Below are 56,462 nucleotides of genomic sequence, written 5' to 3'. Positions count from 1 at the left end.
GCCCAGCGAGGGGGCCATGGGGAGCACGCGCTGGTGGGCGACCGTCTGGGCCTCGGTGTACTTGAGGATGCCCTCGGAGCCGTGGCGGCGGCCGAGGCCCGAGTCCTTCATGCCGCCCATGGGCGACTGGACGCTGCCGTAGGCGGGGGCGTAACCCTCGTTGATGTTGACCGTGCCGGTGCGCAGCCGGGCGGCGACCTCCTGGCCGCGGCGGCCGTTCTTCGTCCAGACCGAGGAGTTGAGGCCGTACGCCGTGGCGTTGGCGCGCTCGATGACCTCGTCCTCGTCGGTGAAGCGGTAGACCGACACGACCGGCCCGAAGGTCTCCTCCCCGCAGACGGACATGTCCGTGGCGACTCCGTCGAGGATCGTGGGCTCGAAGAAGTACGGGCCGATGTCCGGGCGCGCCACACCGCCCGCGACGACCTTCGCGCCCTTGGCGACGGCCTCCTCGACGTGCCGCGTGACCGTTTCGAGCTGGCGTTCCCCGACCAGGGAGCCCATGTCGGCGCCGTACGCCAGGGACGTGCCGAGGCGCATGGTCTTCGTCCGGGCGGCGAAGCGCTCCAGGAAGGCGTCCGCGATCGACTCGTGGACGAAGAGCCGCTCGATGGAGATGCAGAGCTGGCCCGCGGAGGAGAAGCAGGCGCGGACCGCTCCGGCCGCGGCCTTCTCTATGTCGGCGTCCTCCAGCACCAGCATGGCGTTCTTGCCGCCGAGTTCGAGGGAGACGCCGACCAGCCGCGCGGCGGCGCCCTGGGCGACCTCGCGGCCGGTGCGGGTGGAGCCGGTGAACGAGACGTAGTCGGCGTGCCGGACGACCTCCGGGCCGACGACCGGGCCGTCGCCGAGCACGACCTGGAAGACGTCGGCGGGCAGCCCGGACTCGATGAGCAGGTCACGGGCCCACAGGGCGGTCAGGCAGGTCTCGGTGTCCGGCTTCATGACGACCGCGTTGCCCGCGACGAAGGCCGGGAGCGCGTCGCCGACCGACAGCTCCAGGGGGTAGTTCCAGGGGGCGATCTGGCCCACGACACCGCGCGGGTGGCGCAGTTCGGTGACCTTGGTGAGGGTCGGCATGGCTCCGGCGTGCCGCTTGGGCCGCAGGTAGGAGGGGGCCTTGCGGCCGTAGTGCCGGGCGGCGACCGCGACGGCCTGGACCTCCTCGTGGGCGTGCAGCCGGGCCTTGCCGGTCTCCAGCTGGATGAGGTCGAGCACCTCGGCCTGGCGCTCCAGCACCAGGTCGTGGAAGCGCAGCAGGACGGCGGCCCGCTGTCGTACGGGGGTCTGCGCCCACACGGCCTGGGCGGCGCGGGCCAGTTCGAAGGCCCTCGCCACGTCCTCGGGCGTCGACTCGGGGAGGTCCGCCAGCTTCTCGCCGGTGAACGGCGTGTGGTTGGCGGTCCGGCCGGAACCGGCCACACCCTTGGTGAGCTGGGCGACCAGCTCCGGCGTCACCACGTCCGCGGCGGTGCGGGCGCCCTCCGGGGCGGGGGCAAGGGGGTTCGTGCCGGTCTGTGCCGTCTTCTCTGCGGCCTGCGCGTCCGTCATGAGGCGCAGGGTATGCCGGGACGGAGGCTTTGGGTACCCGTCGGTAATACGGCTTCACCGAGTGCACACACGACGCCAGTGACTGCTGGCAACAAACGCGCTGATCAGGACGTTGTGGGTGACCGGCGGGTGTGATTCAGCCTTTTACGATCCCGAGACGGTCCCGGGCCCCCTCGAACACCGAGGTGCCCTCTTCCTCCTCCGGCGTGCCCCTGGGCATGTCGACGCGCAGTTCGTACATGCGGTCGTCATCGGTGCGGATGACCAGCCTCATGAGCCGCCGGGGGGTCTCGCCCCGGCGGTACGCGGTGTCGACGAGGGCGGCTTCATGGCCCTGGACGCTGGTGCGGGTGTACCGGGTCTCTCCCCTGGTCTCCCGCGTCTTGACGGCCTGTTCCGCCGGGGAGGCAGGGGCCCTGTCCCAGAAGAGGAGACGGACCTCGATCGTGCCGGTCCGCCCGTCGCCGTAGAGCACCGTGCGGGGCTGGTCGGCCGCGCTGCCGGTGCGGTCGAGCGGGCGGTAGTGGCGTGGCAGGTGCAGAACGGCCGCCATGTCCGGCTCGGGGTGCGGACTCCAGACGTCGGTCGCGTCGGCGGCCTGCCCGGCGCTCTCCGCGCTGCTGGTCTCGGCGAGTTGCGTGACGGCCCCTATGCCGCCGGCGAGCAACGCGGAGAGGAGGGCGAGGGGGCCGGGGCGGAGGAGGCTCTGGCGTTTGGGGGGTAGGGGGTCGTGCTGTGTGTCACGGGCGGGTGGGGCGGCGGAGGCGGAGGCGGGTGCGGACTGAACGGCGGGCGCGGCGGGCGCGGTTGAGGACACGGCGGCGGGCACCGGGTCGGGCCGGGGTGCGGTCCGATCGTCCGGCTTCCGTATGTGCTCGGCCGTCCGCGCTGCCGCCTCGAACGGTGCGGGCCCCGCCACCGCCTCCAGTTCCTTCGCGACCTCCTCGGCATCCGGCCGCTGATCGGGGTCCGGCACCAGCAGCCGTGCGATCAGCGGTCCGAGGGGTCCGGCCCGCGTCGGTTCGGGCGGCTCGGCGGCGCGGATCGCGGCGAGGGTGGCCTCCGGCGTGGCCCGCAGGAACGGGGACGCGCCCTCGACGGCCGCGTACAGCAGGGCGCCCAGGGACCACAGGTCGGAGGCGGGCCCGGCGATGCGGCCGGACATCCGCTCGGGCGCGACGAACTCCGGCGAACCCGCGGCGGTCTCCCCGCTCGCGGTGAGCAGGTCCTCGCCCTGTACATGGGCGATGCCGAAGTCGGTGACGACGACGCGCCGGTGCGGGCCGAGCAGCACATGGGCGGGCTTCACGTCCCGGTGCACGATGCCGACCGCGTGCGCGGCACGCAGGGCACCGAGGACGGCGAGCCCGATCCGGGCGGCTTCGGGCACGTCGACCGGTCCGCGCCGCAGTCTGTCGTGGAGGGACTCGCCGGGCACCAGCTCCATGACGATCCACGGCAGTCCGTCGAGCGCCTCGGCCGCGTCGAGTTCGTCGGGGCCCACGGGTCCCAGCTGTTCGTCGTGCTGCTCCGCCTCGACGACCACGTCGTGGATGGTGACGGCGGCGGGATGGTCGACGCGGGCGGCGGCCCGGGCCTCGCGGTGGAGCCGGTGGGCCGCCCGCCGGTGGCTCCCGTCCTCCGGGCCGCCCGGCAACCGCGGCTGCCTGACGGCGACTTCACGCTGTTCGACTTCGTCGAGGGCCCGCCAGACGGTGCCCGTGCCGCCGGAGCCGATGCGCTCGACCAGCCGGTAGCGCCCGCCGACCAGCCGGCCCTGGGCGTCGTCCGTCCCGCCCCCGTCGTTGCTCATGCCCCATCAGTACCCCGCGGGGCGCGTCCTTGTCGACGCGGGTCGTTTGCGACCGAGTTGAAGGGGCGGAATCAGGTCTTGTCGATGTCCAGATTCGCGATCGCCGTGCTCGCCACCTCGCGTCCGCGGGCGGTGAAATCGCTCTTGTCCGGGTAGCTGACGGTGAGTTTGTACATGTCGCCGCCGGGGGTCCGGTAGTAGAAGATCTGGCACTCCCGGGGGCGTGGGTTCTCGCTGTCGTCGGTCGTGAAGGGGACGGTGTTCCGGGCGGCCTTCTCGTCCCGGTACGTGGTCGTCCCGGGGTCCGTCTTCTTCGGCCCCTCGTCCATGTCCAGCTCGTAGCTGCCGCTCTCCTTGAACCGGGTGTCGTCGTCGTACATTTCGGCGGCCGCGGAGTTCGCGATGTTGCCGCCGGTGTCCTCGGCCTTCTTCTCCAGGCTCAGGTTGATCCAGACGCTGCCGCTCCAGTCGCTGTACGTGACCCAGTGGCCCTGGTCGGACTTCCGGTCGGGCACGGTCCGCTGGTACCCGGCGGGGACGGCGAGCGACGCGGCGAGGTCCTTCTCCTGCCTGATCTCCCAGCCGTCGGGCAGCGGCCCGGCGAACGGGTCCGCGATCACCAGGTACGCCGTCACCGCCGCCGCGACGGCCGCGGCGCCCAGTCCGAACCAGGCCTTGCGGCCGAGCCGTACGCGCGGGCCGCCATCGCCCAGGCCTGTGACGCGCACCGCCTGTGTGAGCTGGGCGGCGGGCGGGTTCGCGGCCGCCTCCAGCAGCGCCCGCACCTGCGCGGCGTTGGGGCGGCGGGCCGGGTCCTTGTCCAGCAGGCCGTTGATGGCCTCGGCGAGCGGGCCCGGGGCGGAGGCCGGGGGTGCGGGCGTGGCGTTGAGGACGGACTGGAGCGTGGCCGGAGTGTTGCTGCGGCGGAACGGCGAGACGCCCTCCGTCGCCGCGTACAGCACCACGCCGAGGGCCCACAGGTCGCTGGCCGGGCCCGGGCGCTGCCCCAGTACGCGCTCGGGCGCGATGTACTCGGGCGAGCCGACGAACCCGCCCGTGTCGGTCAGACTGGTCTCGCCCTCGATCTGGGCGATCCCGAAGTCCGTGAGGACGACCCGGTCGTACTGGCCGAGCAGCACGTTGTCCGGTTTCACATCACGGTGCAGGATCCCCGCCTCGTGTGCGGCCTCCAGCGCGCCGAGCACCTCCAGGCCGATCCGGGCGGCCTCGCGCGCGGACAGGGTGCCCTCCTGGAGCGCGTCGCCCAGCGAGCGGCCCCGCACCAGCTCCATCACGATCCAGGGCTGGTCCTCCACGACCGCGACGTCGTGCACGTCGACCACGGCCGGGTGGTCGAGCCGGGCCGCCGCACGGGCCTCGCGGCGCATTCGCTCGAAGGCGTTGGCACGTTCACGTTCGGGAAGATGCTCCGGGACACGGGGTTCCTTGACGGCGACCTCCCGGTCCACCGTCTCGTCCTTGGCCCGCCACACCGTGCCCATGCCGCCGTGCCCGAGCTTGGCCAGCAGCCGGTAGCGCCCGGCGATGAGGCGCCCCGCACCGGGGTCTTCGGTCGCCTGGGCCGACTGGGGCGGCACGACCTGGGTGGGTGACGCGGTCGGCGTGGCATAGGGATTGCCCGGTACCGGCGCCTGCTGGTTCGGCGGTTGCAGAACAAAACTCGTCGGCTCGTCGGCCCCGGATCGGGCTCCCCCGTTGCTGCTCATGGGTTCATCCATATCGCGCCAACCGCCCGCGGATCCACAAAGGACGCGAGCCGGTCACAGACCCGTGACTTCACAAGGGGCCGTTCTCCCCTTTTATGGCGATTCAGGTGATCGGGCGATGGTCAAGGGGTGGGCGCGGGCGTGCTCGGGGAGGCCGGCCGTGGTGGCGGCGCCTTCGGCTTCGTCGTCCCAGGCTTCGCCGTCTTCGGCTTCGTCGTCGCGGAACTCGTCGGCATGGGGCCGCCGTCCCCCGTGCCCTCCTCCCTCAGCAGCGCCGCCGCGGACACCCCCGCCCCCGCCACCGCGGCGACCAGCAGCGCCGCGATGAGCACGCGCCGCGTGGGCTGGCGCAGGAAGGGCTCCTCCGGCCGACCCGGACCGGGCAGGACCGCGGACGGCCCGGGCGACTGTCCTCCGGCGGAATCCTGCGGCGTTCGGCGCGGTACGTCCCCCACCGCCGCCGCGTACCCGGGCGACGAACCGAACCCCGCCGGCGGCACCGGCGGCGTACGGCCCGTGTCGCGGAAGGCCTGGAGCATCCGCTCGGCCCGGTCCGCGTCCAGCCGCCGGTCCGGATCGCGTTCCAGCAGGCCGCGTACGACGGGCAGGAGCGGCCCGGCCTGCGCGGGCGGCTGGATGTCGCCCACGACGACGGCGTGCAGGATGCCGCCCAGTGAGTCGCGGTGGAACGGCGACTCCCCGCTGAGGGCAGCGCACAGCAGCGCGCCCAGCGACCACAGGTCGGACTCGGGCCCGGTCCGCACGCCGGACATCCGCTCGGGCGCGGTGTACTCGGGCGAGCCGACGAAGGCCCCGTTCTCGGTGAGCGTGGGGGCGCCCGCGACCTGGGCGATGCCGAAGTCGGTGAGGACGACCCGGTCGGTTCCGGTTTCCAGCAGCACGTTGTCCGGCTTGAGGTCACGGTGCAGCACCCCGGCCGCGTGCGCGGCGCCCAGCGCGCCGAGCAGGGCGATGCCGATGCGGGCCGCTTCGGCGGCGTCGACCGGGCCCCGCTGGGCGAGCCGGTCGGCGAGCGAACCGCCCTCGATCAACTCCATGACGATGTAGGGGCGTTCGTCATGCTCGACGACGTCGTGGACGACGATGATGTGCGGGTGGCTCAGCTGGGCGACGGCCCGGGCCTCACGCAGCGTGCGGTCCCGCTGCCGGCGGGCCTGCGCCGCGGAGAGCGTCTCGTCGTAGGGGAGCTCCTTGACGGCCACGCTCCGGCCGAGCAGTTGGTCGGTCGCCCGCCAGACCACGCCCATGCCGCCGCGACCGAGTTTCTCCTGGAGCCGGTAACGGCCCGCGATGACACGCCTGCTGCGCCCCTCGGTCCCCATGCGGCCATCATGCCCCAACGGACGGAACCCCTCCGGGGCGGCGAGGCGCGGGTGGCCGAAACAGACATCCCGCTGTCAGGAGTGCCCCTGCTTCAGGAGGTCTTCTCCTGCCAGCCCTGGAGCAGCGAGGTGAACCGCTTGCGCGCCGTCGCCCAGTCCGCGGCCGGGGCCGACATGTAGAGCGCGTACTCGGTGCCGTCGCGGGCGACGTACGTCTCCTCGACGGCCCGGCGCGGGCCCGGGAACTTGATGTCCTTGGGCTGGGCGGTCCAGGTGTACTCCCACCGGGCGGCCCGCCGGTCACGGTAGACGTTGCGTTCCAGTGTGACCCGCTTGTAGTCGACCAGTCGCTGAAGCTGCTGCTCCAGGTCGAGCTGGTGCGCGTAGGGGTCGGCGAAGTCCGGTGACGTGTCGATGGCGATGCGGACGAAGTGCCTGCCGCCGTCCGGCGAGTAGTCGATCTGCTTGAGCTCGCCCTGCGGGCCGAAGGGCTTGCGCTTCCAGCCCTTGGGCAGGTAGAGGCTGAACCCCACGGGGTCGTCGTAGCGGATCCAGCTGGCCGGAACCGAACCGCCGGGCCGTTCCGTGGGAGTCGACTCATCGGGGCCGGCGCTCTGTGACGGCCGGCTCCCGTCCCACTGCTGGAGCACCACGGCCGTACCTCCGCCGATGATGGCCGCGAGCGCGACGACCAGGGCGAGGGTGCGCAGCCGGCGGCGCCTGCCCGAACGGGCCGGCTGCGGGCTGATCGCCGTCGGGCCGCCGACGGCCGGGCCGGCGGGGCCCACGGAACCGGTCGGGCCGGTCGGGCCGTAGGGCGCGGTACCGGCCGTGGACGTCCCGGTGGCCGGGTTGCCTGCCAGGGGCGGGAGCGGTGTCCCGGTGTGCGACCCCGAACCGGTGCTGAAGCCGGTGCCCCCGGTGCCCATGTGCCCGGTGCCGGCCTGCCCGGTACCCATGTGCCCGGTGCCGGCCCGGCCGGTGTCCACGTGTCCGGTGCCGGCCTGCCCGGTGCCGGAGGTACCCGTGGTGGCCGTCCCCGCGCCCGTGCCGCTGTGGGCGTCCCGGTACGGCGTCGTCCCTCCGTACGGCGACGGCCCCCCGTACTGCGTCGGCACATACGCCTGTGCCCCGTTCGGCCGCCGCCCCTCCGCCGCCTCGGCGAGCAGATGCTCGGCCTCGGACGCGTCGGGTCGGGTGCCCGGGTCCTTGCGCAGCAGGGCGGTGATGACCGGCGCGAGCGGGCCCGCGTGCCGGAACTCGGCGGCCTCCTCCTCGACCACGGCCTGCATGGTGGTCAGGGGTGTGGTGCGGCGGAACGGCGACCGGCCCTCCACCGCGGTGTAGAGCGTCGCGCCGAGCGCCCACAGGTCGGAGGACGGGCCCGGGTCGTGGCCGCGCACCCGCTCGGGCGCCAGGTAGTCGACCGAGCCGACGACCTCTCCGGTGCGCGTGATGGTCGTGTCGCCCTCGATCTGCGCGATGCCGAAGTCCGTGAGCAGCACGCGTCCGTCGCGGGCGAGGAGGACGTTGCCCGGCTTGATGTCGCGGTGCAGCACCCCGGCGGTGTGCGCGGCGCGCAGGGCCCGCAGCACCCAGAGGCCGATGCGGGCGGCCTCGCGCGGCTCGACGCGCCCCTCCTCCTTGACCGCGTCGGCCAGGGAGCGGCCCTCGACCAGCTCCATCACGATCCACGGGCGGCCGTCGTGCTCCAGTACGTCGTGCACGGTGACGACCGCGGAGTGGTTGATACGCGCTGCCGCCCTGGCCTCCGCCCGGGTGCGTGCCAGCAGGATCGCCTGCTCGCTCTCGGACACGTAGAGGGCGGCCGTCAGCTCCTTGATGGCGACCGACCGGTGCAGCACCTCGTCATGTGCGCGCCAGACCCGGCCCATGCCGCCACTGCCGATGGATTCGGCCAGCCGGTAGCGGCCCGCGACGAGCAGGCCCTGCATCTGATTCACGTTGCCCCGCAATGGTCTTGACAGGGTCAGCGTAAGGACCCGCCCTCACCCTGGGAACAAGCGGGGTACCACGGTGACCGCACTGTGACGGTTGTCGACTGCCGGGACGGGAGGCAACCAGAGGGTGAACCGCGGCGTACAGGCGGCGCGCCGGTCGCTCAGCCCGTCACCTTGTACGTGGCAGCCGCCTGCTCGTACAGCCGCGTCACCTCGTCCCGTTCGGACTCCGGGCCGCGCACCTGGACCACGTGGTAGCGCCCGTCGACCAGCATCGCGAGGTTGCGGACGTACAGTTCGCCCCCGTCGCCGCCGGTCCAGGTGAACTGGCCCTCGGCCATGGTCCGTCCGCCCACCTCGATCGTCTTCAGCCCGGTGGAGGTGGCCCAGCTGGAGTCGCGGTACGGCTGCAGCTCGCGCTCCCTCTCCCGCTGGTAGGCCATCGGGTCGTCGCCGTACTCCGACGCGCTGTCCCGTCCCGCGACGACGATGAGCTCGAAGTCGCCCTTGGAGTAGACGACCTGTCCGCTGCCGCTCCGCGGGGTGCGGTCCCAGCCCTGGGCGACGGCGACCTGGAAGCCCGCCGAGTCCTTGCGCAGGGCGAAGCCGTCGGCGACGTCCGGGCCGGTGGTCTGCGTCTCGGTGGTGTCGGCCGACGACTTGGGGCTCTTCTCCGGCTCGGGGGACGTCTGGTCGGGCCGGGGCTCGCTGCTGGCGTCCGGCTCGGGCGCCTGGCTGACCTCACCGGCGGCACCGGTACGGTCGGCGCCGTCCCCGCCGTCGGTCCCCGACTTGGGCATGAAGAGCATGGCGTAGGCGATCGCCGCGGCCATCGCGAGCAGGACCAGCACGAGCAGGGTGCGGCCGAGGCGATGCGGCGAACCGGATTCCTTACGGGCCCGTTTGTGCCGCCCGTGATGTGCGGGCAGCCCGGCCTTCCGCCTGCGCACGAGCTCGCCCCGGCGCCGTACGACGGGCAGCCGGCGGGCGTCCACGGGCGGCGCGGGGACGACGTGCACCCCGGCCTCCGGCTCGGGCGCCGAGCGCACCAGCGAGCGCAGCCAGCCGCGTACTTCCTCGAAGTCGAGGCGCTCGGTGGGGTCCTGCCGCAGCAGCGACTCCACGACCGGCCGCAGCGGCCCGCACTCCTCGGCGTACGCGGGCGGTTCCGCGCACACCATCTGCACCAGCTCGGCCGTCGACTCCTCCGGGTAGGGCGCGTGCCCCTGCACGGCCCTGAAGAGCAGCGCGCCGAGCGCCCACAGGTCGGTCGCGGGACCGATCGGCGCTGCCAACTGCCAGTTCTCGTGCACGGGGCCGGCCTGTTCCGGTGCCCAGCGTTCCGTGACGGGCCCGACCACGGCCATCCGCGCCTGCCGCGCCCGCTCGGCGGCCAGCGCCGTGGCCGGGCCGCGCCGGGGGGCGGGGGTGTCGGCGGCCAGGTCGTCCCAGCGGGTGGGCTCGCCGTGGGCGGCGGTGTCCGGAGCCGGAGGGAGCGCCGCCTGCTCCCGGCTCTGCGGCACCGGCGCTCCGCCGGTGGTGCCGCGGGGCGTGGCGCCGTGCCATGCCGTGGTCCGTGGATTTCCGCCCACGCCGTAAGGGTCCGCGATCCGTCCGGGCGGTACGGCCCCGGGGGCGCTGCCCTGCCCGGGGATGTACGGGGACTGCGCCGGCCCGTTGCCGTAGGGCGCCGTCCCGCCGTCCGGTGCGGGGCGGGCTCCGGGCAGGGCCGCACGCCCGCCCTGCTGCGCCTCCTGCACCCGTGCGGCAGCCCGGGCACCGGCCCGGTAGGCCGCGATCGCCCCGGCACGCGCCGCCCGGGGGTCTCCGCTCTCCTCCACCGGTCCGCGCGCCGGTACGACCGGGCCGCCACCCGTGGTCTCGCCCTCTGCCGAGGGCAGTCCCCTGGCCTCCCGGGCCTCTATGGCGGCGCGCCGCGCGGCCTCGGGATCACCCGCGCCACCGATGCCACCTGCAGGCCCCGGACCCCCCGGACCGCCCGCGCCGTTGACCGGCCCCGCGCCACCCTCGTGTCCCGGCCGCTGCCCTGACTCCTCGAAGGGCGGTTCCGGAACCGGGTCGTACCCGCACAGGGCCTCTTCCGCCGCGCCCACCGCCAGCCCGGTCAGCATCACCCGGCCGTCGTCGCAGACGAGCACCGTCCGCGCGGTGATGTTCCGGTGCACCCAGCCGTGCGCGTGCAGCACCCGAAGGGCCATCAGGACGTCGGAGGCCACCTCGGCCGCCCGGTAGGGCGTCAGCGGCTTCTCGGCGAGCAGCGCCGCCAGCGGGCGCGCGGCCACCAGCTCGCTGACGATCCACAGCGAACCGCCCTCGGCGAACACGTCGAAGACCTGGTCGAGCCGGGGGTGGTCGGGAATGGCCGCCGCGGCCTGCGCCGCCTCGACCGCGCGCCGCACCACCGGGTCCGTGGGCCGCCGGGTGCCCGCGCGGGCGCCGGAACGCCGCGCACCACCGTCACGCGCCGTGAAACCGTCGGGCAGCCCCTCCGCGTCGAGGACCTCGGCCTCGACCACCTCGGGCAACGGCACCTGACGGACCAGGACTTCCTGCCCGCTGTAGGTGTCGAAGGCCCGGGTCTCGGTGAGTTCGTACTCGTCGGACGGCGGCAGCGGCAGGCGGTAGCGGTCGGCGAGCACCCGGCCCGCGTAGTCGTCCACGTTGCCTCCCCCGGCAGCCCGTTCGGTCACATCCGTTCGCCCCGCGGTCCGTTTCGGCTGCGCACGGTCCGCAAACATTTACGATACGTGCCGCAGGCAACCCGCAATGCGGGGATGCCAGATCTCACTCCCCAAACCCGGGGCGCCTCATGCTCAGGACTTGGGTTCGAAGGTCTTCGTCAGCGTCCGCCAGGTCTCCTTGCGCGACGCGTCGTCCCAGCCGGCCGCCTTCGCCGTGTACATCAGCGCGTACCCCTGCCGGTCGTCGACCACGAAACCCCGGTCGATCGTCCGGTACTTGGTGCCGCCGTCCGTGTAGGTGAACTCCCAGTCGGCCGTGTTCCAGTCGCGGTAGTCCACCTTCTCTATGCGGATCTTCTTGTACTGCGCGCGCACCATGAAGCGTTCCTGGTTCTTCCAGTCCGCCACCGGGTCGCCCTTGGGCGTGGACGTCCAGGCGATGAGCAGCTTCTGCCCGTCGGGCCCGGTGAAGCGGTCGCCCGCCGCACCCGTGGACCGGTACTTCCACCCCTTCGGCAGACCGATCGAGTACCCCTGGTCGCCCTGGTGAGTCGACTCCGCTGCGGTGCCCTTCCCGCCGCCGGTGCCGCCCTCGCCCGAGGAACCGTTCGCCCCGCCGCTCGGCGTGCTGTTCGAGGCGGGCCCGGACGGGGTGGGCTGGGTCTCCCCGCCGTCCGTGCGCGTGCCGTCGGCGTCGTCGCCCTTGGTGTCACCGCTGCTCGACGCCGTCGCGACGGTCTTCCCGCCGCCCTCACCGGAGGCACCCTTCGCGTCCTTGCCGTCACCGCTGAACGCGATCGCGAGCACGGTGCCGATCACGGCGAGCACCACGACCAGCGCGATGATCATCAGGGTCCGCCGCGGCACCACGTCGGTGAGCGGCGCCCGGGGCACCGGCCGCGGCGGCAGGTCCGGCGGCGGCATGACGGGCCATCCCGAGCTCCGCCCCCCGGACGCCGTCTTCGTCTCCGGCCCACTCCGCTCACCGGCACCCACACCGGCACCGGCGGCCGCCGAGCCCGACTGCGCCCCGGACCCACCCGCGGCCCCGCCCCGGCCCGCACCGCCGTCCGGCTCCGCGGAGGCCGTGCCCGCCGCCGGGGAAGAACCCTTGGCGGCCCCGGACTTATCCCCTGACGTGGCACTGGCGGCCGATCCCGCGGCAGCCGTCCCCACGGCGGCCTTGCGCACGGAGCGCAGCGCCCCGCGCAACCGCTCCCCGGCCTCCTCGCCCCGCTTGCTCCCGGAGCCGGTCGAACCGCCCTTGCCCGAGGACCTGTCCGGCTGCGCCGGCAGCGGCACGACCTTCGTCGCGTCCAGCGGCTCCGGCTCGGCCGTCTCGGGCGCGCGCAGGACCGAGTTCAGCATCGCCCGGGCGCCCGCGTCGTCCAGCCGCTGCGCGGGGTCCTTCGTGAGCAGCCCGTGGATGACGTCCTTCAGCGGCCCCGCGTTCTTCGGCTCCTCCAGCGGCTCGGTCATCACGGCCGTGAGGGTCGCTATGGCCGACCCCTTGTCGTACGGCGGAGCGCCCTCCACCGCCGCGTACAGCAGCCCGCCGAGGGACCACAGGTCGGCCGCCGGGCCCGGCTTGTGCCCGCGCGCCCGCTCCGGGGAGATGTAGGAGGGCGCGCCGACGAGCATGCCGGTCGAGGTGATGGACGGGTCGCCCTCGACCTGGGCGATGCCGAAGTCGGTGAGCACGACCCGGCCGTCCTCGGCGATCAGCACGTTCGACGGCTTCACGTCACGGTGCAGGATGCCCTCGCGGTGGGCGGACCGCAGCACGTCGAGGACGGCGAGCCCGACCTCGGCGGCGCGCTTCGGTTCGAGGAGACCGTCCTCCCGGATGACCTCGGCGAGCGACTTGCCCTCGACGAGCTCCATCACGATCCAGGGCCGGTCGTCCTCCTGGACGACGTCGAAGACCGTCACGGCGCTGTTGTTGCGGATCCGCGCGATCGCCTTGGCCTCGCGCAGCGTCCGCGTGATCAGCCGCCGCTTCTCCTCCTCGTCGATGTTCGACGGGAACCGCAGCTCCTTGACGGCGACCGTCCGCCCGAGGGTCTCGTCCTGGGCCCGCCACACCGTGCCCATGCCTCCCCGACCGAGCACCTTGCCCAGCCGGTAACGCCCCGCGAGGAGACGCTCCCTGTTGTCCTGACGAGTGTCCTGACGAGATGTGCCCGCCCGCTCCGCCTCCGACATGCGTCCCCTCATACAACCCGCCCTGACAGAGCCTCCATTGTCTCTCACCCGACAAGTGCCCGGCGCCCAGGGGCCCCCTGGCGAGCACCCGCGGGCCCGCCCCCCGGCAACCCGGGTGCGGCCTGCCCCGCGCGGCCTTGCATGATGGGCCCTGATCAGGGAGGAGACCGTATGCCGCCGTTTAGGACATTGCTGGCACTGCCGGTGGCCGCCGCCCTGTTCGGTCTGATGCCGGCGGACTCCTCCGCCCTCTCGATGCCGCCCACCGACGCGGTGCTGCCACTGCTGGTGACCCAGGGCAGGGCCCCGGCCGCGGCCCTGCTGGCCCGGGAGGGCGCCACGACCCGCTATGCCGGCACCGGACCGGGCATCTCCCGGCAGGACCATTTCCGCGCCGGAAGCATCACGAAGACGTTCATCGCGACGGTCGTGCTGCAACTGGCCGCCGAGCATCGGCTGTCGCTGTCCGACACGGTGGAGCAGCACCTGCCGGGTCTGGTGCGAGGAGCAGGCAACGACGGCCGCGCGCTGACCCTGCGCTCCCTGCTCACCCACACCAGCGGACTGCACGACTTCACCACGGACACCGACGGAACCGCGCCCGTCACCCCCCGTCAGTCCCTGGACATCGCTCTCACCCACCCCCCGGGCGAACACGGCCGGTTCGCCTACTCGAACACCAACTACGTCCTGCTGGGTTTGGTCATCCAGCAGACCACCGGCCACTCGTACGCCACCGAAGCCGAGCGCCGCATCATCACCCCCCTGCGCCTGACGGGCACCTCCTTCCCCGGATCCCGCACCTCGCTGCCCACTCCGCACGGCCGTGCCTACGCCGCCGACGGAACCGACGTCACCGAACTCGACCCGCGGGTGGCCGGAGCCGCGGGCGAGTTGGTGTCCACACTGGCCGATCTGGACCGCTTCTACGGGGCCCTGCTCGGCGGCCGGCTGCTGCCCCCGCACTGGCTGCGCGAGATGCTCGACACCCGTGCCGCACACGGCGCGTACGGCATGGGGCTGTTTCCCGAGAAACTTCCGTGCGGCACGACGGTGTGGGGGCACAACGGGCACATATCCGGCAGCTACGTGCGCACCGCAGCCACCGTCGACGGCCGGCGTGTCCTCACCTTCCGCGTGAACACGGACGCGATCGCAGATCCCGGTCTCGAACCCGCCTTACTCACTGCCGAGTTCTGCCCCCGCACCTCGTAGAACGACCCGATTCCGAACGGAGATCCCATTTCCCGACACTCGTTCGGGTGATACGAGGGGCGCCGCCCCGTCCGGAGACGTGCGGTGTCTACAACGGCACGATGTCCGGCGCCCCCAGCCGCGCCGCGTCCGCCGTCAGGTCGTCGGGCTGCCGCTGCGACTCCCGCTCGGCCTCCACCCGCTTCTGGTAGTGCTCGACCTCGCGCTCGATCTGGTCCTTGTCCCAGCCCAGCACGGGCGCCATCAGCTCGGCGGCGTCGCGTGCGCTGCGGGCGCCCCGGTCGAAGGTCTCGATCGAGATGCGCGTCCGCCGCGTCAGCACGTCGTCCAGGTGCCGCGCCCCCTCGTGGGATGCCGCGTACACGATCTCGGCGCGCAGGTAGTCGTCGGCCGCCGCCAGGGGCTCGCCCAGCGACGAGTCCTCCGCGATGAGCGCGAGCAGCTCCTCGGTCATCGTCCCGTAGCGGTTCAGCAGGTGCTCGACCCGCACCACGTGGAGTCCGGTCCGGGCGGCGATCCGCGCCCGCGCGTTCCACAGCGCCCGGTAGCCCTCGGCGCCCAGCAGCGGCACGTCCTCGGTGACGCACTCGGCGACGCGCATGTCGAGCCCGTGCACCGCCGCGTCCACCGCGTCCTTGGCCATGACCCGGTACGTCGTGTACTTGCCGCCCGCCACGACGACCAGCCCGGGCACCGGATGCGCCACGGTGTGCTCGCGCGAGAGCTTGCTGGTGGCGTCCGACTCGCCGGCGAGCAGCGGCCGCAGGCCCGCGTACACGCCTTGGACGTCGTCCCTCGTGAGCGGCACCGAGAGCACCGAGTTCACGTGTTCCAGCAGGTAGTCGATGTCCGCGCTGGAGGCGGCGGGGTGGGCCTTGTCGAGGTCCCAGTCGGTGTCCGTGGTGCCGACGATCCAGTGCCGGCCCCAGGGGATGACGAACAGCACGGACTTCTCCGTGCGCAGGATCAGCCCGGTCGTGGAATGGATCCGGTCGCGCGGGACGACCAGGTGGATGCCCTTGGACGCCCGGACGTGGAACTGGCCGCGCTCCCCGACCATCGCCTGGGTGTCGTCCGTCCACACGCCGGTGGCGTTGACGACCTGCTTGGCGCGGATCTCGTACTCACCGCCCCCCTCGACGTCCTGCACCCGCGCGCCGACGACCCGCTCACCCTCGCGCAGGAACCCCGTCACACGGGCGCGGTTGGCCGCCTTCGCGCCGTACGCCACCGCCGTGCGCACCAGGTTCGTCACATACCGGGCGTCGTCCATCTGGGCGTCGTAGTACTGCAACGCCCCGACCAGGGCGTCCTTCTTCAAGCAGGGGGCCACGCGCAGGGCGTGAGAGCGCGTCAGGTGACGGTGCATCGGCAGGCCCCGGCCGTGCCCGCGCGCCATGGACATGGCGTCGTACATGGCGACGCCCGACCCGGCGTACAGCCGCTCCCACCCTTTGTGCTGCAACGGATAGAGGAACGGCACGGGCTTCACCAGGTGCGGGGCGAGCCGCTCCAGCAGCAGGCCGCGTTCCTTGAGGGCCTCGCGGACGAGGGCGAAGTCGAGCATCTCCAGATAGCGCAGGCCGCCGTGGATGAGCTTGCTGGACCGGCTCGAGGTGCCGGACGCCCAGTCACGGGCTTCGACCAGACCGGTGGACAAGCCCCGCGTCACGGCGTCGAGCGCGGTGCCCGCACCGACCACGCCTGCACCCACCACCAGCACGTCCAGCTCGCGCTCGGCCATAGATGCGAGTGACTCGGCGCGCTGCGCCGGTCCGAGTGTCGCTGTCCTCACCGCTGCCTCCCGCTCATCGGTCGCGCGGGCCGCACCCGTCGGGTGAGACCCCGTCCGTATCCCCTGCCCAGATTCTGACCGGGTTGCCCGACTTCAGCCACCACGGACCCTCAGCCTGTGGACAACGCTCACGGAACACTCACCGAAACTCGGCCGGGCAATCCCGCATATCGGTCATATTTACTCCTAGTCTGACATTGCGCTCGCCCGTTCTGTCCACAGGGCTTGCGCACCTGTCCCACTTCGGCTATCGGGAAGGACGGCCGCCATGCCCGCAGATCTCGCCGTCATCGGACTCGGCACGTACGGCCTGCCCCTGGCCCAGGCCGCCGTCGCCGCCGGCATCCCCACCATCGGCTACCGGACCGGACCCGAGGCGGGCTCGCTCAGCCCCGCCGAACTGCGCCGGATGCTCGCGGGGGGCTTCCGGCCGACCACCGACCCGGCCGAGCTCGGCCGGGTACGCACCGCGGTCATCTGCGCGCCGACCCCGCGGGGCGCGGACGGCGGGCTCGACCTGAGCCAGCTGGAGACGGCCGCCCGCACCCTGGCCGCCCATCTGCGCCCGCACACCACAGTGATCCTGGAGTCACCCGTGTACCCGGGGACGACTGAGGGATTCCTGCGTCCGCTCCTGGAGGAGGGCTCCGGTCTGCGCGCCGGGCGCGACTTCCACCTCGCGTACTCCCCCAGCCGCGTCGACCCGGGCAACCGCGACGTCACGCCCGCCACCACCCCCAAGGTCATCGGCGGCCTCACCCCGGCCTGCACCGAGTCGGCCGCCGCGTTCCACGCACGGCTGACCGACAAGGTGGTACGTGCGCGTGGACCCCGCGAAGCGGAGACCGTGCAGTTGCTGGAGACCAACTACCGGCACGTGAACATCGCCCTCGTCAACGAGATGGCCGTCCTCTGCAACGACCTGGGCGTCGACCTGTGGGACGTCATCCGCTGCGCGGAGACCAAGCCGTTCGGCTTCCAGGCCTTCCGCCCGGGCCCCGGCGTCGGCGGCCACTCCGTCCCCCAGGACATGACCGCCGGCGGCGGCCGCGGGCTGCGCATGGTGGAACTGGCCCAGGAGGTCAACAACCGCATGCCGGGCTACGTCGTCCAGCGCGCCGCCGCCCTCCTCAACGAACACGGCAAGTCGGCCCGGGGCGCCCGCGTGCTCCTCCTCGGCGTCACCTACAAGCCCGACCTCGCCGACCTCCAGGGCACTCCGGCCCGGGAGATCGCCCTGCGTCTGAGGGAACTGGGCGCGACGGTCAGCTACCACGACCCGTACGTCCCGTCCTGGAGCGTCTACGACCACCCGATCCCCCGCGCTGACTCCCTCTACGAGGCAGCAGCCGACGCGGACCTGACCATCCTCCTCCAGCAGCACCGCACGTATGACCTCCAGGGCCTGTCGGTGAAGGCCCAGCTGCTGCTGGACACGCGAGGGGCGGCGCCTACGGGGGCGGCGCATCGGTTGTGAAGGGGGGCGCGCGGGGTGCGTGAGCCCAGGCGACTGGTGGCATGAGGCACGCGGCGCGGGTACCTTACGGACACAGGTGGAGCCCACCGCAGTGGCCACTGCGGCAGGCTCCTGGATGGATCACGGAGTGTCCGCCCCTAGTTCTCGTGGGGGCGGCCGCTCACCATCCGAAAATCCGCAAGATCCACCTCCTCCGGCACTGCACCATCCGAAGACGGAGTCGGTCCCAGCGGGTGGGCTTGCGGTGACGTCCCATGGGCGCCCCCTTCCACCACGCCGCCCAGCGACCCGGTAGGCGGCACGTCGGAATTCGGGCCGGGCCCCGAGGGCGGGGTCCGGACCATGTCCTTGGAAGGGGGCACCCAGAAGAACCGGGGCGCCGATCAAGGACACTAGCGCCTCGAAACCGCCTTCCACGGGGCCGAAGGGCCCGAAGGCACCCGTGCGCCCCCCAACGGCAACACGCGCCCCGCCAGAGCCACTTGGGCACGCAAAAGGGCCCGGTCACTCCCCCGAGTGACCAGGCCCTTCTCCGTCGGAACGGACTACCGCGAGTGCTGTGAGTCCGCCACCGTCACCTCGACGCGCTGGAACTCCTTGAGCTCGCTGTAGCCCGTCATGGACATGGCGCGGCGCAGGGCGCCGAAGAGGTTCATCGAGCCGTCGGGGGTGTGGGACGGGCCCGTGAGGATCTCCTCCAGGGTGCCGACCGTACCGAGGGCGACCTTCTTGCCGCGCGGCAGCTCCTCGTTCACGGCCTCCATGCCCCAGTGGTGGCCACGGCCCGGCCCGTCCGTGGCACGGGCCAGCGGGGAGCCCATCATCACCGAGTCCGCGCCGCAGGCGATCGCCTTGGGCAGGTCGCCGGACCAGCCGACACCGCCGTCCGCGATCACGTGCACGTACCGGCCGCCCGACTCGTCCATGTAGTCGCGGCGCGCGGCGGCCACGTCGGCGACCGCCGTCGCCATGGGCACCTGGATACCGAGCACGTTGCGCGTGGTGTGCGCGGCGCCGCCGCCGAAGCCGACCAGCACACCCGCCGCGCCGGTGCGCATCAGGTGCAGGGCCGCCGTGTACGTGGCGCAGCCGCCGACGATCACCGGGACGTCCAGCTCGTAGATGAACTGCTTGAGGTTGAGCGGCTCGTGCGCGCCGGAGACGTGCTCGGCGGAGACCGTCGTACCGCGGATGACGAAGATGTCCACGCCCGCGTCCACGACGGCCTTGGAGAACTGGGCGGTGCGCTGCGGGGAGAGCGCGGCGGCGGTGACGACGCCGGAGTCGCGCACCTCCTTGAGGCGCTGCCCGATCAGCTCCTCCTTGATGGGAGCCGCATAGATCTCCTGCAGACGGCGGGTCGCGGTCTCCGCGTCCAGCCCGGTGATCTCGTCGAGCAACGGCTGCGGGTCCTCGTAGCGCGTCCACAGGCCTTCGAGGTTCAGCACGCCGAGGCCGCCGAGCTCGCCGATACGGATGGCGGTGGCCGGGGAGACGACCGAGTCCATGGGGGCGGCCAGGAAGGGCAGCTCGAAGCGGTAGGCGTCGATCTGCCAGGCGATCGAGACCTCCTTCGGGTCCCGCGTACGGCGGCTGGGGACGACGGCGATGTCGTCGAAGGCGTACGCCCGGCGGCCGCGCTTGCCGCGCCCGATCTCGATCTCAGTCACGTCTGTGGCCTTTCCCTGATGCGTTGCAGCGTCTTCCAGTATCGCCGACGGGCACGGCGAGGGCGGCCCCGGATGCTCCGGAGCCGCCCTGGGAGGCCGGCCGCTACTTGCTGCGGCTGTAGTTCGGTGCCTCGACCGTCATCTGGATGTCGTGCGGGTGGCTCTCCTTGAGGCCCGCGGAGGTGATCCGGACGAAGCGGCCCTTGGTCTCCATCTCGTCGATGGATGCGGCGCCCACGTAGCCCATGGTCTGGCGCAGACCGCCGACGAGCTGGTGCAGGACGTTGGCCAGCGGGCCGCGGTAGGGCACCTGGCCCTCGATGCCCTCGGGCACGAGCTTGTCGTCGGAGCCGACCTCGGCCTGGAAGTAACGGTCCTTGGAGTACGACTTGGCCTGGCCGCGGGACTGCATCGCGCCGAGCGAGCCCATGCCGCGGTACGACTTGAACTGCTTGCCGTTGATGAACTGCAGCTCGCCCGGGGACTCCTCACAGCCGGCGAGGAGACTGCCCAGCATCACGGTGTCGGCACCGGCGGCCAGGGCCTTGCCGATGTCGCCGGAGTACTGCAGGCCGCCGTCGCCGATCAGCGGGATACCGGCCGGGCGGGCCGCGAGGGACGCCTCGTAGATGGCCGTGACCTGCGGGACGCCGATACCGGCGACCACGCGGGTGGTGCAGATCGAGCCGGGGCCCACGCCCACCTTGATGCCGTCGACGCCGGCGTCGATCAGCGCCTGGGCGCCGTCACGCGTGGCGACGTTGCCGCCGATCACGTCGACGCCGACGCTCGACTTGATCTTCGCCATCCAGCTGAGGGCGTTGCTGTTGTGGCCGTGCGAGGTGTCGACGACCAGGAAGTCCACACCGGCACCGGCGAGCGCCTGGGCACGCTCCAGGGCCTCGGGGCTGGCTCCCACGGCCGCACCGACGAGCAGCCGGCCCTCGGAGTCCTTGGCCGCGTTGGGGTACTGCTCGGCCTTGACGAAGTCCTTGACCGTGATGAGGCCCTTGAGGACACCCGCGTCGTCGACCAGGGGAAGCTTCTCGATCTTGTGGCGGCGCAACAGCTCCATGGCGTCGGCGCCGGAGATGCCGACCTTGCCGGTGACCAGCGGCATCGGCGTCATGACCTCGCGCACCTGACGCGTGCGGTCGGTCTCGAAGGCCATGTCGCGGTTGGTGACGATGCCGAGCAGCTTCTTGTTGCCGTCGGTGACCGGGACGCCGCTGATGCGGAACTTGGCGCACAGGGCGTCGGCCTCGCCCAGCGTGGCGTCGGGGTGCACCGTGATCGGGTCGGTGACCATGCCGGACTCGGAGCGCTTCACCAGGTCGACCTGGTTGACCTGGTCCTCGATGGAGAGGTTGCGGTGCAGCACGCCGACGCCGCCCTGGCGGGCCATCGCGATCGCCATGCGGGACTCGGTCACCTTGTCCATCGCCGCGGAGAGCAGCGGGATGTTGACCCGGACGTTGCGGGAGATGCGGGACGAGGTGTCGACCGCGTTGGGGAGCACTTCGGATGCACCCGGCAGCAGCAGCACGTCGTCGTAGGTCAGCCCGAGTGTCGCGAATTTACCGGGCACTCCGTCGACGTTGGCAGTCATGACACCTTCCCCAAATGGCCTTGATCGGTGCGGATGTCCATGCTAACGGGAAGCGAGGCTGTCTCATTCCACGGTTCCGCCTGGCTCCGGGCTTCGTATGTTCGTACGGAAGCGGCGCACCGCCTGTTCAACTCAGGGGTTCTTCAAGCAGGGCTACTGCTCGGCCAGCGCCCGCAGCCGGCTCAGCGCCCTGTGCTGAGCCACCCGGACCGCCCCGGGTGACATTCCCAACATCTGGCCGGTCTCCTCGGCCGTCAGCCCCACCGCGATCCGCAGCAGGAGCAGCTCCCGCTGGTTCTCGGGGAGGTTGGCCAGGAGTTTCTTGGCCCATTCCGCGTCGCTGCTGAGCAGGGCGCGCTCCTCCGGGCCGAGGGAGTCGTCCGGGCGCTCGGGCATCTCGTCGGAGGGGACGGCCGTCGAGCCGGGGTGACGCATCGCCGCGCGCTGGAGGTCGGCGACCTTGTGCGCGGCGATGGCGAAGACGAACGCCTCGAACGGGCGGCCGGTGTCCCGGTAGCGGGGCAGTGCGAGGAGCACCGCCACGCAGACCTCCTGCGCGAGGTCCTCCACGAAGTGCCGCGCGTCGCCCGGGAGACGGGACAGACGGGTGCGGCAGTAGCGCAGGGCCAAGGGGTGGACATGGGCGAGCAGGTCGTGCGTCGCCTGCTCGTCCCCGTCGACGGCGCGGTGGACGAGCGCACCGATCGCGCCCTGGGCATGGGCCGCCTCGTCGTCGCGCATCGGTCCATGGTGCCTTGCGGCCGCCGGCTCCGCGGCACCGCTCCCGTTGTTGTGCACCGAAGCGTTATGAGCAGGTGCGCCGGCACTCATCCCCTGCGCCCTCCCCTTCCGCTCGACCGACTCGTCCCCGAGGAACTCCACACCCTCAAGGATGCGGCATCCGCGGCGAAACGAGCAGCGGGCCCTGGGCGGACCCCCGGTCCACCCACGCCCACCTGGCGTTCCGTGCCCTCACCACGACCTCTGGGACCTGCCGTTCGGATCATCCCGGGGACCTCGGCCCCAGCCCGCGCCCTCCCGGGCTGTCGGCCTCGCCGGGGCGGGAGCGGCCCCCTGCCGGCGTCGCCGTCGGCCGCCGGCTCCGGTCCGCGCGGGTACGGCTCACGCGGGGGCATCCGCGTGCCCCCGCTCTCCGGCTCTCGCCGGAGGCCGCGCGTCGAAGCCGACCCGATCCGAAGGACAGGCCCTAGCGCACCAGTCCCCACCGGAAGCCGAGCGCCACGGCGTGGGCCCGGTCCGAGGCGCCCAGCTTCTTGAACAGCCGCCGGGCGTGCGTCTTGACGGTGTCCTCGGAGAGGAACAGCTCGCGGCCGATCTCCGCGTTCGAGCGGCCGTGGCTCATACCTTCGAGGACCTGGATCTCACGCGCCGTGAGCGTGGGCGCCGCGCCCATCTCGGCCGAGCGCAGCCGGCGCGGGGCGAGCCGCCAGGTCGGGTCGGCCAGGGCCTGGGTCACCGTCGCGCGCAGTTCCGCGCGGGAGGCGTCCTTGTGCAGATAGCCGCGGGCACCGGCGGCGACCGCGAGGGCCACGCCGTCCAGGTCCTCGGCGACGGTGAGCATGATGATGCGCGCACCGGGGTCGGCGGACAGCAGCCGCCGGACCGTCTCGACGCCGCCCAGTCCGGGCATGCGTACGTCCATCAGAATCAGGTCCGAGCGGTCGGCCCCCCAGCGGCGGAGGACTTCCTCGCCGTTGGCCGCCGTCGTCACGCGCTCTACGCCGGGCACGGTCGCGACCGCACGACGGAGCGCCTCTCGGGCAAGCGGGGAGTCGTCGCAGACGAGGACGGATGTCATGACCGCCCTCCGCAGCTGATGCGCGTCACCTTGAGCCTCCAGGCTGGTACGAAATCGTCACCTGTGCGGTCGACCGCCTCGGACACCCGTCCGAGCGCTTGTTCCTTCAACCGCCTCGCACTCTCAACGACGGTCACTCGAAAGAGTTACGGGGGCGGCTGCCATCTTCGGCACTCTACGTGAGGGGGCGGACACGGTGCAGATATGCGCAGCAGACCCTCGAACTTTCATCACAACCTATGCCCCATTCAGACCCATTTCTTCCGCTTTGCCAGTGTCTGGAGCTAGATTCGCAATGAGTCATATTTTCATCTCCTTAGATCGTAGTTGTACGGTCGTAGACACCGGATCCGCCCAGAACGGCAACAAGGGGTCACGTAATGGCAGATTTCTCCCGCCTTCCCGGACCGAACGCGGACCTGTGGGACTGGCAGCTGCTGGCTGCCTGTCGCGGCGTGGACAGCTCGCTCTTCTTCCATCCGGAGGGTGAGCGCGGTGCGGCGAGGAGCGCTCGTGAGAACTCGGCCAAAGAGGTCTGCATGAGGTGCCCGGTACGCGCCGAGTGCGCCGCCCACGCCCTGGCGGTGCGTGAGCCGTACGGCGTGTGGGGCGGGCTGACCGAGGACGAGCGCGAAGAGCTGATGGGGCGGGCGCGCAACCGGCTGGTGTCGGCGTCGGCATCGGGCGGGCACACCGTCTCGAACAACTGAAGGAACGTTTCTGCAAACGGGCACGCGCACGCGTGCCGTTGGTTTTTGGGACGCGTGGGCCGCGCTAGCGGCGAGCGGCCCGGGCCAGTTGGTCGAGCGTCGCCGCCACGGCCGGGACCTGTGCGAGGTCGGGCAGGGTGAGCGCGACGATCTCCCGGCGCACCGCCGGTTCGAGGCGAACGGTGCGCACCCCCCGGGGCCGTACCGACTCGACGGCCAGCTGGGGCAGCACGGCCACGCCCAGACCGGCGCCGACGAGGCCGACGACGGCCGGGTAGTCATCGGTCGCGAAGTCGATGCGCGGGGTGAAGCCGGCCGCCGCGCACACCTCGACCAGCTGTCCGCGACAGCGCGGGCAGCCCGCGATCCACGGCTCCTCGGTGAGCTCGCCGATGGCGACGGACTCCGCGCCCGCGAGCCTGTGCCGCTCCGGCACGAGTGCGACGAGCCGGTCCGACAGCAGCGGCCGTACGACGAGGTCGTCCCACTCCTCCGCGCCCGCCGCCCCCTCGTAGCGGAAGGCGAGCGCCACGTCGCAGTCGCCCTCGCGCAGCAGGCCCACGGAGGCGGGCGGCTCGGCCTCCTCCAGGGAGACGCGGGTGCCCGGGTGCGCCGCGCGCAGCGCCGCGAGGGCCGTGGGGACGAGGGTGGAGCTGCCGCTGGGGAAGGAGACGAGCCGGACCCGGCCCGCGCGCAGCCCGGCGATGGCGGCGACCTCCTCCTCGGCGGCCGTGAGCCCGGCGAGGATGCCGGTGGCGTGCCGCACCAGGGCCTCGCCGGCCTGGGTCAGACGCATCTCCCGTCCGGTGCGGATCAGCAGCGGCGTGCCGACGGAGGTCTCCAGGGCCTTCATCTGCTGGCTCACGGCGGGCTGGGTGCAGCCCAGCTCGCGGCCCGCGGCGGAGAAGGAGCCGGTGGTCGCGACGGCGCGCAGGACGCGGAGATGACGAGCTTCGATCACCCTTCGAGGATAAGCGACCCTTTGATGGTGATGCGAATAATGCGTCGACGCTTTGGGGTGTGGTCGCTTACCGTGCGGAGCATGAAGCTTCTGTCTGTGAATCTGGGGCGCGCCGAGGCCGCGCCGTACGCGGACGGCCCCGGGGGCGTGACCGGGATCGACAAGCGGCCGGTCGACGGGCCGGTGCGGGTGTCGGCGCCCGGGCCCAAGGGCGTCGGCGGGAGCGGGCTGGCCGGTGACGCGGTGTGCAAGCTGGAGCACCACGGCGGCGACGACCAGGCGGTGTACGCCATGGCCCGCGAGGACCTGGACGAGTGGGAGCGCGAGCTGGGCCGGACGCTGGCCGACGGCGCGTTCGGCGAGAACCTCACGACCAGCGGACTGGACGTGTCCGGTGCGCTGATCGGCGAGCGCTGGCGGGTGGGGCCCGAGGTGGTGCTGGAGGTCACCTCCGGCCGGATCCCGTGCCGGACGTTCCAGGGCCACCTGGGCGAGAAGGGCTGGGTCAAGCGGTTCACGCAGCGGGGTGCGCCGGGGGCGTATCTGCGGGTGATCGTGCCCGGGGAGATCCGCGCGGGCGATGCCGTCGAGATCGTGCACCGGCCCCGCCACGACGTGACGGTGGCCCTGCAGTTCCGGGCGGTGACGACCGAGCGGACGCTGCTGCCGCGCCTGCTGGCCGCCGGCGAGGCCCTGCACCCTGAGCTGCTGCGGACGGCTCGGGAGTACGAGGAGAAGTACGGGGCCTGATCGCCGCTCACCACGCCTGTCTCCACGGACCCTTCACCACGGACGGCCCCACGGGGAAGCGGACGCACTCAGTCCAGGTCACTAACCTTCTGCCATGACAACGGCTCTGATTACGGGATCGACGGCAGGCATCGGGGCCGCGTTCGCGCGGCGACTGGCGGCGGACGGGCACAACCTGGTGCTGGTGGCCCGCGACACCAAGCGGCTTCGCGAGCAGGCGACCGAGCTGCACGACCGGCACGGCATCGAGGCGGAGGTGCTGACGGCCGACCTGGCCGAGGACAAGGGGATCGAGGCGGTGGCCGGGCGCCTCGGCGACCGCAAGAACCCCGTCGACCTGCTGATCAACAACGCCGGGTTCGGCAACAAGGGCCGCTACCTCGACGTCTCCATGGCCGACGAGCTGCGGATGCTCAAGGTGCACTGCGAGGCGGTGCTGCGGCTGACGTCGGCGGCGACCGAGGCCATGCGCGAGCGCGGCCGGGGCGGCGTGGTCAACGTCGCGTCGGTGGCCGCCTTCGTGCCCCGCGGTACCTACGGCGCCTCCAAGGCCTGGGTCGTGCAGTTCACGCAGGGTGCGGCACGCGACCTGGCCGGCAGCGGCGTACGGCTGATGGCGCTCTGCCCGGGTTTCGTGCGCACCGAGTTCCACGACCGGGCGGGGATGGGCACCGACAACATCCCGGGCTGGATGTGGCTGGACGCGGACAAGCTGGTGGCGGCGGCGCTGCACGATCTGGCGCGTGGCAGGACGCTGTCCATCCCGGACCCGCGCTACAAGGCGCTGATGGGGGCGGCGAAGCTGGTGCCGCGGGGGATGCTGGGGGCGGTGTCCTCCAGGACGGGCCGGAAGTACGGGCCGCAGTAGGCGCGCGTCGGCCGGCTCCTCTTCCTCCGCCGGCAGCCGGGAGGCACCCGGGCACTCCCCTTGGGACAATGAAGCTGTTCAGCCGGACCCAGGGGGGCCGGAGGCGAGGCCATGACCTTCGTACAGCTCATCGAATGCAGGACCAGCCGGCTCGACGAGATGAACCGGCTGATGGACCGGTGGGTCGAGCAGACCAAGGGGAAGCGGACCGCGTCGCACAGTGTGGTGGCGAAGGACCGGGCCGACTCCTCGCACATCGTGGAGATCGTGGAGTTCCCCTCGTACGAGGAGGCGATGCGCAACTCCGGGCTGCCGGAGACCGACCGGATCTTCCAGGACATGGTGGCGCTCTGCGAGGAGACGCCGACCTTCACGGACCTGGACGTGGTGCGGGACGAGCAGCTGTACGCGGCCACCGCGCGCAGGTTCTTCGAGCTCGCACCGGGCCAGGGGGACGCGCCGCCGTTCAACGACGTGTTCATCGAGGACTACCACGACCACGATCCCGCCAATGTGCAGGACGTCATCGGGCTCGACGCGCTCCGGCGCGAGGTGGAGGTGTGGCGGGGCGGGTTCGACTTCTCGTTCACCATCGAGGACCAGATGGCGCAGGGCGACCGGGTCTGCACCCGGTGGACCTTCCACGGGCGTCACACCGGCGACTTCCTCGGGATCGCGCCGACCGGCCAGGAGGTCACCATGACCGGGACGACCGTCCACCGCTGCACGCCGGACGGGAAGATCGCCGAGGGCTGGTGGCAGTACGACCGGCTGGGGCTGATGCAGCAGCTCGGAGTGCTCGACCCGCTGGAGCTGTGACCGGCAGGACCTACGGGAGAAGCCCCCGTCCCGCCTGGGCGGAACGGGGGCTTCTGCTACCAGGCCGGTGCCTCAGTGGGCGTGGCCGTGGCCGTGGCCCGCGGCGGCCGGCTCCTCCTCTTCCTTCTTCTCGACGACCAGGGTCTCGGTCGTGAGGAGGAGGGAGGCGATGGAGGCGGCGTTCTCCAGGGCGGAGCGGGTGACCTTGACCGGGTCGATGACGCCGGCCTTGACCAGGTCGCCGTACTCGCCGGTGGCGGCGTTGAAGCCCTGGCCCTTGTCGAGCTCGGCGACCTTGGAGGTGATGACGTAGCCCTCCAGGCCGGCGTTCTCGGCGATCCAGCGCAGCGGCTCGACGGCGGCCTTGCGGACGACCGCGACACCGGTGGCCTCGTCGCCGGTCTTGCCGAGGTTGCCCTCGAGGACCTTGACGGCGTGGACCAGCGCGGAGCCACCACCGGAGACGATGCCCTCCTCGACCGCGGCGCGGGTCGCGGAGATGGCATCCTCCAGACGGTGCTTGCGCTCCTTGAGCTCGACCTCGGTGGCGGCACCCACGCGGATGACGCACACGCCGCCGGCCAGCTTCGCGAGGCGCTCCTGGAGCTTCTCGCGGTCCCAGTCGGAGTCGGTGGACTCGATCTCGGCCTTGATCTGGGCGACGCGGCCCTGCACGTCGTCCTTGTTGCCGGCGCCGTCGACGACCGTGGTGTCGTCCTTCGTGACGGTGACGCGGCGGGCGGAGCCGAGCACGTCCAGGCCGACCTGGTCGAGCTTGAGGCCGACCTCCTCGGAGACGACCGTGGCGCCGGTGAGGACGGCCAGGTCCTGCAGCATCGCCTTGCGGCGGTCGCCGAAGCCGGGGGCCTTCACGGCGACGGCGTTGAACGTGCCGCGGATCTTGTTCACGACGAGGGTGGAGAGGGCCTCGCCCTCGACGTCCTCGGCGATGATCAGCAGCGGCTTGGAGGCGTTGGACTGGATGACCTTCTCCAGCAGCGGCAGGAGGTCCGCGATGGCGGAGATCTTGCCCTGCGTGATGAGGATGTACGGGTCGTCCAGGACGGCTTCCATGCGCTCCTGGTCCGTCACGAAGTACGGCGACAGGTAGCCCTTGTCGAAGGCCATGCCCTCGGTGAAGTCCAGCTCCAGACCGAAGGTGTTGGACTCCTCGACGGTGATGACACCGTCCTTGCCGACCTTGTCCATGGCCTCGGCGATGAGCTCGCCGACCTGGGTGTCCTGGGCGGACAGACCGGCGACGGCGGCGATGTCGGACTTCTCGTCGATCGGACGGGCGGTCGCGAGGAGCTCCTCGGAGACCGCGGCGACGGCGGCGTCGATGCCCTTCTTCAGGGCGGCCGGGGAGGCGCCGGCGGCGACGTTCTTGAGGCCCTCGCGCACGAGCGCCTGGGCGAGCACGGTCGCGGTGGTCGTACCGTCACCCGCGATGTCGTTGGTCTTGGTCGCCACCTCCTTGACCAGCTGGGCACCGAGGTTCTCGTACGGGTCCTCGACCTCGACCTCGCGGGCGATGGTCACACCGTCGTTGGTGATGGTGGGAGCGCCGAACTTCTTGTCGATGACGACGTTGCGGCCCTTGGGGCCGATCGTCACCTTGACCGTGTCGGCAAGCTTGTTGACGCCGCGCTCGAGGGCGCGACGGGCGTCCTCGTCGAACTTCAGAATCTTCGCCATGGGAGCGGTTCAGCCCTCTCGGAAAACGTGGGTGAAACGAACCGCGCCCCCGACGCCCGGCTTCATAAGGTCGCGGGGGCCAGGGGCGCAGTCCACTGCAATGCTGGTAATGCCGGGTGAATTACTTCTCGACGATCGCGAGCACGTCGCGGGCCGAGAGGACGAGGTACTCCTCGCCGTTGTACTTCACCTCGGTGCCGCCGTACTTGCTGTAGAGCACGACGTCGCCGACGGAGACGTCGAGCGGAAGACGGTTGCCGTCCTCGAAGCGGCCCGGGCCCACGGCCAGGACGACGCCCTCCTGGGGCTTCTCCTTGGCGGTGTCCGGGATGACCAGGCCAGAGGCGGTGGTCTGCTCGGCGTCGAGCGGCTGGACCACAATGCGGTCCTCGAGCGGCTTGATGGCAACCTTGGAGCTGGTGGTCGTCACGATCCGACCTCCCCCTTCGGAGATCTCACGGGGTTAACTGTCTGAGGTGGCGACCAGGTGGATCCGTCGTCGCGGGTGCCGGACCTGCCCGTCGCTGTGTTGGCACTCTCCTAGGGGGAGTGCCAGAGCCGAGACTATGACTGCGATTAGCACTCGGTCAAGCGGACTGCTAATTGCGGACGGCGCGTCGGCCGGGCACTCTCTCCGGCCGACCCGGCGGGCGGTCCTACAGGTGGTCCTCCAGGCGCCCCACCCGAAGCCCCTTCCGCTCGATCTCGCGCAGCAGCCGCACGGTCCGTTCCGTCAGGCTCGGAGACATCGTCTCGCCCGCCGGAACCGAGACGATGTCGCCCGGCCGCAGGCCCGGCTCACCCCGGGTGTACGTCAGTCCGCCCTCGGCGTTCAGGGACGCGCGCCACAGTACGACCGCCGTGATGCCGCAGTCGGCCGCCGCGCGCAGGGTCGTCCGGTCGTAGGTGCCGTAGGGCGGGCGGAAGAGGCGGGGGCTGATGCCGAAGCGGGAGCGGAGTTTGTGCTGCTGGCCGCAGATCTCGGCGCGCTGGCCGGCGTAGGGCAGGCCGCGCAGGGCGGGGTGGTCGAGGGTGTGGTTCTGGATGGACGCGCCGACCGCGCGCAGCCGGGCGAAGTGGCCGTAGCCGGGTCCCACGACGCTGTCCGTGAGGAACATGCTGACGGGGAGGCGCCGTTCACGGACGAGGCCGACGAAGCGGGGGTCGCGCTCGGCGCCGTCGTCGTAGGTGAGGAAGACGACGGGTTCGCGGGTGGGGACGTGGTCCACGACGGGCGGCAGCGGGTGGGTGGCGCCCTCCGCGCGTGCCGGGTCCTGCGCCCGGCCGTCGGCGGCGCCCGGCCGCTCCGCCGGGCCCCCGGCGCAGCCGGCCACGAGGACCGCGCACAGCACGGCGGCGGCCGGCCGCCTCACAGGTAGTCCTCCAGCCGCCCGACCGCGTACCCCTGGGCCGTCACCTTGTTCAGGAAGCGGCGGATCATGTCGGCCATCGTGCCCTTCCACTGTTCGGGGCCCCGGAAGTGCGTGAGGACGATGTCCCCCGGGCGCAGCTTGCGGTCCCCTTCGCGGTACTCCCAGTGGTCGGCGAAGACCTCCTGGTTCCACAGGGGCGCGTACGCGATGCCGCAGGTCTTGGCGGCGCGCAGGGTCGCCCGGTCGTAGCTGCCGTAGGGCGGGCGGAAGAGGGTGGGGCGCTTGCCGAACCGCCGCTCCAGGTAGCTCTGCATGCCGCAGATCTCGCGCTTCTGCGCCCGGTAGGACATGCCCCGCAGATTGGGGTGGTGGAGGGTGTGGTTGTTCAGGACCACGCCCTTGGACTGCATCTTCCGGAAGTAGCGGGTGTCGTCCTTGACCAGGTAGCCGCTGAGGAAGGCGGTGTACGGGACGTCCAGGTCGCTCATCATCCGCAGGAACGCCGGGTCCTTCTCGGCACCGTCGTCGATGGTGAGGAAGACGACCTTGTCCCGGGTGGGGACCCTGGTGAAGACGGGCGGCAGGTCCAGCTCCCGGTGGCCGTCCACCTCGAAGCCCTTGCGGGTCCTGATCCTCGGCTTCTGCGCGGGGGCGGGCGGGGCGGCGCGCGGGACCTTGCGCAGGCCCCAGCGGTGCGCGGCGGCGACCCGGGCGGCGTGCGCGGCGCGCAGCTTGGTGGCGTAGGAGTCGAGCGCGCGGGCCGGGGGCGCGTCGAGGGGCTGCTGGCCACCCGCCGGGGTGACCTGGTCGCTGCCGCCGTCCTGCGCGCAGCCGGAGGCGATGGCGGCGAGCACGAGCACGGCGAGGCCGGTCCGCACGCGTGCGGACCTCCGCCTTGATACCCCCCATGCCCGGCTTTTGTCATTTTGTACGACTGCTCGCATGACGCCGGATCCTCGCAGCGCCTCCCGTCGATCCCGGCCCGACACCGCGGCCGGCGCCCCCGCCATCCACCGACTGGCCCACACGCCACCCGCCCGCCGCCGTGGCCGACAATGATCCGGTGAACGACCTCGCTCCCCTCCTCACCCCCGAAGGCCGCGCCCTCCTCGACGAGGTGCGGGACACCGACCCGGCGCAGGAGCTGGCCGTCGCGACCCGGCTGCGTCGCGAGCACCCCGCCGAGCTGGTGTCGGCGGCGCTCGGGCAGGCGCGGCTGCGGCAGCGCGCGGTGGCGAAGTTCGGGGCCGAGGACGCGGGCCGGATGTTCTTCACGCCGAACGGGGTCGAGCAGTCGACCCGGGCGAGCGTGGCGGCCTACCGGGCCCGGCGGATGGCCGAGGCGGGCATCACCTCGGTCGCCGACCTGTGCTGCGGCATCGGGGGTGATGCGATCGCGCTGGCCCGCGCCGGGATCCGGGTGCTGGCCGTGGACCGGGACCCGCAGACGGCCGCGGCGGCCCGGGCGAACGCCGACGCGCTGGGCCTGTCCGGTCTCATCGAGGTGCGCGAGGCGGATGTCACGGACGTGGACACGGCCGGTTTCGACGCCGTGTTCGTCGACCCCGCCCGGCGCGGCGGCCGCGGCCGGATCTTCGACCCCGAGGCCTACTCGCCGCCCCTGTCCTGGGCCGTGTCCGCCGCCCGCCGGGCCCCGCGCGGCGCCGCGCTGAAGGTCGCCCCCGGCATCCCGCACGAGGCGGTCCCCGAGGACGCCGAGGCCGAGTGGATCTCCGACGGCGGGGACGTCAAGGAGGCGGTGCTGTGGTTCGGCACCGAGCCGGGGGCGGTCCGGGCGACCCTCCTGCCGGGCCCCCGCACCCTGCTCTCCCGCGGCCTGCCCGACCCGGACGTCCGCCCGCCCGGCCGCTACCTCTACGAGCCCGACGGCGCCGTCATCCGCGCCCACCTGGTCGCCGAGGTCGCCGACCAGGTCGACGGCGGGCTGCTCGACGCGACCATCGCGTACGTCACGGCGGACGCCCTGCACCCGACCCCGTACGCCACCGCCTACGAGATCACCGACCACCTGCCCTTCAACGTCAAGAAGCTGAAGGCGCTGCTGAGGGAGCGCCAGGTCGGCATTCTCACGGTCAAGAAGCGGGGCTCGGCGGTCGAGCCGGAGGAGCTCCGCAAGAAGGTCAAGCCGCAGGGGCCGCACGCGGCCACGGTGTTCCTGACCCGGGTCGCGGGGGCACCGGCGATGCTCATCGGGCACCCCGCCTGACCGTCACGGCTGTTCCGCGGCCCGGCGCAGCAGCAGCTCCCGCTCCCGTTCGTTGCGGGTCAGGGAGGCCGCCCGTTCGAACTCGGCCCGGGCCTCCGGCGTACGGCCGAGGCGGGCGAGGAGGTCGCCGCGGACGCTGGGCAGCAGGTGGTAGTCCCGCAGGGTGGGGTCGCCGGCCAGGGCGTCGACGAGGACGAGGGCCGCGGCCGGGCCCTCGGACATCGAGACGGCCACCGCGCGGTTCAGCTCCACCACCGGGGACGGGGAGCGGGCCGCCAGCAGACCGTAGAGGGTGGCGATGCGGGACCAGTCGGTCTCCTCGTAGGTGTACGCGTGCGCGTGGCAGGCGGCGATGGCCGCCTGGAGGAGGTACGGGCCCGGGGCACCGCCGGAGGTGGCCTCGGCCCGGCCCAGTGCGGTGAAGCCGCGGGCGATGAGCATGCGGTTCCAGCGGGAGCGGTTCTGGTCCTTCAGCAGGACCGGCTCGCCGGAGGGGCCGGTGCGGGCCGCCGTACGGGACGCCTGCAGCTCCAGGAGCGCGGTGAGGCCGTGCACTTCGGGTTCCTTCGGCATGAGGCCCGAGAGCACCCGGGCCAGGCGGAGGGCGTCCTCGCACAGGGACGGCCGGAGCCAGTCGTCGCCGGCCGTGGCGGCGTACCCCTCGTTGAAGATCAGGTAGATGACGTCGAGGACCGAGCCGAGGCGGGCCTCGCGGTCGGGCCCGTGCGGCACCTCGAAGGCGACGTTCTTCGTCGCCAGGGTGCGCTTGGCGCGGACGATGCGCTGCGCGACCGTCGGCTCCGGGACGAGGAAGGCGCGGGCGATCTCGGTCGTGGTGAGGCCGCCGAGCAGGCGCAGGGTCAGGGCGGTGCGGGCCTCGGTGGAGAGCACCGGGTGGCAGGCGGTGAAGACCAGGCGGAGCAGGTCGTCGTCGATGTCGTCGAGGTCGGCGGGCTCCTGAGGGGGAGCCGTCTCCGACAGGTCCCGGCCGATCTCCGCGAGCTTGCGGGCGTAGTTCTCCCGGCGCCGGACCAGGTCGACGGCACGGTGGCGGGCGGTGCTCATGAGCCACGCGCCCGGGTTGTCGGGCACCCCGTCCCGCGGCCACTGCTCCAGTGCCGCGACCAGCGCGTCCTGCGCGAGTTCCTCGGCGATCCCGACGTCCCGGACGACCCGGGCGACACCGGCGATGATCCGGGGCGACTCCATCCGGAAGACGGTCTCGATGACCTCGGCGGTACGGTCGGGTCGGGGTGGTGGGGGTGAGGCGGGCTGCGGGGCCTCGGCCGGCTGCGGATCCGAAGGCGACTGCGAGGCCGGGGTGGGCTGCGGGGTCACAGCCCACCATCAGACACCCGTGGTGCCGCCCGGCCAAACAGAACCGGCGCGCGGACCGGTCAGTCCTCGGCGATCTGCCGGACCTCGGCGGTGATCGTCCAGTAGTCCTCGTGCAGCGACAGGAACCGCTTGGTCCACTCGATCGCCTCGGCCTTGTCCTTGCACTGGCTGATCGAGTAGCCGCCGATGACCTCCTTGGACTCGGTGAACGGCCCGTCGGTGACGGAGAGCTGTCCGCCCTCCCACGTCACCCGGCTGCCGTCGGAGGTCGGAGTGAGCCCGGCCGTGTCGAGCATGACCCCCGCCTTGGTGATCTCCTCCAGGAGCCTGCCCATCCGGTCCATCAGCTCGGGGCTCGGGCCCTCGGCGGGGGCGTTCTTCTCGTCGATGCGGATCAGCGTGAGAAAGCGCGGCATGGTGACTCCTCGGGGTCCTCGGGAGCGGGGCTCTTCCCCGCTCTCACCCCTGCGTCGATCGGGAGAACGACGGATCGACATGCTCGCCGGAATTTCTCGAAGATTTTTCCGTGACACGTTCGCGCAGGTCAGCGCAGCGACTCCCACAGCCTCCCCGCCTCCGGCTCCTCCGCCACCACCCGGTTGGGGTCCGACGGCGCCCGCACCACGGGCATCATCACCGTCCGCACCCCGCTCGCCGAGAGGCCCTGCAGGCTCTGTCCGAGCCGGGTCAGTTCGGCGAGGGAGTCCAGGCCGGTGTCCGTGGTGAGGCCCGTCGTCACCGCGTCCGCGACGCGGTACAGCCTGGCCGGGTCGGTGAGCAGGTCCTGGGAGGCGATCTGCTCCAGCAGGGCCTTCACCAGCTTCTGCTGGAGGCCTATGCGGCCCAGGTCGCTGCCGTCGCCGATGCCGTGCCGGGTGCGGGCGAGACCGAGGGCCTGGGTGCCGTCCAGGTGGTGGGTGCCCGCCTCCAGCCGCAGATGGCTGTCCTCGTCGGCGATGTCCTCGTCCGTGGTGACGGTGACCCCGCCCAGCGCGTCGACCAGCTTGGCGAAGCCGGAGAAGTCGATTTCGAGGTAGTGGTCCATGCGGACGTTCGTCATCTCCTCGACCGTCTTGACCGCGCAGACCGGACCGCCCACCTCGTACGCGCTGTTGAACATGGAGTGGCGGGCGACCGCCGTCGACCCGCCGGACGTGCGCGGGCAGGACGGGCGGGTGACCAGGGTGTCGCGCGGGATGCTCACCACCGTCGCGCTGGTCCGCCCGGCGTCGAGATGGACGACCATCGCCGTGTCCGAGCGGGCACCGGAGCTGTCGCCGCCGCCGAGCCGGCGGTTCTCCTCGCCGCTGCGCGAGTCCGAGCCGAGGACCAGGATGTTGAGGGCCTCGCTCGGCAGGGCCGGAGCCGAGGGCGCCGGGGTGGTCACCGGCTTCGGCGGCCGGTCGTCGCCCAGCGCGTTGTCGATGTCGACGCCGGTGATGTTGTCGTTGAGATGCCAGTAGGCCCAGCCCGCCGCTCCGGCGCCCAGCACCAGCGTCCCCGCCAGGACGAGGCCGGCGATCTTCAGCGCTCTCGACCGTCGGCCTGCTTCCTTGCCCTCGTCCCCGTGGTGTCCCGTCACGGGCAGGAACATAAGTCCGAATTATTACAGGCAGGGAGTTCAGGGCGCCTTTTCTTCGGAAATTCTCAGATTTCCGGACCCGGGCTCATCCCAGTGTCACGACCGGCACCGGATTGCTCCCGCTCCACGAACCGTTGAACCCGAAGGTCACCGAACCGCCGTCCGGTACGGAGCCGTTGTACGGGGCGTTGGCGCAACTGACCGCCGTGCCCGACTGCGTGCAGTTCGCGTTCCAGGCCTGGGTGATCCGCTGCCCGGCGCCGAACGTCCAGGTCGCCTGCCACGACGACAGCGAGGCGCCCGAGCAGGCGATCCGCACCTGGCCCGTGTAGCCCGTGCTCCACTGGCTGGTGACGCTGTAGACGGCCGTGCAGGCGCCCGTCGGCGGCGGGGTCGTCGTCCCGCCGAGGGCCTCCGCGATGGCGTGGTACGCCGGTTTCGGCCGGTAGTTCTCGTCGTACGGCGTCGCCGCTCCCTGGCCGGGGAAGGTGTCCGGGATCCAGGAGTCGGAGTCGGTGAAGCCCCAGACCGTGACGCCGGTGCAGCGAGCGACCGCGACACACGCGTTCGTGACGGCCTTGTAGTCGGCGGCCTGCTGGGTCAGCTTCGCCTGCGTCGCCGGGAGCTGCATCCGGATGTCCAGCTCCGTGATGGCCACGTCGACGCCCAGGTCGGCGAAGCGCTGGATGTTCTGCTGGAGCGTCGAGGGCACCTGGCCGACGATGAGATGGGCCTGCAGCCCGACCCCGTCGATCGGAACCCCGCGCTCCTTCAGGGACTTGACCAGGTTGTACAGGGCGGTGCTCTTCGCGTTGACGCCCTCCACGTTGTAGTCGTTGATGTACAGCTTCGCGCCCGGGTCGGCGGCCCGGGCCCAGGTGAGGGCCTGCGCGATGTAGTCCTGGCCGAGGGTGGTGTGGAAGAGGGTCGGGCGGTAGGTGCCGTCCTCGTTGAAGGGCTCGTTGACGACGTCCCAGGCGGCCACGCGGCCCTTGTAGCGGCCGACCTCGGTGGCGATGTGGTCCTGGACGATCGCGCCGAGCTGGTCCCGGGTCCAGCTGCCGCTCGTCAGCCAGCCCGGGTTCTGCTGGTGCCAGAGCAGGGTGTGCCCGCGCACCTGCTGGCCATGCGTCTCCGCGAAGTCGACGATCCCGTCGGCCTCGGCCCAGTTGTAGGTGCCGCGGCTCGGCTCGACCGAGCCCCACTTCATGGCGTTGCCCGGGGTGAGCCAGTTGAACTCGCGCCCGGCGGTCTCGCCGTAGGTGCCGGTGAGCTTGGAGCCGGTGACCGCCGTGCCCATGACCTTGCCCTTGGCAGCGGCGAGGTCGCGCAGGGGTGTGTCGGCGGCGTGCGCCGCGGGGGCCGGGAGCAGCAGGGAGCCGGCCAGGACGACTCCGGCCGACAGGGATGTCCGTAAGCCCGATCTCAGGGATCTCATGGCGGGTGCCTCCGAAAGTTTCGGTGGTGCAACCGATTGGCTTCGGGGCAGTGTGGAGGCGTCCGGAACACCCGTCAATACAGCACCTGCTATTCCGCGGGCCCCGCCGTGCTGCTGCGCACCACCAGACTCGTCGCCAGCTCCACCCTCGTCGCCGCCTCGGTCCCCTCGTCCCGCCCGAGGTCGAGGACCAGCTTGGCCGCGGCCTCGGCCATCTCGGTCAGCGGCTGCCGTACGGTCGTCAGCGGCGGTCCGACCCAGGGCGCCACCGGCAGGTCGTCGAAGCCGACCACGCTCAGGTCCTCGGGAATGCGCAGCCCCAGCTCGCGCGCGGCCTCGTACAGCCCGAGCGCCTGGAGGTCGTTCCCGGCGAAGACGGCGGTCGGCCGGTCCGGGCGGCGCAGCAGTTCCAGGCCCCGCCGGTAGCCGGCCTCGTGGTGGAAGTCGCCGGTGGCGATCAGGGCGGGGTCCACCGGCAGCCCGGCCGTCTCCAGCGCGGCCCGGTAGCCGTCGATCCGGGCCCGGCTGCACATCATCTGCGAGGGCCCGCTGATCGCACCGATCCTGCGGTGGCCCAGCTCGACCAGATGCCGGGTGGCGGCCAGACCGCCCTGCCAGTTGGTCGCGCCGATCGACGGCACGTCGGCGCCGGGGTCACCGGCCGGGTCCATCACCACGAACGGGATGGAGCGGCTGGTGAGCAGCGCCCGCTGCGACTCGTCGAGCCCGGACAGGACCAGGATCACGCCGTGCGGCCGGCGCGCGGCGACCTGGTCGGCCCAGGTCCGCCCGGGGGTGAGCCGCCCCGCGCTCTCGGACAGCACGACGCTGAGCCCGGCGTCCCGGGCCACGTTCTCCACGCCCCGGATGACCTCCATCGCCCAGGCGCTCTCCAGCTCGTGGAAGACCAGGTCGATCAGGGGTGAGCGGGTCGCCTCGGCACGGCGGCGCCGGTAGCCGTGGGCGCGCAGCAGGTCCTCGACGCGGGACCGGGTGGCCGGGGCGACGTCGGCCCGGCCGTTGAGGACCTTCGAAACAGTCGGGGCCGAGACGCCCGCCTCACGGGCGATCTCGGCGAGCGTCGCCGTCTGCGCGCTGCGCCCCTGCGTCCGGCTCTGCGTCCGGCTTTCAACCGGCTCCGGGGATGTCATGGCGGCGATCGTAACCCCGTCGGCCCCCTTGACGAAGTCCTCGCACCGCCATAGGTTCCCGGAACATTCGAAGTTCATAACGAAACATTCGTAGGAACGTTCGTGAGAGGGCCGTCCGTCCACCCGACAGGAGCTTCATGACCACCGCGCCCTGGCGTGATCCCGCGCTGCCCGCCGCCGCCCGCGTCGACGACCTGCTCTCCCGGATGACCCCGGAGGAGAAGACCGCCCAGTTGTACGGCGTGTGGGTGGGCGCCGCGACGGACGGCGACGGCGTCGCTCCGCACCAGCACGACATGGCCGTCGAGTACGACTGGGATGAGCTGATCACCCACGGCCTGGGCCAGCTCACCCGCTCCTTCGGCACCGCCCCCGTGGACCCGGCGCTCGGCGCGCAGGCCCTGGCGCGCGCCCAGCGCCGGATCGCCGGGGCGGGCCGTTTCGGCATTCCGGCGATCGCGCACGAGGAGTGCCTGGCCGGCTTCACCGCCTGGCGGGCCACGGCCTATCCGGTCCCGCTGGCCTGGGGCGCGACCTGGGATCCGCCGCTGGTCGAGGAGATGGCCCGCCGCATCGGCGACGACCTGCGTTCGGTCGGTGTGCACCAGGGCCTCGCGCCCGTGCTGGACGTCGTACGCGATCCGCGCTGGGGCCGCGTGGAGGAGACCATCGGCGAGGACCCGTACCTGGTCGGCACGGTCGGAACCGCGTACGTGCGAGGCCTGGAGTCGGCCGGTGTCGTCGCCACGCTCAAGCACTTCGCCGGGTACGCCTCCTCGGCCGGCGCCCGCAATCTCGCCCCGGTGCGGGCCGGGGTGCGCGAGTTCGCCGACGTCACCCTGCCGCCCTTCGAGATGGCTCTGCGCGAGGGCGGGGCCCGCTCGGTGATGGCCGCCTACACCGAGACGGACGGCGTCCCGGCCTCCGCTGACCCCGGGCTGCTGACCCGTCTCCTGCGCGAGGAGTGGGGCTTCACCGGCACGGTCGTCGCCGACTACTTCGGCATCGCGTTCCTCCAGACCCTCCACCGCGTCGCCGGCACCCCGGCCGAGGCGGCCCACGCGGCCCTCACCGCCGGCATCGACGTCGAGCTGCCCACCGTCAAGTGCTACGGCCGGCCGCTGCTGGAGGCCGTCCGGTCGGGCGAGGTCCCCGAGGAACTCGTGGACGGGGCGGCCCGCCGCGTGCTGCTCCAGAAGTGCGAACTGGGCCTGCTGGACGAGGACTGGGCGCCCGAGCCGGCCACGGCGGTCGAACTCGACTCGACGGGCAACCGCATCCTGGCCCGCCGCCTGGCCGAGGAGTCGGTGGTCCTGCTCGACAACCCCGACGGCCTGCTCCCGCTGGCCCCCGACACCCGCATCTCGGTGGTCGGCCCCCGGGCGGCCGACGCCCTGGCCATGCTGGGCTGCTACTCCTTCCCGTCCCACGTCCTCACCCACCACCCCGAGGTGCCGGCCGGCATCGAGATCCCGACCGTCCTGGACGCCCTGCGCTCCGAACTCCCCGACGCCAAGGTGACGTTCGCGCAAGGCTGCGACGTGACCGACCCGGATACCGGGGGCTTCGAGGAGGCCATCGCCCGCGCTGCCGAGGCGGACGTGTGCGTGGCGGTCCTCGGCGACCGGGCGGGCCTGTTCGGCCGGGGCACCTCCGGCGAGGGCTGCGACGCGACGGACCTCGGCCTGCCGGGCGTCCAGGGCGAACTGCTGGACGCGCTGGTCGCCACCGGCGTCCCCGTGGTGCTGGTGCTGCTGACCGGCCGCCCCTACGCCCTGGGCCGCTGGCACGGCCGGCTCGGCGCGGTCGTCCAGGCGTTCTTCCCGGGCGAGGAGGGCGGCCCGGCGGTCGCGGGCGTCCTCTCGGGCCGCGTGAACCCCTCGGGCCGCCTCCCCGTGAGCGTCCCGCAGGTCCCGGGCGGGCAGCCCTGGACCTACCTCCAGCCGCCCCTGGGCCTGGCGGGCGAGGTCAGCAACCTCGACCCGACCCCGCTGTACGCCTTCGGCCACGGCCGCTCCTACACGGCGTTCGCCTGGGAGGACTGCTCGGCGACCGAACCGGCCGAGCTCGGCACGGACGGCTCCCACGACGTGTCCGTGACCGTCCGGAACACGGGCGGGCGCGCGGGCGCGGAGGTCGTGCAGCTGTACCTGCACGACCCGGTGGCCTCGGTGACCCGCCCCGACGTACGGCTGATCGGCTACCAGCGGGTGGAACTGGCCCCGGGCGAGGCGGCTCGGGTCACGTTCCGCTTCCACGCGGACCTGTCGTCCTTCACGGACCGCTCGGGCCGCAGGGTGGTCGAACCGGGCGCCCTGGAACTGCGGTTGGCGGCTTCCAGCACGGACGTACGCCACACGGCGCACGTCACGATCGCGGGCCCGGTCCGCGAGACCGGAGCGGACCGGCGGCTGCGCTGCGAGACGGAGGTGTCCCCGGCCCCCCGGTGACCCGGGCCGGTCAGTCGACCGCCACCGACTCGAAGCGCCAGCGATGCACCGCCCGGGTGATCAACTCCCCGTCAGGCTCGGGCAGTTCGGGCAGCTCGGCGTCGAGGGGGGCGTCCCACCAGGTGAGGACGAGGACCCGGTCCTGGGGAGCGCGCAGGGTCTCCCGGCGCAGCGGCGCGTGCGGCAGCTCCTGGGCGCGGGCCCAGGCGAGCAGGTCCTCGCCACGCCCGGGCACGGCGCGGGCCTCCCACATCAGCGCGACCGTCACGAGTAGAGGTTCTCCTTGCTGACCTCGTGCACATGGTCGTGGTCGCCCGGGACGTGAGGCTCCGTCACCGGCAGCGAGGAGTCGGCCGACAGGTCCCAGCTCGACGCCGCCCGGTTCCGGGCGACCATCTCGGCGCCGAGGGCGGCGACCATCGCGCCGTTGTCCGTGCACAGCTTGGGCCGCGGCACGCGCAGCCGGATGCCGGCGGCCTCGCAGCGCTCCTGGGCGAGGACGCGCAGCCGCGAGTTGGCGGCCACACCGCCGCCGATCATCAGATGGTCGACGCCCTCGTCCTTGCAGGCCCGGACGGCCTTGCGGGTCAGCACGTCGACGACCGCCTCCTGGAAGGAGGCCGCCACGTCCCGCACCGGCACGTCCTCTCCCGCCGCCCGCTTGGCCTCGATCCAGCGGGCCACGGCGGTCTTCAGCCCCGAGAAGGAGAAGTCGTAGACCGGGTCGCGCGGGCCGGTCAGGCCCCGGGGGAAGGCGATCGCGTTCGGGTCGCCCTCCTTCGCGTACCGGTCGATGACCGGGCCGCCGGGGAAGCCGAGGTTCAGCACCCGGGCGATCTTGTCGAAGGCCTCACCGGCCGCGTCGTCGATGGTGGCGCCCATCGGCCGGACGTCGGAGGTGATGTCCGAGGACAGCAGCAGCGAGGAGTGGCCGCCGGAGACCAGCAGGGCCATCGTCGGCTCGGGCAAAGCGCCGTGCTCCAGCTGGTCCACGCAGATGTGCGAGGCGAGGTGGTTGACGCCGTAGAGGGGCTTGCCGAGGGCGTACGCATAGGCCTTCGCCGCGGAGACGCCGACCAGCAGGGCACCGGCGAGGCCGGGTCCGGCGGTGACGGCGATGCCGTCGAGGTCGCGGGCGGTGACGCCCGCCTCCTTCAGCGCGCGGTCGATGGTCGGGACCATCGCCTCCAGGTGGGCGCGGCTCGCGACCTCCGGGACGACACCGCCGAAGCGGGCGTGCTCGTCGACGCTGGAGGCGACGGCGTCGGCCAGCAGGGTGGTGCCCCGGACGATGCCGACGCCGGTCTCGTCGCAGGACGTCTCGATTCCCAGTACGAGGGGTTCGTCAGCCATTGATCTCGGTTCCTTGTACGGAGTTCTCGGGGGCGGTCAGGCGCATGACCAGGGCGTCCACGTTCCCGGGCTGGTAGTAGCCGCGCCGGAAACCGATGGGCTCGAAGCCGAAGCGCTCGTACAGCTTCTGTGCGCGGACGTTGTCGACCCGGCACTCCAGCAGCACCTCGGCGCACTCGAAGGTGGTGGCCGCCCGCAGCAGTTCGGCCAGCAGCCGTCCGCCGAGGCCGGTGCCCCACAGCTCGCGGGAGACGGCGATGGTCTGGACGTCGGCCTGCTCACCGGTGGCGACCAGACCGGCGTACCCGACGATCCTGGAGCCGGCCTCGGCGACGACGTACCGCCGGTTGGCCTCGGGCCCCCGCGCATGGGCCAGCTCGGACCAGAACATGCCCCGGGACCAGGCGTCCTCGGGGAACAGGTCCCGCTCCAGCTCCAGCACGGCGTCGATGTCCCACCAGCGCATCTCGCGCAGCGCGCACGTCACGGGTTCGGTCACTTGGGGGTGACCACCTTGTAGTTCTTGGGGACCTGGGCGTCGGGGCGGCGCAGGTAGAGCGGCCGGGGCGCCGGAAGTTCCTCTCCGGCGGCCAGCCTCTCCGCCGCCAGCCGGGCGAGGGCGGCGGCGGACACGTGCTCCGGCTCGTGCGCCTTGGGGAAGGTGTCCGGGTACAGCAGCGCGCCGGCGCCGACCGCGGGCAGGCCCTCGACCTGCTCGGCGATGTCGGCGGGCCGGTCCACGGCGGGGTCGGTGACCCGGGTGCGGGAGTCGGCGTAGCGGGCCCAGTACACCTCCTTGCGGCGGGCGTCGGTCGCTACGACGAACGGGCCCTGAAGGTCGGCGGCGCAGGCGAGGCCGTCCAGCGTGCACACGCCGTGCACGGGGACACCGAGCGCGAGTCCGAAGGTCTCCGCGGTCATCAGGCCGACGCGCAGCCCGGTGTACGGTCCCGGACCGATCCCGGCGACGATCCCGGTGACGGCGTCGAGCCGCAGACCGGCCTCGGCGAGCACCCGGTCGATCGCCGGCAGCAGCAGTTCCCCGTGGCGCCGCGCGTCGACCTGACTCGACGAGGCGATGACATCGCGTCCGTCGTGCAGTGCGACGGTGACAGCGGGCGTGGCGGTATCCAGAGCGAGCAAGAGCACGCAAACAGCCTACGGCTCCCCGGGGCCCGGCACTGCCGCGCCTGCCGGGTCGCCACATGCTGCTACGGTCACCTACCGTCACGACAGGGATGCACGACGTGAGGTGAACGCGGGTGGCAGCTAGCAGCTCGGGAATCGTGGCCGGGCTCACCGCCGCGGCCCTGGCGACGGTCGGCTACCTCGCCCACGAGGCGGCCGAGACCCTTCCGGCCGGCATGGGCAGGGCGGCGCAGACGGGCGCCGTACCGGCGGCCGGTACGTCGAAGGCACCCCAGGTCAAGGGGGATTCCACCGCACTGCCCCCCGAATCCGGCAAGGGCGCCCGGGTCGTCTACTCGCTGCGCGGGGACCGGGTGTGGCTGGTCGCCGGGGACGAGGCGGTCAGCCGCACGTTCGAGGTCGAGCCGAGCGCGGTGGACCCGGCGCCGGGCAGCTACTCGGTGACGTCCCGCTCGAACGCGGTCACCGGCTCCGACGGCGTCCCGGTCGAGCACGTGGTGCGCTTCGCCAGTGTGGACGGCGTGGTCATCGGCTTCAGCGCGGCCGTGGGCGGCCAGACCGCCCCCGCCCCCGACCCGAAGGTCCGCACGGGCGGCATCCGCGAGTCCCGCGCGGACGGCGACGCGATGTGGACGTTCGCGACGATCGGCCGCCGGGTCGTGGTCGTCCGCTAGGCGTGTCACCGACGTCCCGGGACAGCGCGCCTAGGCCGCTTCGCGGTGCGCGGAGGTCCGCTCGGAGAGTTCCGGCTCGGGAGGGCGCGGCGGCGCGGAGATCAGCGCCGCTGCCCGGCCCGCCGCCAGCAGGTCGTGCATGGACACCCCGGCGACCGCGAACCGCTGCGGCTGCCCCTTGCTCTCTGTAGCCGACATGGACGCCTCCCGAAGGGCCGGGGCCAACGAAGTTAGGTACACCTAACTACGGACTGGATACCATGTGACCACGCGCGAGACACCGAGCGCAACATCTTGCCGACGTCTTGTCGGAACGTTCATCGAATGACCGCACACCGGGACCCCGGGGCACGCGGACTCACGCGACAAGGAAGCTCAGGTCCGCCGTTGCCCAGCGTTCCCCCACACCGGTGAGGGTCATCTGCCGGACCTCGTCGGTCGTGTCGCCCACCGCCCGGTGGATCACGACCTGGAGCCGGTCCTCGGTCAGTTCCTCGACCTTGCCCTCGCCCCACTCCACGACGACCACGGAGTCGGGCAGCGAGACGTCGAGGTCGAGGTCCTCCATCTCGTCGAGGCCGCCGGAGAGCCGGTAGGCGTCGACGTGGACCAGCGGCGGCCCGTCGCCCAGCGAGGGGTGCACCCGGGCGATCACGAACGTCGGCGAGGTGACGGCCCCGCGCACGCCGAGCCCCTCGCCCAGCCCACGGGTCAGCGTCGTCTTGCCCGCGCCGAGCTCTCCGCTGAGCATCACCAGGTCACCGGCGCGCAGTACTTTCGCGAGCCGGCGGCCCAGCTCCCGCATCTGCTCGGGGGACGTGACGACGATCTGGACGGAGCCGGGCTCAGCCGGGCTGTGCGGTGCTGGTGCTTCCATAGCCCTTCACGGTAGCCCCTGCGGGCACGGCACCCGTGCGGGTGAGCAGGTCGGCGAGGCGGTCGGTGACCACTTCCGGGTGTTCCAGCATCACCAGGTGGCCCGCGTCCGGCACCAGCACCAGCTCGGCGTCGGGGAGCAGATCGGCGATGGCCTCGCTGTGCTCACTCGGCGTGACCAGGTCCTGCACCCCGGCCAGGACGAGCAACGGCAGGTCGGTGAAGTGGACGAGCGCCTCGGTCTTGTCGTGGTCGTTGAACGCCGGGTAGTACTCGGCGACCACGTCGATCGGCGTGCTCTCGATCATCCGCTCGGCGAACCGGGCGACGGCCGGGTCGACGTCCCGGGAGGCGAACGAGTACCGCTTGATGATCCCGGCGAACAGGTCCGCGGTCGCCCGGCGCCCCTTCTCCACCAGCTCGGCCCGCTGCCCCAGCGCCTTCAGCACCCCGGGCAGCACCCGCCGCACCGCGTTGACCCCGGCGACGGGCAGACCGTAGTTGACCTCGCCGAGCCGCCCCGAGGACGTCCCCACGAAGGCGACCCCGACGACCCGCTCCCGGATCAGCTCGGGGTATTGGTCGGCCAGCGCCATCACCGTCATGCCGCCCATGGAGTGCCCGACGAGCACGAGCGGTCCCTCGGGGGCGGCCGCGTCTATGACGGCCTTCAGGTCCCGGCCCAGCTGCTCGATGGTGACCGGCTCGTCGTCCCGCGTCTGGGCCACGCCCCGCCCGGACCGGCCGTGGCTGCGCTGGTCCCAGTGCACGGTCCGTACGACGCCCCGCAGGGCAGCCCGCTGGAAGTGCCAGGAGTCCTGGCTGAGGCAGTAGCCGTGGCTGAAGACGACGGTGACGGGGGCCGGGGACTTGCGGCCGAAGAGCCGCCGGCGGCGTGGGCCGATGGCGGCGGGAGCGGCCTCCTCGTCGAGGTCGTCGACCTCGTAGTACAGCTCCGTGCCGTCGTCGGCGAACGCCTTGCCGGGCATGCCGCGCAGCGAGCCGTACGGCCCCGCGGAGTCCAGGGCGAGCCGGGCCTTCTGGCGCATGCCGCGGCCGACCGTCATCCGCTCCAGGGCGACACCGGCGGCCGCACCCGCGGCCACCACGCCTATCGCCACGCCGGCGATGCCGGTCGCCCGGCGCCAGCCCCCCGCGGCCCCCGCGGCGGAGACCGCGACGGCCGCCGAGGCGACGTCCGCGACGACCTCCGCACTGCTCTCGCTCACGTGCCGCTCCTCTTCGCCGGGTGCTGGTCGGGTGGCTCACCCGGTCGAGTGAACCGGGGGGCCGGATAGTGCTGCTGTTGCCAGGGTGCCTGGTGTTCGTCGCGTGACGGGTTCCCCGTGCGAGTTACCCGTCCCGTTCCTCATTCACATAGACGCGAGGAACACGCGTTCCGATCCGGGTCACGATCTCGTAGGCGATGGTTCCGGCCGCCTGGGCCCAGTCCTCCGCCGTGGGCTCTCCGCGATCCCCCGGCCCGAACAGGAGCGCCTCGGCCCCCGCCGCGGGCTCGTCGCCCCCCAGATCCACCACGAACTGGTCCATGGCGACCCGCCCGGCGATCGTGCGCCACTTGCCCTCGACCAGGACCGGCCCGGCCGAGGAGGCGTGCCGCGGGATGCCGTCGGCGTAGCCCAGCGGCACCAGGCCGAGGGTGGTCGCGCCGGGGGTCACGTACCGGTGGCCGTAGCTGACGCCGTGGCCCCCCGGCACGTGCTTGACCAGGGCCAGCGAGGCGGACAGCGTCATCACCGGGCGCAGCCCGAAGTCGGCCGGGGTGCCCAGCTCGGGGCTGGGCGAGATGCCGTAGGTGGCGATGCCGGTGCGGACCAGGTCGAAGTGGCTCTCGGGGAGCGTGAGGGTGGCCGGCGAGTTGGCGATGTGACGGACCTCGGGCCGCACGCCCTGCCCCTCGGCGTACGCGACCATCTCCCGGAACACGCCGAGCTGGTCGGCGATGGAGGGGTGCCCGGGCTCGTCGGCGCAGGCGAAGTGCGACCACAGCCCCGTGACGCGCAGCAGTCCCTCGGCCTCGGCCCGCAGCGCTTCCCGGACCAGTTCGGCCCAGTCCTCGCCGGGCTGGCAGCCGCCCCGCCCGAGGCCGGTGTCGGCCTTGAGCTGCACGCGGGCGGGCCGCTCGGCTCCCCTGGCCGCCCCGACGACCTCCGCCAGGGCCCACATCCCGCTGACGGACACGTCCAGGTCGGCTTCGATCGCCTCGCGCCAGGGTCCGCCGGGCGTCCACAGCCAGCACATGATGCGGCCCGGCAGCCCGGCGGCCCGCAGGGCCAGGGCCTCCTCCGGCGTGGCCGTGCCCAGCCAGGTCGCCCCCGCGGCGACGGCCGCGCGGGCGCACGGCACAGCCCCGTGGCCGTATGCCTCGGACTTCACCACGGCCATCACGGCCGCGCCCGGCGCATGGGCGCGCAGGGCCCGCACATTGGCCCGCAGGGCGGCCAGGTCGATCTCGGCCCGGGCCCGCAGGGGCGCGGTCGGGGCTGTTCTCTCGCTCATCGCGCCCAGTGTCTCAGAGGGCTCCGGCAGCAGGTCCGCTACGTCCCCGGCCGCCGGCCCCACACCAACACCCGGTCGCCCTTCCGCAGCACGCCCCACAGCCGCCGCGCGTCGCTCACGGTGAGATCGACGCAGCCCACCGAGCCGAACGCGATGAAGAACTGGGAGCAGGGCATGGGCGTGTCACCCGAACACACGAGCCGCACCCACCAGCCCGTCCGGCGCTTGAGGACACGGCCGCCAGACCGAAGCAGGGACGCGGGCGGGCGCACGGGACGCAGTCCAGGCCGGGACCGCCACGCGGCAGAAGTCACCCGGACACACCAGCCGCACCCACCAGCCCGTCCGGCGCTTGAGGACGAGGCCGTTCAGACCGAAAGCGGGGGTGCGGGAGCGGCAGCCCCCGGGTCGGGACGGGAAGGGGCGGAGGGGGCGACCCACTCCCACAACGGCCCTCACCGGCCCGCACCCGCACCCGCACCCGCACCCGCACCCGCAATCAGCCCTCCCCCGGCTCCCCGCCCCCGCGCCCCTAAGCCCTCACCCCTCACCCCACAACATTCCGCCAAGCCCCCGGCACCGCGTCGGCCACGTCATGCGCCCCCACCGGCGCCCCGTCCGCCGCCAACCGCCCAGCCAGCCCGTGCAGATACGCCCCGGCACTCCCCGCATCCACCGCCGACAACCCCGCCGCCAGCAACGACCCGCCCAGCCCGGACAGCACGTCCCCGCTCCCGGCCGTGGCCAGCCACCCCGTCCCCGTCGGATTGACCCGCACCGCCCCGCCCCCCGAGTCGGCCACCAGCGTCGTGGACCCCTTCAGCAGCACGGTCGCCCCGTACCGCCGTGCCAGCTCCCGAACCGCCGCCAGGCGACCGCCCTCGACCTCCCCCCGGTCCACGCCCAGCAGCGCCGCCGCCTCCCCCGCATGGGGCGTCATCAGCGTCGGCGCCCGCCGCCCCCGCACGACCTCCGCGTCCGCCAGCCGCAGCCCGTCCGCGTCGATGAGCACCGGCACGTCCACGGTCAGCACCTCCGCGACCGTCGCCGCGTCGTCCCCGGCCCCCGGCCCGACCACCCACGCCTGCACCCGCCCTGCGTGCTTCGGCCCCTGGTCCGACACGAGCGTCTCGGGAAACCGCGCGATGACGGCGTCCCCGGCCGGCCCGACGTACCGCACGGCCCCGGCCCCGCCCCGCAGCGCGCCCGACACCGCCAGCACAGCGGCCCCCGGATACCGCGCCGACCCGGCGGCGATCCCGACCACGCCCCGCCGGTACTTGTCGCTCTCCGCCCGCGGCACCGGCAGCAGCCGGGCCACGTCCTCGTGCTGCAACGCCTCCAGCTCCGGTTCGGCGGGCAGTTCCAGCCCGATGTCGACCAGCCGTACCGACCCCGCGTACTCCCGGGCGGGATCGATCAGGAGCCCCGGCTTGTGCGTCCCGAACGTCACGGTCAGATCGGCCTGTACGGCGACCCCGTGCACCTCCCCGGTGTCGGCGTCGACACCGCTCGGCAGATCGACCGCGACGACGGCCCCGCGCGAGCGCTGGGCCGCGGCGGCCAACGGCACCGCCTCCGGCCGCAGCCCGCCCTTCCCGCCGATCCCGACGATCCCGTCGACGACGAGGTCCGCGCCCTCCACCAGCGCCTCCCCGTCACCGGCCCCCGCGACCCGCCCCCCGGCCCGCCGCAACGCCGCGAGCCCCGCCGCGTGCGTCCGCTCCGGCGCGAGCAGCACCGCCGTGACCCCGGCCCCCCGACGGGCCAGCCGGGCCCCGGCGTACAGGGCGTCACCTCCGTTGTCGCCGCTGCCGACCAGAGCCACGACCCTGCTGCCGTACACCCGCCCCAGCAGGTCGGCGCAGGCCGCGGCGAGCCCGGCGGCGGCGCGTTGCATCAGCGCCCCCTCCGGCAGCCGCGCCATCAGCTCCCGTTCGGCGTTCCGGACCGTCTCCACGCTGTACGCAGTACGCATGCGGTCGAGTTTCCCGCAGGACCGCCGCCCCACTCCCCCTCACACGCCTCCCCCACACCGGCGAACCATGTCGCATCCATTGACGCTCTGCCGCCCCTTTGCCAGACTCCCGGCCGCGCAGAAAGCGCTTGCACACACCCCCACGTTCGACGAAACCGAGGCCCCCCATGGGACGCAGAGCCGCATTACTGGCCGCCGCCGGTGCCACCGCCCTCCTCACCGCCGCCGGCACCCTGACCGCCCCCGCCACGGCCGCCCCCACACGCGCACTGGCCTGCGGAGACGGCTCCTACCAGGCCGAGGCCGTGCAGAGCGGCGGCAACTGGACCGCCCGGCGCGGCGGCAGCACGGTCTACACCGGCACCGACATGCGCGCGGCCGTCCAGGCGGCCGTCAACAGCCTCACCGCCGGGCGCACCGCGAAGGAACGGGTCGTGGTCCGCGGCTCGGGTTCGGTCTCGGCCGGCTCCCGCATCTCCCTGCCGAGCTACACCGTCCTCGATGTCTGCGGCACGATCAACGTCACCGGCAGCGGCTCGGGCGACCAGGCGCCGGTCTACTCGCGCGGCACCCGCGACGTCGAGGTCCAGAACCTCAAGCTCACCGGCACCCCGCTGTACGGCGTCTTCCTGCGCAACGTCCAGAACGTGGTGCTGGGCCAGATCGACATGCGCCTCTCCCGCGGCCTGGGCGTCCGCATCGACAACCGCGGCGACACCAGCCAGTGGACGCGCAACGTCCGCATCGACAACGTCTACGTCTCCGGCGCGTCCAGTCACGCGGTCGAGACCTACGGCGTCGACGGCATCACCATCGGCACGGTGACGGCCCGTAACGTCGGCGAGTCGGGCCTGCTGCTCAATCAGACCGTCAACGCCAGGGTCACCAAGGTGGACGCGGAGAACGCCGGCACGGGCACCGGCTACGCCGCCTTCCGCATGGCCAACCGCAACGGCCGGATCGGCAGCGGCTACCCCACCAACATCCGCGTCGGCGAGGTCGTCGCCCGGGGCGGCGGACGCGGCGTGTTCTGCGTCTCGGAGAGCGGCGGGGCCGTCATCGACAAGGTGACGCTCTCCGGCACCGGCAACAACTCGGTCCTGATCGAGAACTGCTACAACGTCAGCCTCGCGGCGCAGAGCGGCACGATCACGGGCGGCGGCGAACTGCGCCTGGCGGCCCGCTCGGAGTTCCCCAACAACAAGGACATCACCATCCAGAACCTGACGGTCACCAACTCGGCCATCAGGGAGAGCCCGTGCGGCGAGAACACGACGTTCCGCAACATCACGCGGGTGAACACCAGCCAGTCGGTCTGCTGACCCTGCTCCCGGAGCCCTCGCCACCCCACTCGGCGGGGGCTTCGGGGCCCTTCCCCCGGGCCACGCGTCAAAGGCGTATGATCGAGCCGTGTTTTGAACTCGTTCAAAAAGGGGGATCGACGAGACATGACCATCTCGACAGCACCCGGAGACAAGGACAGCCCCGCCACCGCCCTTGGCCCCACGGCCCTGGTCCTCGGCGCCTTCTCGGCCGTGGGCACCTGGGCGTTCCTGTTCCCGTGGACGGTACTGGCCGGAGCACTCGCGGTGACCTTCGGAGCGATGGGCCTCCACTACGCCCGCAGGGGCACGGGCCGGCTGTGGCCGGCGGCAGTCGGTACGGCCCTGGGAGCGATCGGCTTCATCGGCACGGTCACGCTGCTCTGGAGCCTGACCTAGGGGTTGCGGACACCCTTGGGGGGGGCGCCTCACGCCTCGGCGATGACCACGGCCGAGGCGACGCCCGCGTCGTGACTCAGCGACACGTGCCAGGTCCGCACGCCGAGTTCGGCGGCCCGCGCGGCGACCGTCCCGGTCACCCGCAGCCGGGGCTGCCCGCTGCCCTCGACACACACCTCGACGTCGGTCCAGAGCAGCCCGGGCGGAGCGCCGAGCGCCTTGGCCAGGGCCTCCTTGGCCGCGAACCGCGCGGCGAGCGAGGCCGCCCCCCGCCGCTCCCCGCTCGGCAGCAGCAACTCCCGCTCCACGAACAGCCGCCCGGCCAGCGCGGGCGTGCGCTCCAGTGAAGCCGCGAACCGCTCGATCTCGGCAACGTCGATGCCGACCCCGATGATGCTCATGGGCAGCACCCTACGGTGACGGGCGGGATCCGGCGGAAACGGCGTCCGATGGGCCGCCCGGTCCACCCCATGATCCTCAACTTCACCTGCCCGCTATAGAGTTCGCGCTGACCGCGATGAGCAAACGGCATCGCACGCAAACGGGAGGACACCATGAAGTTCATGTCGCTGGGGACCGCGGCCACCGCCATAGCCCTCTTCGCCACGGCCCTCACCGGCACCGTCGCCACCGCCGGCACCGCCGCGGCGGCGACGAAGCCGGACTGCAGCAGCGCGCTGACCAACGTGAAGCCCAAGGCGACCGTCAACCTCCGCAGCCAGCCCAAGACGAGCTCCACGGCCCTCGGCACCTGGGGCAAGGGCAAGAAGGGCGGGGTCTGCTTCGGCGACCGCGGGCCCACCAAGGGCGGCACCTACACGGCCTGCGGAAAGACGAGCAACAAGTGGTACTTCGGCGGCCCCAACAGCACCAGCAAGGAAGGCTGGGTCCCGGCGACCTGCCTGCCCATCTGAGCCGAACACCTGACGGCCTGACCGGCTGACGAGGGGCGAAGGGCACAGGCCGTTCGCCCCTCTTGCTCACTCCCTCACTCCGGAATGCCGCTCACTCCACCGTCACCGACTTGGCCAGGTTCCGCGGCTGGTCCACCTCGTTCCCCCGGGCCGTCGCCAGCTCGCACGCGAACACCTGAAGCGGCACCGTCGCGACGAGCGGCTGCAGCAGGGTCGGCGTGGCGGGAATCCGGACCAGATGGTCCGCGTACGGCACGACCGCCTCGTCGCCCTCCTCCGCGATCACGATCGTCCGGGCACCGCGCGCCCGGATCTCCTGGATGTTGGACACGATCTTGTCGTGCAGCACCGAGCGCCCACGCGGCGACGGCACCACCACGACCACCGGCAGGTCCTCCTCGATCAGGGCGATCGGCCCGTGCTTCAGCTCCCCGGCCGCGAACCCCTCCGCGTGCATGTAGGCAAGCTCCTTGAGCTTCAGCGCGCCTTCGAGCGCCACCGGATACCCCACATGCCGACCGAGGAACAGCACCGTCTTCTTCGAGGCCAGCGTGCGTGCCAGCTCCCGCACCGGCTCCATCGTGACCAGCACCTGATCCACCGCACCGGCGATCGAGGACAGGTCGCGGATCACCGCCCGGATCTCGTCGCCCCACTTCGTCCCCCGCACCTGGCCCAGGTACAGGGCGACCAGGTAGCACGCCACGAGCTGCGTCAGGAACGCCTTGGTCGAGGCGACGGCCACCTCCGGCCCGGCGTGCGTGTACAGCACCGCGTCCGACTCCCGGGGAATCGTCGAACCGTTGGTGTTGCAGATCGCCAGCACCTTGGAGCCCTGCTCACGGGCGTGCCGCAGCGCCATCAGCGTGTCCATGGTCTCGCCGGACTGGGAGATGGCGATGACGAGCGTCTGCGCGTCCAGGATCGGGTCCCGGTAGCGGAACTCGCTCGCCAGCTCCACCTCGCAGGGCAGCCGCGTCCAGTGCTCGATGGCGTACTTGGCGATCATCCCGGCGTGGAAGGCCGTACCGCAGGCGACGATGACGACCTTGTCGATCTCCCGCAGCACCCCCGGGGGGATCCGCACCTCGTCCAGCGTCAGCGAACCGGAACCGTCGATGCGGCCCAGGAGCGTGTCGGCGACCGCCTTGGGCTGCTCGGCGATCTCCTTGAGCATGAAGTAGTCGTAGCCGCCCTTCTCCGCGGCCGAGGCGTCCCAGTCGACGTGGTAGGACCGCACATCGGCCGGGCGTCCGTCGAAGCCGGTCACCGTCACGCCGTCCCGGCGCAGCTCCACCACCTGGTCCTGGCCGAGCTCGATCGCCGAGCGCGTGTGGGCGATGAACGCGGCGACGTCCGAGGCGAGGAAGGCCTCGCCGTCCCCGACGCCGACCACCAGCGGCGAGTTCCGCCGCGCGCCCACCACCACGTCCGGCTCGTCGGCGTGCACCGCGACCAGCGTGAACGCGCCCTCCAGCCGCCGGCACACCAGCCGCATCGCCTCGGCGAGATCCGCGCAGGAGGAGAACTCCTCGGCGAGCAGATGCGCGACGACCTCGGTGTCCGTCTCGGAGACCAGCTCGTGGCCGCGCTCCGCCAGCTCGGCCCGCAGTTCGGCGAAGTTCTCGATGATGCCGTTGTGCACCACCGCGACCCGGCCCGCGTTGTCGATGTGCGGGTGGGCGTTGGGGTCCGTCGGCCCGCCGTGCGTGGCCCAACGGGTGTGCCCGATGCCCGTGGCGCCGGTCGGCAGCGGTCTGCCGTCCAGTTCCTTCTCCAGGTTGAGGAGCTTGCCGGCCTTCTTCGCCGCCGCCAGCCCGCCGTCGGCCAGGACGGCGACGCCCGCCGAGTCGTACCCCCGGTACTCCAGCCGCTTCAGCCCGGCCATCACCACATCGAGCGCCGACTGCGGCCCCACGTATCCCACGATTCCGCACATGAGCCGCAGCCTACGGGCCGACGCTCCCGGAAAACCCCTTCCGCGTGCCCGGATTCGGAAATAATCCAGCCTTTCGTGACCCCTGCGGCGGCCCCTCAGACCTTCGCCCGGTAGGCCCGCATCGCCAGCGGATAGAACACCAGGGCGATGCCCGCCGCCCACACCAACGACCACAGCACCGGCTCCGCCACCGCCCCGCCCAGCAGCAGCCCCCGGAACGCATCCGACAGGTGGGTCACCGGATTGACGTCGCTCCACGCCTGGAGCCAGCCGGGCATCGTGTCGACGACGACGAACGCGCTGCTGGTGAAGGTGATCGGGAAGATGAGCGTGAAGGCGAACGCCTGGACCTTCTCGGCGTCGCCGGCCAGCATCCCGATCAGCACCGCGCTCCAGGAGACGGCCGCGGCGAACACCACCACCAGCAGGGTGCCGAGCAGGAAGCCGCCGAATCCGCCGGTGATGCGGAAGCCGAGCGCCAGGCCGAGGCCGATCATCAGCAGCAGCGCCCACAGGTGCTTGGCGAGGTCCGCGGTGATCCGGCCGATGAGCGGGGCGGAGCGGGCGATGGGCAGGCTGCGCAGCCGGTCGAAGACGCCCTTGGTGAGGTCGGTGTTGAGGGCCATCGCCGTGTACATCGTCATGAACAGGGTGTTCTGCACGATGATCCCGGGCAGCGCGTACTTCAGGTACGCGTCGGGCGAGCCGGCCATCTGCCCGCCCAGCACATAGGTGAACAGGAACACGAACATGATCGGCGTGATGCTGTAGTCGACCAGTTCGAGCGGGTTGTGCTTGACGGCGACCAGGCTCCGCCAGGCCATCGTGAAGGTCTGCCGCAGCCCGGCGAGGGGCGGCACCCGGCCCGACGCGGTGACCGGTGGGGTGAGGGTGGTGGCGGTGGCGGTCATGACCGGCTCACCGCCTTCTCCAGCCCCTCGTCCTCCCGAACGGCCGCACCGCCGTCCTCCTCGGCCTCGCCCGGCTCGGCGCGGTGGCCGGTCAGGGAGAGGAAGACCTCGTCGAGCGAGGAGCGGCGCAGGGCCAGCTCCCCGACGGCGATGCCCTCCCGGTCCAGCGCGCGCACGACGGTCGGCATCAGCTCGGGGTCCTTCACCGGGGCGGTGACCGTCTCGCCCTCGATCCGGGCCTGCGGCCCTGCGGCCCCGGCCACCAGCGCGTGCGCCCGCGCGATGTCCTGCCCGGCGATCGGCCTGAGCTCCAGCACCTGGCCGCCGACCTGCGCCTTCAACTGGTCCGGTGTGCCCTCGGCGATCACGCGGCCCTTGTCGATCACCACGATGTCATCGGCGAGGACATCGGCCTCGTTCAGGTACTGCGTGGTCAGCAGGGCGGTCGCGCCGTCCGCGACCAGGCCGCGCAGCAGGTCCCACAGCTCACCGCGGCTGTGCGGATCAAGACCCGTGGTCGGCTCGTCGAGGAAGAGGATGCTGGGCCGGCCGACGAGGCTGGCCGCGAGGTCCAGGCGCCTGCGCATGCCGCCCGAGAAGGTCTTCGCGGCCCGCCCGGCCGCGTGGGTCAGCTGGAACCGCTCCAGCAGTTCCCCGGCCCGGTCCTTCGCCTCCCGCCTCGGCAGACCCAGCAACCGGCCGATGAGCAGCAGGTTCTCGGTGCCGGTCAGGTTCTCGTCGACCGCCGCGTACTGCCCGGTCAGCCCGACGAGGGAGCGTACGACCCCGGCCTCCCGGATCACGTCGTGGCCGGCCACCCGGGCCCTGCCCCGGTCCGGGCGCAGCAGTGTCGCGAAGATCCGCACCGCGGTCGTCTTCCCCGCACCGTTGGGGCCCAGCAGCCCGAGCACCGTGCCCTTGCGGGCCGCCAGGTCGACGCCGGCCAGCGCCTCGGTCTCCTTGAACCGCTTGACCAGGCCTTCCGCCTCTATCGCGTACGTCATGGGTACCCCCAGGCGTTCGTGGGCCCCGGACCGAGCCCACCTCTCCCACAACTGTGACGCACACCACTGACATTCCACCCGCACCAGCTTTTCTCAGGAGGAAGCCGGGCGAACACCTCGCGTGACGGATCCCACCTCACCATCCGTTCGTACGCCCGTAACAATGGACTGTGATCTCTCCGGTCTCCTCGATGCCCCGGAGCGCCCACCGGCCCCGCCCGGAGGCGACTCCCTACGTCGACCTCACCCGAACCGAGTGGAGTGCGCTGCGTGACAAGACGCCGCTGCCGCTGACGGCCGAGGAGGTCGAGAAGCTGCGCGGTCTCGGCGACGTGATCGACCTCGACGAGGTGCGCGACATCTACCTCCCGCTCTCCCGCCTGCTCAATCTCTACGTCGGTGCCACCGACGGCCTCAGAGGCGCGCTGAACACGTTCCTGGGCGAGAAGGGCTCCCAGTCGGGCACCCCGTTCGTCATAGGCGTGGCCGGTTCGGTCGCCGTGGGCAAGTCGACGGTCGCCCGCCTCCTCCAGGCCCTGCTCTCCCGCTGGCCCGAGCACCCGCGGGTCGAGCTGGTCACCACCGACGGCTTCCTGCTCCCCACCCAGGAGCTCCAGGCCCGCGGCCTGATGTCCCGCAAGGGCTTCCCGGAGTCCTACGACCGCCGCGCCCTGACCCGCTTCGTCGCCGACATCAAGGCCGGCAAGGACGAGGTCACCGCGCCCGTCTACTCCCACCTGATCTACGACATCGTCCCCGACAAGAGGCTCACGGTCCGCCGCCCGGACATCCTGATCGTCGAAGGCCTGAACGTCCTCCAGCCGGCCCTGCCCGGCAAGGACGGCCGCACCCGCGTCGGTCTCGCCGACTACTTCGACTTCAGCGTGTACGTCGACGCCCGCGTCGAGGACATCGAGACCTGGTACCTCAACCGCTTCCGCAAGCTGCGCGCGACCGCCTTCCAGAACCCCTCCTCGTACTTCCGCAAGTACACGCAGGTCTCGGAGGAGGAGGCCCTCGACTACGCCCGGACGATGTGGCGCACCATCAACCGGCCCAACCTGGTGGAGAACATCGCCCCCACCCGCGGCCGGGCCACCCTCGTCCTGCGCAAGGGCCCGGACCACACGGTGCAGCGGCTCAGCCTGCGCAAACTGTGACGGCAGGGGAA

At 72.4% G+C, this 56,462-nt stretch carries 49 protein-coding genes (1 of these 49 running past the window's edge); 13 read left to right on the top strand and 36 right to left on the bottom strand.

The genetic code is table 11. From position 1 onward, the window contains the following. From RFN52_RS24750 to RFN52_RS24720, 7 genes are all read right to left on the bottom strand, one after another. On the bottom strand, window positions 1-1,551 hold the 5' portion of the coding sequence (locus RFN52_RS24750) for a succinic semialdehyde dehydrogenase (RefSeq protein WP_184849096.1). It extends 72 nt beyond the left edge of the window; 1,551 of the gene's 1,623 nt are visible here — the first part of the coding sequence; its start codon is at window positions 1,549-1,551; its stop codon lies off the left edge, out of view. Between the two features lie 136 nt (window positions 1,552-1,687). Beyond that, a complete protein-coding gene (locus RFN52_RS24745) occupies window positions 1,688-3,364 on the bottom strand; it encodes a serine/threonine protein kinase (RefSeq protein WP_184849094.1) in 1,677 nt (558 codons plus the stop codon). A gap of 71 nt (window positions 3,365-3,435) precedes the next feature. Continuing rightward, window positions 3,436-5,091 carry a serine/threonine-protein kinase gene (locus RFN52_RS24740; RefSeq protein ID WP_184849093.1) on the bottom strand — a complete coding sequence of 552 codons (1,656 nt, stop codon included), beginning with the start codon at window positions 5,089-5,091 and terminating at the stop codon, window positions 3,436-3,438. 122 nt (window positions 5,092-5,213) lie between these two features. Continuing rightward, window positions 5,214-6,434 (bottom strand): serine/threonine-protein kinase, encoded by a 1,221-nt coding sequence (locus RFN52_RS24735; RefSeq protein ID WP_184849091.1) that lies wholly within the window; start codon window positions 6,432-6,434, stop codon window positions 5,214-5,216. Window positions 6,435-6,526: 92 nt separating this feature from the next. Beyond that, window positions 6,527-8,389, bottom strand: coding sequence for a serine/threonine-protein kinase (locus tag RFN52_RS24730; protein WP_184854020.1), 1,863 nt, complete (start codon window positions 8,387-8,389; stop codon window positions 6,527-6,529). Window positions 8,390-8,556: 167 nt separating this feature from the next. Next, complete coding sequence (locus RFN52_RS24725) at window positions 8,557-11,076, bottom strand: serine/threonine kinase C-terminal domain-containing protein (RefSeq protein ID WP_184849089.1); 2,520 nt, start codon at window positions 11,074-11,076, stop codon at window positions 8,557-8,559. A gap of 153 nt (window positions 11,077-11,229) precedes the next feature. Beyond that, complete coding sequence (locus tag RFN52_RS24720) at window positions 11,230-13,302, bottom strand: serine/threonine-protein kinase (protein WP_184849087.1); 2,073 nt, start codon at window positions 13,300-13,302, stop codon at window positions 11,230-11,232. A 171-nt stretch (window positions 13,303-13,473) separates the two neighbouring features. Here RFN52_RS24720 and RFN52_RS24715 point away from each other — a divergent pair, with 171 nt between their 5' ends. Next, window positions 13,474-14,517: a serine hydrolase domain-containing protein gene (locus RFN52_RS24715; RefSeq protein WP_184849085.1), complete on the top strand. Its 1,044-nt coding sequence runs from the start codon at window positions 13,474-13,476 to the stop codon at window positions 14,515-14,517. An 88-nt stretch (window positions 14,518-14,605) separates the two neighbouring features. Here the strand turns inward: RFN52_RS24715 and RFN52_RS24710 are convergent, their stop codons facing one another. Further along, window positions 14,606-16,312 (bottom strand): glycerol-3-phosphate dehydrogenase/oxidase, encoded by a 1,707-nt coding sequence (locus tag RFN52_RS24710; RefSeq protein WP_184849083.1) that lies wholly within the window; start codon window positions 16,310-16,312, stop codon window positions 14,606-14,608. A 268-nt stretch (window positions 16,313-16,580) separates the two neighbouring features. Here RFN52_RS24710 and RFN52_RS24705 point away from each other — a divergent pair, with 268 nt between their 5' ends. Then, a complete protein-coding gene (locus tag RFN52_RS24705) occupies window positions 16,581-17,789 on the top strand; it encodes a nucleotide sugar dehydrogenase (RefSeq protein ID WP_184849082.1) in 1,209 nt (402 codons plus the stop codon). Window positions 17,790-18,334: 545 nt separating this feature from the next. Here the strand turns inward: RFN52_RS24705 and RFN52_RS24700 are convergent. The 4 genes from RFN52_RS24700 to RFN52_RS24685 all read right to left on the bottom strand — a co-directional run bounded on the left by RFN52_RS24700 (window position 18,335) and on the right by RFN52_RS24685 (window position 22,887). Next, window positions 18,335-19,459 (bottom strand): GuaB3 family IMP dehydrogenase-related protein, encoded by a 1,125-nt coding sequence (locus RFN52_RS24700; protein ID WP_184849080.1) that lies wholly within the window; start codon window positions 19,457-19,459, stop codon window positions 18,335-18,337. A gap of 103 nt (window positions 19,460-19,562) precedes the next feature. Next, window positions 19,563-21,068 (bottom strand): IMP dehydrogenase, encoded by a 1,506-nt coding sequence (gene guaB / locus RFN52_RS24695; protein WP_031110302.1) that lies wholly within the window; start codon window positions 21,066-21,068, stop codon window positions 19,563-19,565. A gap of 153 nt (window positions 21,069-21,221) precedes the next feature. After that, complete coding sequence (locus RFN52_RS24690; RefSeq protein ID WP_033311556.1) at window positions 21,222-21,809, bottom strand: sigma-70 family RNA polymerase sigma factor; 588 nt, start codon at window positions 21,807-21,809, stop codon at window positions 21,222-21,224. 466 nt (window positions 21,810-22,275) lie between these two features. Then, window positions 22,276-22,887 (bottom strand): response regulator transcription factor, encoded by a 612-nt coding sequence (locus tag RFN52_RS24685; protein ID WP_003948568.1) that lies wholly within the window; start codon window positions 22,885-22,887, stop codon window positions 22,276-22,278. 380 nt (window positions 22,888-23,267) lie between these two features. On the opposite strand from RFN52_RS24685, the gene RFN52_RS24680 reads away from it, so the two are divergent. Next, on the top strand, window positions 23,268-23,597 hold the full coding sequence (locus tag RFN52_RS24680) for a WhiB family transcriptional regulator (RefSeq protein WP_184849078.1): 330 nt from the start codon (window positions 23,268-23,270) through the stop codon (window positions 23,595-23,597). A 64-nt stretch (window positions 23,598-23,661) separates the two neighbouring features. Here RFN52_RS24680 and RFN52_RS24675 read toward each other — a convergent pair whose 3' ends face one another. Further along, a complete protein-coding gene (locus tag RFN52_RS24675) occupies window positions 23,662-24,558 on the bottom strand; it encodes a LysR family transcriptional regulator (RefSeq protein WP_184849076.1) in 897 nt (298 codons plus the stop codon). A gap of 81 nt (window positions 24,559-24,639) precedes the next feature. On the opposite strand from RFN52_RS24675, the gene RFN52_RS24670 reads away from it, so the two are divergent. The 3 genes from RFN52_RS24670 to RFN52_RS24660 all read left to right on the top strand — a co-directional run bounded on the left by RFN52_RS24670 (window position 24,640) and on the right by RFN52_RS24660 (window position 26,995). Further along, window positions 24,640-25,308, top strand: coding sequence for an MOSC domain-containing protein (locus tag RFN52_RS24670; RefSeq protein ID WP_184849074.1), 669 nt, complete (start codon window positions 24,640-24,642; stop codon window positions 25,306-25,308). 94 nt (window positions 25,309-25,402) lie between these two features. Next, a complete protein-coding gene (locus RFN52_RS24665; protein ID WP_184849072.1) occupies window positions 25,403-26,176 on the top strand; it encodes an SDR family NAD(P)-dependent oxidoreductase in 774 nt (257 codons plus the stop codon). A gap of 111 nt (window positions 26,177-26,287) precedes the next feature. Beyond that, window positions 26,288-26,995: an ester cyclase gene (locus tag RFN52_RS24660; protein ID WP_184849070.1), complete on the top strand. Its 708-nt coding sequence runs from the start codon at window positions 26,288-26,290 to the stop codon at window positions 26,993-26,995. 72 nt (window positions 26,996-27,067) lie between these two features. Here RFN52_RS24660 and groL read toward each other — a convergent pair whose 3' ends face one another. The 4 genes from groL to RFN52_RS24640 form a co-directional block, all read right to left on the bottom strand. Next, complete coding sequence (gene groL, locus RFN52_RS24655; RefSeq protein WP_097219340.1) at window positions 27,068-28,693, bottom strand: chaperonin GroEL; 1,626 nt, start codon at window positions 28,691-28,693, stop codon at window positions 27,068-27,070. A gap of 121 nt (window positions 28,694-28,814) precedes the next feature. Further along, entirely contained in the window at window positions 28,815-29,123 is a 309-nt protein-coding gene (gene groES, locus RFN52_RS24650; protein ID WP_003974211.1) for a co-chaperone GroES, read from the bottom strand. 226 nt (window positions 29,124-29,349) lie between these two features. Further along, on the bottom strand, window positions 29,350-30,066 hold the full coding sequence (locus tag RFN52_RS24645) for a polysaccharide deacetylase family protein (protein WP_184849068.1): 717 nt from the start codon (window positions 30,064-30,066) through the stop codon (window positions 29,350-29,352). After that, entirely contained in the window at window positions 30,063-30,944 is an 882-nt protein-coding gene (locus tag RFN52_RS24640; protein WP_311241046.1) for a polysaccharide deacetylase family protein, read from the bottom strand. Before RFN52_RS24640 ends, RFN52_RS24645 begins: the two co-directional genes overlap by 4 nt. A 185-nt stretch (window positions 30,945-31,129) precedes the next feature. On the opposite strand from RFN52_RS24640, the gene RFN52_RS24635 reads away from it, so the two are divergent. Next, the gene (locus RFN52_RS24635; RefSeq protein WP_184849064.1) at window positions 31,130-32,293 is read left to right on the top strand and encodes a class I SAM-dependent methyltransferase; all 1,164 of its coding nucleotides are present in this window, start codon (window positions 31,130-31,132) and stop codon (window positions 32,291-32,293) included. 3 nt (window positions 32,294-32,296) lie between these two features. Here RFN52_RS24635 and RFN52_RS24630 read toward each other — a convergent pair whose 3' ends face one another. The 5 genes from RFN52_RS24630 to RFN52_RS24610 all read right to left on the bottom strand — a co-directional run bounded on the left by RFN52_RS24630 (window position 32,297) and on the right by RFN52_RS24610 (window position 37,802). Further along, window positions 32,297-33,631 (bottom strand): RNA polymerase sigma factor, encoded by a 1,335-nt coding sequence (locus RFN52_RS24630; RefSeq protein WP_374050178.1) that lies wholly within the window; start codon window positions 33,629-33,631, stop codon window positions 32,297-32,299. A 59-nt stretch (window positions 33,632-33,690) separates the two neighbouring features. Continuing rightward, a complete protein-coding gene (locus tag RFN52_RS24625) occupies window positions 33,691-34,047 on the bottom strand; it encodes a YciI family protein (protein WP_184849062.1) in 357 nt (118 codons plus the stop codon). Between the two features lie 128 nt (window positions 34,048-34,175). Beyond that, on the bottom strand, window positions 34,176-35,225 hold the full coding sequence (locus RFN52_RS24620) for an LCP family protein (RefSeq protein ID WP_184849060.1): 1,050 nt from the start codon (window positions 35,223-35,225) through the stop codon (window positions 34,176-34,178). 73 nt (window positions 35,226-35,298) lie between these two features. Next, window positions 35,299-36,651, bottom strand: coding sequence for a glycoside hydrolase family 10 protein (locus RFN52_RS24615; protein ID WP_184849058.1), 1,353 nt, complete (start codon window positions 36,649-36,651; stop codon window positions 35,299-35,301). A gap of 89 nt (window positions 36,652-36,740) precedes the next feature. Next, window positions 36,741-37,802: a LacI family DNA-binding transcriptional regulator gene (locus RFN52_RS24610; protein ID WP_184849056.1), complete on the bottom strand. Its 1,062-nt coding sequence runs from the start codon at window positions 37,800-37,802 to the stop codon at window positions 36,741-36,743. 137 nt (window positions 37,803-37,939) lie between these two features. Here RFN52_RS24610 and RFN52_RS24605 point away from each other — a divergent pair, with 137 nt between their 5' ends. Then, window positions 37,940-40,252 carry a beta-xylosidase/alpha-l-arabinosidase gene (locus tag RFN52_RS24605; RefSeq protein ID WP_184849054.1) on the top strand — a complete coding sequence of 771 codons (2,313 nt, stop codon included), beginning with the start codon at window positions 37,940-37,942 and terminating at the stop codon, window positions 40,250-40,252. A gap of 10 nt (window positions 40,253-40,262) precedes the next feature. Here the strand turns inward: RFN52_RS24605 and RFN52_RS24600 are convergent, their stop codons facing one another. The 4 genes from RFN52_RS24600 to tsaB are packed head-to-tail and all read right to left on the bottom strand — an operon-like array spanning window position 40,263 to window position 42,754. Beyond that, window positions 40,263-40,520, bottom strand: coding sequence for a hypothetical protein (locus tag RFN52_RS24600; RefSeq protein ID WP_062928613.1), 258 nt, complete (start codon window positions 40,518-40,520; stop codon window positions 40,263-40,265). Then, window positions 40,517-41,605 carry a tRNA (adenosine(37)-N6)-threonylcarbamoyltransferase complex transferase subunit TsaD gene (gene tsaD / locus RFN52_RS24595; protein WP_184849052.1) on the bottom strand — a complete coding sequence of 363 codons (1,089 nt, stop codon included), beginning with the start codon at window positions 41,603-41,605 and terminating at the stop codon, window positions 40,517-40,519. Before tsaD ends, RFN52_RS24600 begins: the two co-directional genes overlap by 4 nt. Further along, window positions 41,598-42,104, bottom strand: a complete 507-nt coding sequence (rimI, locus tag RFN52_RS24590) for a ribosomal protein S18-alanine N-acetyltransferase (protein ID WP_229856459.1) — start codon at window positions 42,102-42,104, stop codon at window positions 41,598-41,600. Before rimI ends, tsaD begins: the two co-directional genes overlap by 8 nt. Continuing rightward, window positions 42,101-42,754 carry a tRNA (adenosine(37)-N6)-threonylcarbamoyltransferase complex dimerization subunit type 1 TsaB gene (gene tsaB, locus RFN52_RS24585; protein WP_184849050.1) on the bottom strand — a complete coding sequence of 218 codons (654 nt, stop codon included), beginning with the start codon at window positions 42,752-42,754 and terminating at the stop codon, window positions 42,101-42,103. The genes rimI and tsaB overlap by 4 nt, the downstream gene beginning before the upstream one ends. Before the next feature lie 113 nt (window positions 42,755-42,867). On the opposite strand from tsaB, the gene RFN52_RS24580 reads away from it, so the two are divergent. Then, window positions 42,868-43,428: a hypothetical protein gene (locus RFN52_RS24580; protein WP_184849048.1), complete on the top strand. Its 561-nt coding sequence runs from the start codon at window positions 42,868-42,870 to the stop codon at window positions 43,426-43,428. Window positions 43,429-43,458: 30 nt separating this feature from the next. Here the strand turns inward: RFN52_RS24580 and RFN52_RS24575 are convergent, their stop codons facing one another. From RFN52_RS24575 to RFN52_RS24550, 6 genes are all read right to left on the bottom strand, one after another. Further along, entirely contained in the window at window positions 43,459-43,626 is a 168-nt protein-coding gene (locus RFN52_RS24575) for a hypothetical protein (RefSeq protein WP_184849046.1), read from the bottom strand. Between the two features lie 160 nt (window positions 43,627-43,786). Then, entirely contained in the window at window positions 43,787-44,305 is a 519-nt protein-coding gene (tsaE, locus tag RFN52_RS24570) for a tRNA (adenosine(37)-N6)-threonylcarbamoyltransferase complex ATPase subunit type 1 TsaE (RefSeq protein WP_184849044.1), read from the bottom strand. Then, on the bottom strand, window positions 44,274-45,533 hold the full coding sequence (locus RFN52_RS24565) for an alpha/beta fold hydrolase (RefSeq protein WP_184849043.1): 1,260 nt from the start codon (window positions 45,531-45,533) through the stop codon (window positions 44,274-44,276). Before RFN52_RS24565 ends, tsaE begins: the two co-directional genes overlap by 32 nt. Window positions 45,534-45,657: 124 nt before the next feature. Next, entirely contained in the window at window positions 45,658-46,824 is a 1,167-nt protein-coding gene (gene alr / locus RFN52_RS24560) for an alanine racemase (RefSeq protein WP_184849041.1), read from the bottom strand. A 38-nt stretch (window positions 46,825-46,862) separates the two neighbouring features. Beyond that, complete coding sequence (locus tag RFN52_RS24555; RefSeq protein WP_373308503.1) at window positions 46,863-47,000, bottom strand: hypothetical protein; 138 nt, start codon at window positions 46,998-47,000, stop codon at window positions 46,863-46,865. 371 nt (window positions 47,001-47,371) lie between these two features. Then, window positions 47,372-48,802, bottom strand: coding sequence for an NAD(P)H-hydrate dehydratase (locus RFN52_RS24550; protein ID WP_184849039.1), 1,431 nt, complete (start codon window positions 48,800-48,802; stop codon window positions 47,372-47,374). Between the two features lie 167 nt (window positions 48,803-48,969). Between RFN52_RS24550 and RFN52_RS24545 the strand changes: the two genes are divergently transcribed. Then, window positions 48,970-50,124 (top strand): right-handed parallel beta-helix repeat-containing protein, encoded by a 1,155-nt coding sequence (locus RFN52_RS24545; RefSeq protein WP_184849037.1) that lies wholly within the window; start codon window positions 48,970-48,972, stop codon window positions 50,122-50,124. Between the two features lie 126 nt (window positions 50,125-50,250). Beyond that, a complete protein-coding gene (locus RFN52_RS24540; protein WP_184849035.1) occupies window positions 50,251-50,523 on the top strand; it encodes a hypothetical protein in 273 nt (90 codons plus the stop codon). A 29-nt stretch (window positions 50,524-50,552) separates the two neighbouring features. Here RFN52_RS24540 and RFN52_RS24535 read toward each other — a convergent pair whose 3' ends face one another. Beyond that, the gene (locus RFN52_RS24535) at window positions 50,553-50,924 is read right to left on the bottom strand and encodes a holo-ACP synthase (RefSeq protein WP_184849033.1); all 372 of its coding nucleotides are present in this window, start codon (window positions 50,922-50,924) and stop codon (window positions 50,553-50,555) included. A 153-nt stretch (window positions 50,925-51,077) separates the two neighbouring features. On the opposite strand from RFN52_RS24535, the gene RFN52_RS24530 reads away from it, so the two are divergent. Continuing rightward, window positions 51,078-51,437, top strand: a complete 360-nt coding sequence (locus RFN52_RS24530) for a hypothetical protein (protein WP_311241045.1) — start codon at window positions 51,078-51,080, stop codon at window positions 51,435-51,437. A gap of 91 nt (window positions 51,438-51,528) precedes the next feature. Here the strand turns inward: RFN52_RS24530 and glmS are convergent, their stop codons facing one another. The 3 genes from glmS to RFN52_RS24515 all read right to left on the bottom strand — a co-directional run bounded on the left by glmS (window position 51,529) and on the right by RFN52_RS24515 (window position 55,291). After that, entirely contained in the window at window positions 51,529-53,376 is a 1,848-nt protein-coding gene (glmS, locus tag RFN52_RS24525) for a glutamine--fructose-6-phosphate transaminase (isomerizing) (protein ID WP_184849030.1), read from the bottom strand. Window positions 53,377-53,471: 95 nt separating this feature from the next. Next, on the bottom strand, window positions 53,472-54,287 hold the full coding sequence (locus RFN52_RS24520) for an ABC transporter permease (RefSeq protein WP_184849028.1): 816 nt from the start codon (window positions 54,285-54,287) through the stop codon (window positions 53,472-53,474). Next, window positions 54,284-55,291 carry an ATP-binding cassette domain-containing protein gene (locus RFN52_RS24515; RefSeq protein WP_184849026.1) on the bottom strand — a complete coding sequence of 336 codons (1,008 nt, stop codon included), beginning with the start codon at window positions 55,289-55,291 and terminating at the stop codon, window positions 54,284-54,286. Before RFN52_RS24515 ends, RFN52_RS24520 begins: the two co-directional genes overlap by 4 nt. 191 nt (window positions 55,292-55,482) lie before the next feature. Here RFN52_RS24515 and coaA point away from each other — a divergent pair, with 191 nt between their 5' ends. Further along, window positions 55,483-56,451 carry a type I pantothenate kinase gene (gene coaA, locus RFN52_RS24510; RefSeq protein ID WP_184854017.1) on the top strand — a complete coding sequence of 323 codons (969 nt, stop codon included), beginning with the start codon at window positions 55,483-55,485 and terminating at the stop codon, window positions 56,449-56,451. Window positions 56,452-56,462: the final 11 nt, after the last annotated feature.

It is taken from the genome of Streptomyces collinus, assembly GCF_031348265.1.
In the GTDB taxonomy this organism is placed as follows: Bacteria; Actinomycetota; Actinomycetes; order Streptomycetales; family Streptomycetaceae; genus Streptomyces; species Streptomyces collinus.
This window is presented reverse-complemented; position numbering and strand designations above follow the sequence as displayed.

Excerpts from the sequence above, each read along its gene's own strand:
- RFN52_RS24625 (WP_184849062.1), bottom strand. The coding sequence starts at position 34,047 with ATGCCGCGCTTTCTCACGCTGATCCGCATCGACGAGAAGAACGCCCCC.
- RFN52_RS24605 (WP_184849054.1), top strand. The coding sequence starts at position 37,940 with ATGACCACCGCGCCCTGGCGTGATCCCGCGCTGCCCGCCGCCGCCCGC.
- RFN52_RS24685 (WP_003948568.1), bottom strand. The coding sequence starts at position 22,887 with ATGACATCCGTCCTCGTCTGCGACGACTCCCCGCTTGCCCGAGAGGCG.
- RFN52_RS24555 (WP_373308503.1), bottom strand. The coding sequence starts at position 47,000 with ATGCCCTGCTCCCAGTTCTTCATCGCGTTCGGCTCGGTGGGCTGCGTC.
- RFN52_RS24670 (WP_184849074.1), top strand. The coding sequence starts at position 24,640 with ATGAAGCTTCTGTCTGTGAATCTGGGGCGCGCCGAGGCCGCGCCGTAC.
- RFN52_RS24530 (WP_311241045.1), top strand. The coding sequence starts at position 51,078 with ATGAAGTTCATGTCGCTGGGGACCGCGGCCACCGCCATAGCCCTCTTC.
- groL (WP_097219340.1), bottom strand. The coding sequence starts at position 28,693 with ATGGCGAAGATTCTGAAGTTCGACGAGGACGCCCGTCGCGCCCTCGAG.
- RFN52_RS24680 (WP_184849078.1), top strand. The coding sequence starts at position 23,268 with ATGGCAGATTTCTCCCGCCTTCCCGGACCGAACGCGGACCTGTGGGAC.
- coaA (WP_184854017.1), top strand. The coding sequence starts at position 55,483 with ATGCCCCGGAGCGCCCACCGGCCCCGCCCGGAGGCGACTCCCTACGTC.
- guaB (WP_031110302.1), bottom strand. The coding sequence starts at position 21,068 with ATGACTGCCAACGTCGACGGAGTGCCCGGTAAATTCGCGACACTCGGG.
- RFN52_RS24715 (WP_184849085.1), top strand. The coding sequence starts at position 13,474 with ATGCCGCCGTTTAGGACATTGCTGGCACTGCCGGTGGCCGCCGCCCTG.
- RFN52_RS24720 (WP_184849087.1), bottom strand. The coding sequence starts at position 13,302 with ATGTCGGAGGCGGAGCGGGCGGGCACATCTCGTCAGGACACTCGTCAG.
- RFN52_RS24545 (WP_184849037.1), top strand. The coding sequence starts at position 48,970 with ATGGGACGCAGAGCCGCATTACTGGCCGCCGCCGGTGCCACCGCCCTC.
- RFN52_RS24540 (WP_184849035.1), top strand. The coding sequence starts at position 50,251 with ATGACCATCTCGACAGCACCCGGAGACAAGGACAGCCCCGCCACCGCC.
- RFN52_RS24660 (WP_184849070.1), top strand. The coding sequence starts at position 26,288 with ATGACCTTCGTACAGCTCATCGAATGCAGGACCAGCCGGCTCGACGAG.
- glmS (WP_184849030.1), bottom strand. The coding sequence starts at position 53,376 with ATGTGCGGAATCGTGGGATACGTGGGGCCGCAGTCGGCGCTCGATGTG.
- RFN52_RS24705 (WP_184849082.1), top strand. The coding sequence starts at position 16,581 with ATGCCCGCAGATCTCGCCGTCATCGGACTCGGCACGTACGGCCTGCCC.
- tsaE (WP_184849044.1), bottom strand. The coding sequence starts at position 44,305 with ATGGAAGCACCAGCACCGCACAGCCCGGCTGAGCCCGGCTCCGTCCAG.
- RFN52_RS24740 (WP_184849093.1), bottom strand. The coding sequence starts at position 5,091 with ATGAGCAGCAACGGGGGAGCCCGATCCGGGGCCGACGAGCCGACGAGT.
- RFN52_RS24745 (WP_184849094.1), bottom strand. The coding sequence starts at position 3,364 with ATGAGCAACGACGGGGGCGGGACGGACGACGCCCAGGGCCGGCTGGTC.
- RFN52_RS24620 (WP_184849060.1), bottom strand. The coding sequence starts at position 35,225 with ATGTTCCTGCCCGTGACGGGACACCACGGGGACGAGGGCAAGGAAGCA.
- tsaD (WP_184849052.1), bottom strand. The coding sequence starts at position 41,605 with ATGGCTGACGAACCCCTCGTACTGGGAATCGAGACGTCCTGCGACGAG.
- RFN52_RS24550 (WP_184849039.1), bottom strand. The coding sequence starts at position 48,802 with ATGCGTACTGCGTACAGCGTGGAGACGGTCCGGAACGCCGAACGGGAG.
- RFN52_RS24575 (WP_184849046.1), bottom strand. The coding sequence starts at position 43,626 with ATGTCGGCTACAGAGAGCAAGGGGCAGCCGCAGCGGTTCGCGGTCGCC.
- alr (WP_184849041.1), bottom strand. The coding sequence starts at position 46,824 with ATGAGCGAGAGAACAGCCCCGACCGCGCCCCTGCGGGCCCGGGCCGAG.
- RFN52_RS24520 (WP_184849028.1), bottom strand. The coding sequence starts at position 54,287 with ATGACCGCCACCGCCACCACCCTCACCCCACCGGTCACCGCGTCGGGC.
- RFN52_RS24730 (WP_184854020.1), bottom strand. The coding sequence starts at position 8,389 with ATGCAGGGCCTGCTCGTCGCGGGCCGCTACCGGCTGGCCGAATCCATC.
- RFN52_RS24610 (WP_184849056.1), bottom strand. The coding sequence starts at position 37,802 with ATGACATCCCCGGAGCCGGTTGAAAGCCGGACGCAGAGCCGGACGCAG.
- RFN52_RS24535 (WP_184849033.1), bottom strand. The coding sequence starts at position 50,924 with ATGAGCATCATCGGGGTCGGCATCGACGTTGCCGAGATCGAGCGGTTC.
- RFN52_RS24515 (WP_184849026.1), bottom strand. The coding sequence starts at position 55,291 with ATGACGTACGCGATAGAGGCGGAAGGCCTGGTCAAGCGGTTCAAGGAG.
- RFN52_RS24665 (WP_184849072.1), top strand. The coding sequence starts at position 25,403 with ATGACAACGGCTCTGATTACGGGATCGACGGCAGGCATCGGGGCCGCG.
- RFN52_RS24735 (WP_184849091.1), bottom strand. The coding sequence starts at position 6,434 with ATGGGGACCGAGGGGCGCAGCAGGCGTGTCATCGCGGGCCGTTACCGG.
- RFN52_RS24615 (WP_184849058.1), bottom strand. The coding sequence starts at position 36,651 with ATGAGATCCCTGAGATCGGGCTTACGGACATCCCTGTCGGCCGGAGTC.
- RFN52_RS24690 (WP_033311556.1), bottom strand. The coding sequence starts at position 21,809 with ATGCGCGACGACGAGGCGGCCCATGCCCAGGGCGCGATCGGTGCGCTC.